Here is a 53804-nt window from a genome sequence, read left to right as displayed (position 1 = left end):
GACATTTCTGACCCTTATGGGCAACGAAAAGCGGCTCTTGATCATGAGCTATCTGGCCGACGGTGAAATGTCGGTCGGCGCCATCGCCGAAAAGGTGATGCTCAGCCAGTCCGCTTTGTCGCAACATCTGGCCAAGCTCAGGGCGCTCGATCTTGTCGAGACCCGCCGCGACCGGCAGATGATCTACTATTCCTGCAAGTCCGAAGCGGTGCGCGAACTGTTGCGCATGCTGGACGGCATTTTCGGGATAGGCGACTTGTCCCAGATGGCAACGCGTCTGCGCCGCGCCGGGACTTGACCTGCAGGGCTTGACTGGCGACTCCGATCGCTCCTTACCTCGCTGACGATTTTTCGCCGGCCGAGGTATTGATGGATCCGATCCAGATCGACGACGCGCGCGATCCGCGGGTCGCCGCCTATCTCGACATCCGCGAGCGCGATCTCACCGGCCGCCATGGCCGGTTCGTTGCCGAAGGCAAGGTGGTGCTGGACGTCCTGCTGTCAGCCGGACGCTTTGCTGCGGAGTCGGTCCTGGTCCTCGAAAACCGGCTGGCCGGGCTCGACGACATCCTGCGCAAGGCCCCTGCCGACCTGCCGGTCTACGTTGCGGCAAGCGCCGTCATGGACAGGATCGCCGGCTTCCACGTGCATCGCGGTATATTGGCGATCGGCAGCAAGGGCACGCCACAGCCCGCCGAGGCCTTGCTCGACACCTTGCCTGCCGAAGCGTTGATCGTCGTTCTCATCGGCATCGCCAACCATGACAATATCGGATCGATCTTCCGCAATGCCGCCGCCTTCGGCGCCGATGCCGTCTTCGTCGACGCCACCTGTTGCGACCCACTGTATCGCAAGGCGATCCGCGTCTCCGTCGGCGCCGCGTTGAAGGTGCCCTTTGCGTCCTTCGGCGACACTGAAGCTTTCATCGCGAAGCTCGGCGAGTTGGGCTTCGGCCAGGTCGCTTTGTCGCCGCGTGGTGAGGCTGACATTCGTGATGCCGCGCGACCGAAACGACTGGCGCTCTATCTCGGCACCGAAGGCGAGGGCCTCCCGGAGAGCCTGCTTGCCCGCCTGCGGACGGTGCGGATCGCGATGTCGGAAGGGTTCGACAGCCTGAATGTTGCTGCCGCGTCAGCCATTGCGCTGCACCATTTTTCGCCCTGATAGGCGTAGTCAGGCAATTCCAAGCCGGGGCTTGAAACTCAGCTCGGCAAATCTGCCTTCTGCAACGCCCGCACGCGATCGGCCAGGCTGGTGGTTCCTGACCGCGTTTCCTGCGGCGCCGCCAGCGCCTTGGCGATCGGTGAATCGGGTCCTTCGAGCTTGGCCGTCAAATGGACGACCTCAGCCGCCAGATTGTTCATCTGTTCGCGCAAGGCAGAACCGGCATCATTGCCATTGCCGGGGCCATTCCCGGGCTTCGCGGATCCAGAACCGCCAAGCTCCGCCTTCATCCGCTTGTTTTCGCGGGCCAGCGTCGTCAGCCTGGCTTCGAGCCGCTCTCGGTCGCCTTCGAGCTTGGCGAGCGTCTTGTCGATGTCCTCGTTCCTGGCGCGGGCACTGTCTTGCGCACCAACCAGGCCAGCAGCCACGGCGCCTCCTGTAGCCTCGCCCTTCACCCGCTCGCGAAGCCGGGCCAGTTCCTTTTCGCGGCGATCGAGCTTGTCCTCGCGATCGGCCAGCGTGGCGAGCAGGCGCTCGAGCTTTCTGTCGAGGTCGGCGGTTCTTTTCTTTTCGGCCTTCAAGGCATCGCGCGTGGCCTTGCCTTCGGCGACGACTTCCTGATGGCGCTTGTCGGCCTCCTTCCGCTGGCCGCGCAGCACTGAAATGTCGTTGGCAAGTTTTTCCAGCTCGGATTCGCGAGCCACCAGTTCGATCTGACGATTGCTGGAGGAGAAGGACGCGTCGTCGTACATATGTTCGAGCTTTTCCAGCTCGAGCGCGCGCTTTTCCATCATGCGCTCTGTTTGTGCAAGCCTGTCCGACAGCTGTTGTATCTGCTGCTCGCGATGCAGCAGCAATTCGTTTTTTCCCCGAGCTCCGAAAGCGCCTGCTTCTTGTCCTTGCGCTCGACCGCCAGGCCCTTCAGCGCCTCGCGGCCGCGATTGATTTCGACGAGTTGCTCATTCGCCTGCTCACGCAGCGTCTTGATGCTGATTTCGAGCCGGCGCGTCGTCATGGCGAACTCGGCCCGCAAGCTGTCCTTGTCGGCCTGGATCTCGGCCAGCGTTCGCGGCACCGACGCCTCGACACGCTTGCGTGTCAGCGCGACCGCCCGCCGCCAGATGGCCGGCGCGACCAGCAGCGCCAGAAAGCCTGCGCACAGAAAGCCGAGGGCGAAGAACAGGATCGACTGAACCAAGGTGACTACCCGTTACGGGCGGGCCGCTATCCGGCAACCGCCAAGTCTGGACTTTGCCATGTTCGCATGACGCAAATCCAGCGCTGCGGCAAGGGTTTGCCGCAGCTGCACCGGGTCAGAATCTGTTGATCGGGTCGAAGTGTGGTCGGAATCGCTCAGAAAGGATTCCAGGTCGGCCTCTGCGTCAGCTTCAGATAGCCGAGATTGACGCCAAGCCGCGCGCCGACGCCGGTGCGGATCGGCACCAGCAGCACCCTGTTGTTCTGCAGCACGTTGAAGCCGACGCCGGCCACGACATAGGCCGAACCGGCAACGCCGCCGAACCGATTGTAGAGATTGCTGACGTCGTCGAGGTTATAGACGAGCATCATCACCCGCGATCCCTCGCCGCCGAAATCCCAACCGAGCGAAGGCCCTTGCCAGAACACCTTATGGTCGCCGGCATTCTTGGTGTAGAGCGTACCTTCGCCATAGGTCAGGCCCCCGATCAGCGCGCCGGATCCCTCTTCGCCGAGCAGATAGCCATTGGGCAGGCCGTAGGAGGCAAAAATCTTCTCGACGACGGTTGCGAGACCGCCCGACGTCGCGCCGAAGAACTTGTGACCGGAATCGACGATCTCCTGAGCGGTGTATTCCTGTGCCCGCGACGCAGAGGTTGAGAAAGCGAGAGCGCCCATGAGGGCAATCGCCATGAAGAAGACGCGGACAAACGTCCGGTCGTAGAATCGGGAAACCATGCTTCCAATCTCCGTCAGGGAGCACTTTCGCCGACGCCTCGCACCCGTCCGGCTCTTTAGGCGGCCGTTAAGGATGACTGTTACGGGCAAACTATGCCGTAATCCTTTTTCAACCATTAACCTCCCACATGAACATGGCGGTTCGAAGGCTGTTTCTGACGGTCTGCGCGGGCTCCGATCCTGTGCAAAGATGCCGTTTTTCTCACAAGAATTGTGGATTGTTGCTGCACGCTCGGGCGCTGTGTATTCAGAATGCCTGGGGGGGAGAGAGCGTGATTCGGGTGGTGAGCGTGGCTGTCGGCCGCGCGGCCACCAGGATGTGAATTTTAGCAGGGATTTTTCGCCGATGGCTGAGCTTTTCTCTCTCTCCGCACCCGATCTCGCAGCGTTGTTGTGCAGCCGAGTCTGCCACGACATCATTTCGCCGGTCGGCGCCATCAACAACGGCCTTGAACTCCTGGACGAGGGCGGCGCCGACGAAGACGCCATGAAACTGATCCGGCAGAGCGCCAGAAACGCTTCGGCCCGCCTGCAATTCGCCCGCATCGCCTTCGGCGCCGCCGGTTCGGCGGGCATGATGATCGACACCGGCGATGCCGAGTCCGTCGCCATCGCCTTCCTGAAGAACGAGAAGCCGGAATTGATCTGGAACGGGGTTCGCGCCCTGCTGCCCAAGAACAAGGTCAAGCTGCTGCTCAATTTGCTGCTCGTCGCCAATGCTGCCATCCCGCGCGGTGGCAGATTGGTGGTCACGCTGGAAAACCTCGACACCGAGCCGCGCTTTGCGCTTGCCGCAAGCGGCCCGATGCTGCGCGTGCCGCCGAAATTCCTCGAGCTCCATTCCGGCAACAAGCCCGAGGAGCCTATCGACGCCCATACCGTCCAGCCCTACTACACGCTGCTGCTGGCGCGTGAGGCCAACATGACGATCTCGATTCACGCGACCGCCGAAGAGATCGTGCTGTCCGCGGCCTGAGCGAAGCCGCTCGGCAGGACGTCCGAGCATCAAGAACAATCAAGTATCTTTTCCCGCTGATATTTGCGGCAATTCAGAACAAGCAAGTTTCATTGCCGGCAACGCCCCTGCCGAATGGGGCTGCAAACGACATGTTTGTAAAAACTTTACCTAACGGCTTTTCTGCTTCTTTACCAGATTGGCCTAGTGTGCATCCCGATACCGGGATGCCGCCGGTTCGCACCATGGCAAAGAGGACCCGGAAATGAAGCGCTGCATGTTTGTCGACGATTCGAGCGTCATCAGAAAGGTTGCAAAACGGATTCTTGGCGGCTCCGACATGGTGGTGATCGAAGCGGCAACTGGACTTGATGCTGTCGAGATGTGCGCTGCCGAGATGCCTGATGTGATTGTCGTCGACGGCGCCCTGCCGGACATGCAAGCGGTCGACGTCATTCGCCAGGTTCGCGCCATGGAGAGCACGATCAAACCGCAGATTCTGATCTCACTGGTCGAGGTCGATGTTGCCTCGATCATGAAGGCAAAGCGCGCCGGCGCCCAGGGTTATCTGTTGAAGCCGTTCAACCGGCCGCAACTGCTCGAACGTTTTCGTACCTTGAAGGTTGCCGCCTGACTCGGCACGTCCTCGGCCAAGAAGGACAGCAAAAAACCCGGCCTGAGCCGGGTTTTCTCATTAAATTCAATCGGATGGTGTTCGCTCAGGCGCTGACGCGGATGTCTTCCGGCTCGCGCAGCACATAGCCGCGACCCCAGACCGTCTCGATGTAGTTCTGCCCACCGGATGCTGCGTCGAGCTTCTTGCGCAGCTTGCAAATGAAGACGTCGATGATCTTCAGTTCCGGTTCGTCCATGCCGCCATAAAGGTGGTTGAGGAACATTTCCTTGGTCAGCGTGGTGCCCTTGCGCAGCGAGAGCAACTCCAGCATCTGGTATTCCTTGCCGGTCAGATGCACGCGCTGGCCGCCGACTTCGACGGTCTTGGCGTCGAGATTGACCACCAGGTCGCCGGTGGTGATGACCGACTGGGCATGGCCCTTGGAACGGCGCACGATGGCATGAATGCGGGCGACCAGTTCGTCCTTGTGGAACGGCTTGGTCATATAGTCGTCGGCGCCGAAGCCCAGGCCGCGCACCTTGTCCTCTATACCGGCCATGCCGGACAGGATCAGGATCGGCGTCTTCACCTTGGACAGGCGAAGTGTCCGCAAGACTTCGTAGCCGGACATATCGGGAAGGTTGAGGTCGAGAAGAATGATATCGTAATCATAAAGTTTACCGAGATCGACACCTTCTTCGCCGAGGTCGGTCGTGTAAACATTAAAACTTTCAGATTTGAGCATCAGCTCGATGCTCTGAGCGGTTGCACTGTCGTCTTCTATCAGCAGAACGCGCATTTCATTCCCCTTTTCTGCCGCCGGACCATGTCACGACCCATCCGGGACCGGAGCAGTGATTGCCTGAACAGAGGCTGCCATCGAATGGTTAACAAAACCTAATTCCGCACCAAGGACGGTACCAGATTTTTTAACCCCTTTCTACACCCTCTTGAATCTAATGATGAATCACAGAACCAAATCGCTAATGCAACACATTAATAAGTCGGACTAAGTGACTCAAGGGACTCGCTGGCCGGCTTCCGTATCGGGAGCCGGAATTTTTACCCGGCCTTAAGTCCTCGCCCTTATGATTAACAATGCGCGTAAACGAATGGTTACTGCCGGCAAAAAACTTTAGGGATTTGTTTCCCATAGTTCGGGGAATGCCGGTGGATACGGGCGACGCCAGGCCCTGGCGGGCGGATTGGACGATATGTGCAGGTGTGCGTTTCCGGGAGTACCGAATCATGAAGTCACGTGAAAACCTCGTTCGGCTGAAGCAATTTCAGGTGAATGAGAAGCGGCGGCAGCTGCTGCAGCTCGACATGATGATCGCCGAGTTCGAGCGCATGGCCGTTGAACTGGAGCTTCAGATCACCGCCGAGGAGAAGAAGGCCGGCATCACCGACATCAATCATTTTGCCTATCCGACCTTCGCCAAGGCGGCGCGTCTGCGCCGTGATAACCTCAGAAACTCTCAAAGCGACCTCGCCCAGCAGCGAAGTGCTGCCGAATCATTACTCGGCGAAGCTGAAGCGGAGCTTTCCAAGGCCGAGATGCTGGAATCGCGCGACACCAAGATCCGCGACGCGGAACTCGGCGGTCGCAGCGCCATGATCGGCTGACGGCAGGGTTTTAACCCGACCGGCGCCGCCTGACGCCGCGCTTTGCTTTGCGTGTAGCGCGCCAAAAGGCTCCGGCGCTGCTGATCCGGCCCGTAAGGCGGCCGCAGCTTCAGGCCCGTGCCAAATCCCTTTCCAGGTTCGCCGCCGCCCTCGCCCGCGCTTGCTTGATGTCAGGCACATGCTCTTCCGACCAGGAGCGTATCTGGGTGAGCAGCCCCGCCAGGTTCTGGCCAAGTTCGGTCAATTCATATTCGACCCGCGGCGGGATCACCGGAAAGATTTCGCGCCGCACAAGCCCGTCGCGCTCGAGGACGCGCAGCGTCTGCGTCAGCATTTTAGGCGTGATGCCTTCGAGCTTACGCGCCAGTTCGCCGTTGCGCATCTGGCCACGGCGCAGCGCACAAACCGTCAGATAGACCCATTTGCTGGCCAGCATCTCGAGCACGGCGTGCGAAGGACACGTCCGCTGGAAGGCGTCATAGCCGGAGCCGCAATCATTATCACTATCCATGAGGTGCCTATATATGGAAAAGGTACATACTGGACAAGGGAATATTACTATCCAAATGATAGTGGCACAGAAACCCCAGCAGGAGCCTCCCATGCGTGCCGTTGTCCAGAATTCAGTCGGCGGACCCGACGTCCTCGTCATCGCCGATCGCCCCGCGCCCTCGCCCAAGTCCGGCGAAGTGCTCGTGCGCGTGCATGCTGCCGGCATCAATCCGGTCGATGGCTCGGTGCGCGCCGGCTACTATCCATTGCTGGGCGAACCGCCCTTCACTTTGGGCTGGGATATTTCAGGTACGGTCGAGGCGGTAGGCCCAGGCGTCGATGGCGGCCTCAGGGTCGGTGACGCCGTGTTCGGCATGCCGCGTTTTCCCAAGCAGGCCGCGGCCTATGCGGAGCTCGCTGTGGCCCCGGCCGATGAAATCGCACCGAAGCCGCAAGGCATTGACCACAATCATGCCGGCGCGCTGCCGCTGGCCGGTCTGACCGCCTGGCAAGGCCTTGTCCGCCATGGCGGCCTGAAGCGCGGCCAGCGCGTGTTGATCCATGCTGCGGCCGGCGGCGTCGGGCATCTGGCGGTGCAGATCGCCAAGGCGCACGGCGCTTATGTCATCGCCACCGCCAGCCCGAAGAAACTCGATTTCGTCCGCTCGCTCGGCGCCGATGAAGTGGTCGACTACACCAAGCGAGATTTCACCGCCGAGGTCAGCGACGTCGACTTGGTGCTGGAGCCGATGGGCGGCGACCATGCCGACCAATCGCTGACAGTCCTGAAGGACGGTGGCGCCCTGGTGTCGCTGCTCAATATCCACGACACCACCCGAGCCAAGGCTGCTGCGCGTGGGATCCGCGTCGAGCGCATGTCCGTCGTGCCCGACCGTGAAGGCCTCGTCGAACTTGGCAAACTGGTCGATGCGGGAAAGCTTGCGGTCCATGTGGCAAAGGCGTTTCCGCTCGAACAGGCGGGCGCCGCGCACGCTTTTCTCGCCACTAGGCCGATCGGCAAGGTGGTGCTGACGGTCTGAAGCAGGCATTACCGACAGGCAAAAGGGCGCGGTTACCGCGCCCTTTTCTGTTGTGGTCCTGGCTCTAGTGCCGGTATTGCTGGATGCGCGTCGTGCGCAGCCCGGCAAGGCCGTATTCGTCGATCGACGCTTGCCAGGACAGGAATTCCTCGGTGGTCAGCTTGTAGCGCTGGCATGCCTCGTCGAGGCTCAAAAGCCCGCCGCGCACCGCAGCAACCACTTCCGCCTTGCGCCGGATAACCCAGCGACGTGTATTCGTCGGCGGAAGATCGGCAATCGTAAGAGGGCTGCCGTCAGGCCCAATAACATATTTGACTCGCGGTCTAACAAGATCGGTCATCGTACTCTCTACTAAAAACTCAAAGACCCAATCCCCACCACATTACCGCCACAGCTTTAAAAATTGCCTAAGCGAACCCTAATGAGTAGGTAAGGATCATGAACGCCGCGTTAGTCTTTTCGTCGGCATTTGAGGCAACGGCGGGCAGGCGCGCAATTTTCCCGCAAAATCGGCACCGCCGCAAAGCTGGCGCCGCTGGTGTGGTTGACCTATATTCGCGCCACTGCCATTGAAGCGCCGCGCAGAACGAAAGAACCATGAACAGCCTCGACCTTCCCGCCAGCCCGCAAAACACCCGCATCGTCGTCGCCATGTCGGGCGGTGTGGATTCGTCTGTCGTTGCCGGCCTTTTGAAGCGCGAAGGCTATGATGTCGTCGGCGTCACGCTGCAGCTCTACGACCATGGCGCCGCAACGCACCGGGCCGGGTCGTGCTGCGCCGGCCAGGACATTGACGATGCCCGCCGCGTTTCCGAGACACTGGGCATTCCGCATTACGTGCTCGACTATGAGGAGCGCTTCCGTAAGGCGGTCATCGACCCGTTTGCCGAAAGCTACGTCGCCGGCGAAACGCCCATTCCGTGCGTCTCTTGCAATCAGACGGTGAAGTTCGCCGACCTTTTGGCCACCGCCAAGGACCTTGGCGCCGATGCGCTCGCCACCGGCCACTATATCCGCTCCGGGGCCAATGGCGCCCACCGCGCGCTGTTCCGGCCCGTCGATGCCGACCGCGACCAGAGCTATTTCCTGTTTGCCACCACGCAGGCGCAGATCGACTATCTGCGCTTTCCGCTGGGTGGGCTGTCCAAGCCTGCGGTGCGGGCCATCGCCGAAGAAATGGGGCTGACCGTTGCCGCCAAGCAGGACAGTCAGGACATCTGCTTCGTGCCGCAGGGCAAATATTCCGACATCATCGCCAAGCTGAAGCCAGCTGCCGCCAACCCAGGCGACATCGTCCATATCGACGGCCGCGTGCTCGGTCGCCATGACGGCATCCTGCGCTATACGATCGGCCAGCGCCGCGGCATCGGCATCGCCTCGGGCGAGCCGCTTTACGTCGTCCATCTCGACGCCGACCGGGCCCGTGTCATCGTCGGCCCGCGCGAGGCGCTGGAGACCCACAAGATCTATCTGCGCAACATGAACTGGCTGGGCGATCGCGCGCTGTCCGACATTCCGGCCGCCGGCATGGAGCTGTTCGCCAAGGTCCGCTCGACGCGGCCGCCGCGCCCGGCCGTGCTGCATCACCGCGCCGGCAGCACCTTTGTCGAACTGGTCGACGGCGAGTCCGGCATCGCGCCGGGACAGGCCTGCGTGCTCTATTCCGACGACGGCAACGAAGCCCGCGTTTTCGGCGGCGGCTTCATCGAGCGCTCCGAGCGCGGCGCCGAGGCCGAAGCCATGCTCAGCCGGCTCGCAGCCAGGCCGGCGCAGATTCCCGCTGAGTAAACACTACCCTCTCGGAGACAGTTTTAGTTTCGATCTGCCTTAAGAGCAGAGTTTCGAAACGGTCTCAGGACTTTGTGTGCGTGACCGTGCCCGCCGTCAGGATGCGCAGCACCCTGATGGCTTCCTCGCCGCTGGTGCGCGGCTCGGCCCGCGTCTCGATACACTGGATAAAGTGCTCGAGCTCGCGTGTCAGCGGCATGCCCTGGCCGACCGCGACATAGGACGGCTCGTTGGTGGTGAAGGCCCACTGGCCGCTGTCCTGCCACACCGCGTGGCGGTAGACGGCCAGCTTGCGCTCCCATGGCTCGACATCGTCGAACACCGCCATTGCCTTGGTGCCGACCACGGTCAGCCGCCGCTCGCGATAGGGATTGAGCCGCGAGGTGAAGAGATGGCTGCGCAAGCCATTGGGAAAACGCATGTGCAGATGCGCGAAATCGCTGAGATTGTCGAGGAGTGCGGCCCCCTCGCCCCTGACGTCGATCGGCTCGGTGCCGGTGATGGCCAGGATCATCGACAGATCGTGCGGCGCCAGATCCCACAGTGCGTCGTTCTCGGTGTGGAATTTGCCGAGGCCGAGCCGGTGCGAGTGGATGTAGCGAACCTCGCCGAGCTCGCCATTGTCGATCAGCGCCTTCAGCGTCTCGAAGGCGGGATGGAATCGCAAGACATGGCCGACCATGAACACGCGGCCATTGTCCCTGGCCGCCTGCACGGCGCGCTCGGCGTCGGGCACGGTCAACGCAATCGGCTTTTCCACCAGCACGTCCTTGCCGGCCTCAGCGGCGCGCACGGCAAGATCGGCATGGAATTGCGGCGGCAGCGCCATGACGATGGCGTCGATATCATCACGCACGAACAGCTGGTCGGGCTCGATCGCCAGGCAGTCCTGCTCGCTGGCAAAGCCTTCGGCCCGCGCCCGATTGGCATCGGAAACCGCATGTAGCGCGCCGAGCGCCTTGAGGGTGCGGATGTGGTTGCTGCCCCAGTATCCGCAACCGAGGACTGCAATGCGCGGCTTCATCAGCTTCAAACTCTAATTTCTTGGCCGAGACATAGCGGCGTGCCCCGTCGAACTCAACCCCGGTGGCTTACCGGAGATGCCAGCCCGGCAAAGCTTTTACCGGCGACAATATGCCGGCGCCCTCGCGCATCGATGCTTGACAGGCTCGCCCTCCCAACCTTATATCCGCGCGACCTTGGCGAACGCCTCGAAATGCCTTTCGATTTAAGGCGGATTTCGGGCCTTTCGCCGCCCTGGCGGGGTAGCTCAGTTGGTTAGAGCACGGGAATCATAATCCTGGGGTCGGGGGTTCAAGTCCCTCTCCCGCTACCACCATTCCCCCCGCTCGTTTGACGCCGTGGGGGAAGGCACCCTCGCCCAAGAGTGCCGTTAACCGCCCAGCGATTTCGACTTCGACGCCGCCGATCCTCGATGGATCTCGAAACACCGTGACGGTTTCGACCAAGTCGCGCATTGCCTCTGCACATTCGGAATCGCCAAAAGCAATGCCCTTAGCAAGCCCGGTCCGAAGTTGGTTTAGTTGTTCCTCGTAGCGAGCGAGCACCGCAGGGTGCAGCGCGATCACTCCCGTAGCGGCGGGCACCCGATCCAACTCGGCTAGAATGCCCTTACGCTCTTCATTCAGCGTTGTTGATTGCGGTCCCAGCACGGCTGGGTCGCCATAGCCCTTGGCAATGGCGTTGACCAGGCGCTCGATCTCCCGAGTTAGTTCTTCAAGCCGTCGCTCCAAACGGCTGCGCCTGGCATCGGTGTCGGCTGCCAAGCGCTTCCGTTCTTCGTGGTAGGTCTGGACGTACTGGGCAATCACTTCGGGATGGCGCAACTCGGCGGAAAGGCCGTTCAGAACTGCAGCTTCGACCGTATCCAAATAGAAGGTCTTGGGATCGGCGCATGTTCCGCTTTCAGTCGCGGCGGAACAGCGGATGCGAATGCGCTTGGACTTGTCCACGCCTTTCGACGACATTCCCGCACCACAGGCACCACACCTCAGGAGCCCCGTCAACATGTGCCGTGGTCGGCGCTGGTGGCTTGGATGAGTGGTTGCACGCGCCTTCTTGCGTGCTTGTGCTGCGTCGAACAGGTCGGACGGAACAATAGCGAGGTCGGGCACTGCGACTACTCGCCAGTCACCCTTGGGATTTGGGCGCGAGACACGTTTCCCCGTGTCAGGATCCTTGATCAATGACCCTGTTCCAGATCAGGCGGCCAGCATAAAGCTCATTGTGAAGCAGCCCCGTCCCTCTCTGCACATTTCCATTGATGGTGGAGGCATTCCAGGCACGACCGCGAGGCGGCGGTATGCGGTCTGTGTTTAGATCGTGAGCGATATCGCGCGGGGTTTGCCCTGCGACATACTCTCGAAAGACACGACGCACGATTTCCGCTTCATCCTCTGCGATCATCCGCTTCCCGGGATCGCCTAGCACGTACGAATAGCCATAGGTCAGACCGCCGGCGTGAAGCCCTTTGTTGACTCGGCCGGCTTGGCCCCTGCGGACTTTGTGAGCGATGTCCTCTCGGTATAGCTGGCCAACGAGACCGCGCAGGCCGACCAAGACCGTGTTCACCACGCCTTCGTGAACGGCACGAATTTCGATGCCGAGAAATGAAAGGCGTTTGTGAATGCCCGCAAGGTCTTCCATGTCGCGCGAGAGCCGATCAAGTGCCTCTACGACGAGCACGTCGAATTCGTGCTCACGCGCTTTGTCCATGAGCTGAAGTAATCCGTCACGGCCCAGGACGGAGCCACCGGAGCGTGCTCGGTCGTCAAACGTTGCGACAACGTTCAACCCCTCACGTTCTGCATATGCTCGGCACAAAGCGAGTTGATCGTCGATTGATCGCTCATTTTGAAGGTCGGTTGAGAAGCGTGCGTAGATCGCGGTTCGAGTCATGATAAGTTTTCTCGGCCTGTTCACGCTCGTGGTCTTCGCGAGCCGCTTGGCGCGCAAGTGCTTTTGCAAGGCGCAGAATCGCTCTATCAGGCGCTCGGAACAAGGCCCTTTTTTGGTGCCTCACAACCATTGCGAGTAGCGCTCGCTACGGATCGGCTGGGCTTCTGCTGAAAATAAGAATGCGCGGCTTGGTTCGATCCTGCCGAGATCATGATCTTGGTCCATGTCTCCCAGATGCGCGCATGCAGGAGATGAGAAAAGCCATCAAATTGATTAGTCGCAGAATTGGATAGCAAGGCGTGCTTTTCGGAAATCCGTAAGTCCCAACCTCAAGCCGCAAGCTATTCCGGGCGGCTCTGGAGAAGCTCTCAGGCATGTCTGGCGGGATCGCCTGACTACACCCACCGCCGTCTTTCCGAGGTTGTAGGCAACAAGTGGCGCGGGCCCTCACGACCTCCTCAACCTCGTTTCTAATACTCGTCTGGGCATTGCACAGGATCGATTTCCTTTCCCAATTCAAAGAGCAGAGACGACACGCGGTTGCGCACACGCGGGGGGAGTCGCATCAGCCTTTCGATCAAGCGTCTGCCTTCCGCGCTGGCGATGAATCCCAGGCGTTCGTCTACGGTCAGGAGCGGAGCGGTTGCCTCGCCATTGCCCGGCAGACCATCGAAGAAGCGGCTGACAGGAACATCCAGCGAGCGGGCGATTTCGTAGAGCGTGGAAGCGCTGACGCGGTTGCGCGCGCTTTCGTATTTCTGGAGCTGTTGAAAGCTGATGCGGATCGCACGGGCCAGTTGCGCCTGCGAGACGTCCGACTGGACTCGCAGAGTCGCGATCTGCCTGCCGACGTGACGGTCGGCCGGATGGGGACCGACCTCACCGTTAGGTGCCACACCGCTTTGAAAACGATCCAAGATTTTCATCAAGGCTTCACCTGCTCTGTGAGTTTTGCTGCTTTTCTGAGCTTGGGTTCGTCGCAACGTCTAAACGGTGAAGACGGACGAGGTCATTCAGTACCGATCGGATGTGCGGCCAGGGAAAATCGTCTGGATGTTCCCAGTGCTCACCGTCACGCAGGATGACCTTGAGCTTGGCCAAAATGCCTTCGATGGACGTGGCCGCTGTCTGCGGTAGATCATCCAGAAGTGCCCCTTCGACTGTTTCCGATTTTCGGATCAGTTCGTCTGTTCTCGAATAGCCGATCTCAGCATCAGCAGCGTCCCAGCGCGCCTGGTGTGCCACGAAATCCGCAAGCGCCCTGCCCCATTCGACTTCATTTTCAGGAGAGTGGGCATCGTTCAGGCTCTCGATGGAATGGAGCGTCACGTCCGTACCATCGGCAAGCCGCACCTTGGCGCAGGGAAAGCCAACTATCCTGGCGAGGTGTGTCTCCAACCGCTGCTGTTCGCGGCACAGCGCCAGTGTCTCATCATGGATTCTTTGCCAGCTCCCACACAGACGAAGAGCAGGATCGGCCGCGCTGCCGTCCGTCAGTTCGCCAGCCAGCGATTTTGCCTGGAAGGGCCATGCCGCCGCGCCCGTGGCCGCTCCCGTCAGCAAGCGCCGCCGGGTGATGAAAAACAAATTTATGCTATCGTCGGAATCATCCATGATCCGAGCTCCAAACAGCTTTGCATGGAGTGATACAGCCAAACGCTTTGGCGGCCTCAGTTAAATATCTGAATTTAAGATAACTGAAAATCAGATATAAAGGAAGCCCCCATCTGAGTTCAGATGAGGTGATAAGTGGTCGATACACTCGGTACGAATCGGCACAAAGCTTTGATCGCGCTGCTGATCAAAAACCGTGAAGCGGCAGGCCTTACGCAAGTTGAGTTGGCAACCAGGCTCGGCCAATACCAATCGTTCGTAGCTCGACTAGAAAGCGGACAGAGACGTGTTGATGTCGTGGAGTTTATAAACCTCGCCGAGATTCTCGGTTTTAGCGCTCCGTCAGCCATCAAGAAGCTATCGGAAGTAACAGGTTGAGCGATGGGAGCGTGTGACCGCGCTAGTGCAAATTGACAATTTGCAGAACCGGCAAGGAAGCCCCCAGGTTGTTGCACCTACCCGTTCAATCGGACCTCTTCACCTCAGCCTTCGACCCCCATCGAATGGGATCCTCAACCCAGCGGTTGATCTCGGATTCATGCCACCCGGCGCCATTGGTGCTGATCCTCAGTTGAGCCGGGAACGTGCCGTCGGCGATCTTGCGATAGATTGTCGAGCGGGACAGGCCGGTCCTGGCGAGGACTGTTTTGAGACGAACGATACGATCCGGCTCGGACATAGCTTGCGTCCACCTGAATGGTTGTAGCTGATTTCTGTTGGGACAGACAGGACGAACCCATGCCGGAGGCAATCCGATTTTTCGCTTCATCCGCCTGTAGCGTGAAAACGGTGGCAAATCGGAGGGGTGTCAGAGCCCAAGGCCCCGCCCCTTTCCGATGCCATGGCTGAATGCCAGTTCCACACCCAGACGCCGGCCGGATTCGACCTCGATGCCAAGCGCCTTCTTATGATTGGCAAGCATGGATTCAAGCTGCGGATCGCGTTCAAGGCTCTTGGCCATATCGGACATGGCCGAGCGCGTTGACTTGTAGCCGGACATGTCGCCGGCCTGATATTGCTCCCGTCCCGTCCGATCGAGCTTTTGCCAGCGTTCGACGAAACGGTCGGCGCGGCGGCCTGGATCGATGTCCATCCCGGTGCGGATTTCCGTCTCAAGCTGGAGAGCAAGCACGATGCGGCGGACACGGCCAGCCCCCGCCTCGTGGACAAGTTCGGGATTTTTCACATAAGCCGCTTCGGCATCGCGCCAGCCAAAGGGCCGCACCTTCTCGAAGGCCCTACGGGCATCCCTCAACTCGCGCATCTGCTCGGGACTGCCCAGCCCATCCGCATCTCCGTTGTGCGATATCGCGTCGATAGCGCGCGCGTGACGAATAAGCGCCTTCGTACGAGCGCTGCGCAACGCCGCTTCCGCGTCCACCGGCACATTCGCGCCGCGTGGCACTCCGGTGGCGAGATTTTCTCTGCCGGGCGTCGGGTCCGCATCTCCGATCCGTACCTCTACACTCTCCCTTCCCGGCCCAGGTCCACGTTCCTGCATGGGCACGGCGTCTGCGGGCGAGCGCAACCCGTCGAGCAGTCCGCCTATCCTGTCGCGCAGCTTCTCCGGAACGATCCGGCGCACGATCTCGACCGCGCGCTCGCGGAACGTGATACCGCGCCGTTCGGCATAGTGTTGCGCCGAGTCGACCTGCTCGTAATCCGACGCCATGTCTTTGGCGCGGTCCCGTGACAGCGTCCGGACGAGGCGTTCGCGGGTCGTGAAGTCATCGCTGCCGTAGTGCAGGTCCATTCCGTCTCGATGCCGCGACAGTGCGACGTAGCTGCCATGCGCATCCATGCCCGGTGTGGCGAGCACATGCGTCCGGTCGACGGTCATGCCCTGGGCCTTGTGAATGGTCGCGGCATAGCCGTGGTCGATGTGGGCATAGTCTTTCAGATCGAAGCGCACGGATCGGCCGTCGTCGATTTGAACCGTCATCCTCTGTATGCTGACCTCTTCGATCACGCCGAGCGTGCCGTTCTTGACGCCAAGCGCGCGCTCGTTGCGCAGGAACATGACACGGTCGCCGCCGGCGAAGGCCCTTGCACCGCGTTCCACATCCACCTGAACCTCGTCGCCGAGATCGCCGGCAGCGCGCATGCGCTCGCGCGCTGCCTGGTTGAGCGCGCTCACCTCGTTGTTTGTGTGGGTGAGGATGATCCGGCTTGCCTCTGGATGCGCCTGCCTGTCGCGATCCCAGCGCTCGACGAGTTCAGCTCGCGCCTCGTCGCGCGTTGCAGCCTGATGCACCATGCCTTGCGCATCGTAGGCGCCGATCGCGGCGCCGATCCTGCCGGTTGCCAGATCGCGCGTGGCATCGCGCTGCCAGTCCTCACGCTGCCGGCGGACCTGACCGATTTCGACGCCGCCATGACGCTCGTGGATGGAACGGAACGCGGCGCCGGCCTCGATCGCCTGCAACTGCTGCGGATCGCCGACGAGTACGACTTTTGCGCCAACGTCGGCGGCATGGGAAAGCACGCGCTCCAACTGGCGCGTGCCGACCATGCCGGCCTCATCAATCACCAGGACATCGCGAGCTGTGAGCAGATCGCGGCCCTGTCCCCAGCTATGCTCCATACTGGCGATGGTGCGTGATGAGATGCCTGATCCGCCTTCCAGATTCTCGGCGGCAATGCCGGAGAGTGCGGCGCCTCGAACCTCGTAGCCCGCCGCTGCCCATGCCTGGCGCGCAACGCCCAGCATGGCGCTCTTGCCCGTTCCGGCAAAGCCGACGACGACACCAAGACCGTTTCTATCGGTGATATGCGCCAGCGCATCGGTCTGCTCGCTCGAAAGGACAAGCCCGCGTTGCGCTGCGCGCGCCAGTGCCGCCTCGCGATGTGCCTTACTCACCGCGTGTCTCTCGTCCAAATCGATACGCTCCGCAGCGCGGTGAAGGCGCTGTTCGGTGTCGATCATCTGCCGAGTGGTGAAGCGATCTTCGCCACGTCCGTCCTTGCCGAGTTCAATCAGATCGGGTGCGTTGCTGATGGCTGCCACGACCGCGTTGAACTGCTCCACTCCGTCGCTGTGCCGATGCGAGAACTTCGCAATGTCCTTTCGGGTGAAAGTCGATTGCTGATGCGTGATGGCATCGAGCGCCACGGATGGATCGGCAATGATGCGCGCACCATTGTTGCGCGCGATGTCGCGATGCAGTTCGGCGCGATCTGCTTCAATGTCGCTAGCAGCAAGGCCACTGCCCTCAATGCGCTGTGCTGGCGCACCAATCTGGGTTTGCGGCTCCAGTGAAATGCCCTGCGCTTCCAGACTGCGATGATCGATGTGCGCGTCGATGTCGAGTTCGGCCAGGCGTTCATTGGCCAGCTCCGCCCATCGCTCGCGCCAGCGCTCAACCAGCTGGGTAGCATTCCAGTCTCGAACCTTGGCGCCAAAACCATTCTCGTCCACGGCCCGCATGGTCAGCATGACATGAGCATGCGGCTTGGGGCTTCCATCCTCTGCGCGGTCCCAGTGCACATTGAGATCGGCGACCATGCCCCGGCTTACGAACTCAGCCTGAACGAAGTCGCGCGCCAACTCGATGCCTTGCGCCTGGCTGAGTTCACGCGGGAGCGCAAACTCGACCTCGCGGGCAAGTTGCGCATCCTTCCTCACCTCGAACGCCTCGACATCGTTCCAAAGCCGTTCGCGGTCGCGCCAGGCCTCCGGTGCATCCTCCGGCAGCATCACCTCGGAATGAACGACACCGCGCTTGGCGGAGAAGTCGTGGCTGCGTTCTATCCGCTCGTCACTCAGCCGCGAGGCCGAGCGGTAGGCGGCGGACGCCACAGCGCTTGAGCCTGCCTTGCGGCCAATGACCTTGACGTGAAGATGATAGATCGCCATCGCGACCAGATCATTTGCACGTCAAAGCCCACGTCGGCACGACGTATAAGCGCGCCCTCCCTCGAAAAAATCTCGGGATGGACCAGCCCGTCCCGGGCTGTCTCGGCGACCCTGAAGCCTTCCGGCAGCCGCTCCCCTATCATCCTCCGACCGACAACCGATGGAGACAGCCATGCGCAAACCGCGGGACTTCGACGCAGAACTTCAAGCCCTGGAAGAAAAAGCGCGAGAGCTCAAAACCAGAAAGGTGCAGCAGCTTGGCGAGCTGGTGATCGCCACCGGCGCCGATCAGCTCAGCGCCGACGAACTGGCGGGCGCACTGGTCGCAATCACTGAGACGAAAGACACGGCAAAGCGTGAGGCATGGGCTAAGCGTGGGGTGATGTTTTTCGAGAGCAGGTGCCGGCGAACTGCTTCGGCATCTCAGCGCAACCCTCGCGGCGCTCCAGCGCAATCGGGCAGCGCGCAATCGCCGGCAGGCGGCACAGGCTCGCAATGACATGAGAACATGGCAGGTGGAGCGTCGCAAACGCACCCGACAGCTGATCGAGCTTGGCGGTCTCGTCCTCAAGGCAGGCATTGTCGAGCTCACCAATGACGATCGCGCAATCATCTACGGCGCGATGCTCTGGATCGCCGCGAAGCTGCAGGGCCATGACGGTAAGCATGCCCGGGAGCTTTTGGCCGCGAAGGGAAAGCAGGCATTCGATGGTGAACGGCGTGAAGAGCAGATGGACTGGCGAACATAGCCACAGTTGGCGCGAGCAGCGGCCAATCCAAAGTCGGAACAGCAAACTTCCGCCGGTGTGCCAGCGCCGCAGTCAAGCGCTTGCGCAGGAAGCTTTCGCGATCTCCTCGCGACCGCCGACAATCTTCTCTCGCGAGCCTTGATCCTGATCATATAGAGCGCAAGGCTCGCGTTGGCGACGCTCGTCAAAGCGGGCGCTGCCCTATGAGCGAACTTCAAAATCCAGATCGTGCCCTCGAAACCTCCCACGCCCTCCAGATTCGATCATGCACACTGCGCATTGATACAAACTCTATAGCCAGGGTGAGAGCCAGCGGCATTGCTCTGCACAGCTGGAACGGGCGGAAAAGTGAAGGAAGCTCCTCGCTTTAGATGAGATAGGCAAAAGCATCCCAGCCGATGGGACAACAGAAGCGAAACTTACTCTTGTCATGTTGCGCAAGAGAGGTGGATTTACGAAGAAACGTACTATTTGCGCCGTGGGCAGGCTAGAAAAATCAAACGTCGCTCAATTCATCCGATACAAAAAAGGGAAATCATATGACCACTGCTCTCGAGCAAGGCAACAAACTGGATACCGTGTCGATAACGGCTGACATTGTCGCCGCCTATGTATCGAACAATCCAGTACCGGTTGGCGAGTTGCCAAAACTCATCGGCGACATCCATGCCGCCCTGAATGGCATCGGCACGCCGGCGGTAGAACCTGTGGTAAAACAGGACCCGGCAGTTTCGATCAAGAAATCGGTGACACCTGACTTCATCATCTGTCTGGAAGACGGAAGGAAATTCAAATCGCTCAAGCGGCACCTTCAGCACTTCAACCTGACCCCCGACGAATACCGGCAGAAATGGAACCTGCCGTCCGACTATCCGATGGTGGCGCCGAACTACGCGGCTACCCGGTCGGCTCTGGCGAAATCAATAGGGCTCGGGCGCAAGGCGGCGACGCCCACGTCTGCCGCGGCGGAAAAACCAAAACGGGCTACTCGTGCGGCGGCAGCGGCGACGACTGCGGCGGCCATGAAGTCGCCGCTGAAGAAGGTCCGCAAGGCGCCGGCCAAAGCGTAACGCGCTGCACCTAGCGGACGTGCCAAGTTGTATAGGACCTGAACATGGCAAAGCCCCGCCTTGCGGCGGGGCTTTGTGTTTTGTCGGGTCACTCTGCGGCGCGGCGTGACCAGATGAGCGAGAACTCACCCTCGGTGTCGGTCTCGACCAGGCTCGCATAGATCGGAGCGGGGAAGCTGGGATCGTCGAGCTTGACCGAGTGGTAGTCGCGTCCCTCGCGCGAGGTCTTCTTCCATGCCGCCCCGAACTCGGTGGCGCCAGCGAAGATGCGGAAGTCGGGACCCTTTTCATTTTCGCCATCCGTCGGAGCGAACGTTACCGTCTTGACGTTGAGATTGAGGGTCTTGACCGAGCCGGAGAAGCCGTTCGCGGTGCGGGAGAAAGTGCCGATCGTAGCCATGGTGATGTTCCTTTGTGTTTTCTCGGGCCGCGCCCATCGCGGCCTCGATGGTGGACGTGAGACCGGAAACGATCGGTCTGCATCCCGAAGGGGCTGAAACGAAGTGGAAGACGGCGACGCGAGGCTTTCTTGGACCGTGAGGAATGGACGCGCAGCGGACAGGGGAAGAAAACGCAGCGCCGACGTTGCGAGAAGACGATCGAGACGGAGTGAAACGAAGACGGTCTTCGGTCAGACCCAATCCATTCGAGGACGCCTTGGGCGTGGCCTGGAAAGAATACCCGGAAGGAACGCCACATTGGCTAAGATCCAGTCAGGGCCATTGTAGCTTGCGCCCTGCGCTTCTGAATTTCGGTCACAGACCTTCCTCACGCGCCAGGGCGGTGTTGGTCCTACTCCTAACCGGTGAAGAAGGGACGTCCGATTTCCCTAATCTTTGGGCTGAATCGTCATCGCGTTCGGGGCGGCTCCGAAGGCGACCAATTGATTGCTGAGGGCAGCACTTCTAAGCCGACAGATGCCGACGATTTCCTATAGATGCGTCACACCTGATCCTCCACCGCATGGCCGAATGTTCCCGCTGCGGTCACGCCGACGCGCGGTGAGGCATTGCTGGAAGGTCGGATTCACGCCGGGCGTCTGACGCCGAGGTGATGCGCTGCGTGACTTTCCCGATAAGAGTGGTGGAAATTCCCGGTTCGACCATTGGTTTGGAGGTGCACCCCGAGCATCTGCCGAAGCGCTTGATGATCCACAAGCCGATGAAGATCGACGGCAAGGTCGTCTGGCACACAGAGATTTCGAGGGTAGGACATGGCCAGGTCGAAAGGTTCGCAGCAATTATCACAGGCTGAAATTGAGCGCTTTGTGACGGCAGCGGAGGCACTGCACTTAAGTATCATCAAGCCGTTTATATCGCCCGATAGCGACCACTTACCGGCAGACGCGCGTCCTGCATGAGGTGCTGTTGAAAGCCGTGCGGGAAGTCACCGGGAAGGAAGTGGCGTTCATCCAGTGGAACGGGACAGGGCCGTGCAAGCCGTAGCGTGGCTCTAGCCGTTTTCGCAGCCGATCCCATCGCCGTGGCGGTCCAGATCATAGATATCCCTGCCGACAACAGTGACCGGGCCGCGTACATAGGCGGACCATTGCCCTTTCCGGAGGAGCAATCGACGTCGCTGGCGATTGGAACGCAGGCTCCCGCGTAGTTTGGGGCGCACGCGTCTTCGGCATGAGCGCAGCCGATGAAAGATGCCACACCAAAAGCGACCGCGCCTACACGACGGGAAGCCGCCGGCTGGATCCTTATCCGAATCAGCGCTGTATCTCAGTCGTCTATCTCTTCGCCTTCATCGTCTTCGTTCGAACCGCGAGACGAGTCTTCGACGAAGGTTTGGCAGCCCTCATTAAATGGTTGGCTGTTTGAGCTGCAGTCGCTGTTGTTGGAAATCTGATTTTGCTCAGCCCAGTCGTAGCCAGCTTTATGCCCGGAACAATCTTCGGTGCAGTCATTTCCTCCGAAAGTCCCCTGCGCATGACATGGCGTGGCTGATGCCGCCGCAAGCATCAATGTGCCCAAGTGGAACAGCCTTCGAATTCTCATCTGCGCCCCCCCATGGTGAGCAACGCTGCTATCTAGGCGCCGCGAATATGCCTACTCGCACGAACCCAAATCACGCAATTTGGTCCTGATATCAGTGGCAGTGATACTCGCCAGTCTTGTGGTTGGTATGGCATCCATTGGCATCGGTGCCGCCGCCGTGTGCGAAGGTATCCATCGAAAATGCGAACATGGTCAAAGCCGCCATGGCGGCAAGGAAGCCCTCCCAAGATAATTTGGACAGAAGAGCACTATCGTGGAGTAGCACAACTGGCTGAATGCAAATTACCTACTTGTTAAGTGGCGATCTTCAATATCCAATATTGCCCCCCGCATCAAGATCGGCCGATGAAATGGCGAGCGACGGGCTTAGACGCCCAATTGCGCGGCCATCATTTGCGTGGCCGCCGTCGTCCGGTCAATGCCGCTGGTGATCGACAGCAGATGTCGTTTCGTCGAAAGAAATTCGGAGTCGCTGCAATCGGCCACAGCGCGCTTGAACAGGGCTCGCATGGCGAATCAGCGCGACCTCGCCGCTACCAGATCACAGACCAGCGAGGCATCTGTCGGCGCAAGTTGATTTGCGACGGCCTTTCGGATCGCAAAGCTTCGCGAACTCGGCTTTCTCAAAGCGGGTCAACGGCGCGGCGGCGGAAAATCAGGGGATTTCGGATTGGTCTTGGCCATGACTTCTGTACACGATTCAAAAATCATTCTTCGCCGCAAAAAATTGCCGCATGCCGCATCTGTGGTCGCTCGTCGACACGCAACCGACATGTCCCTCCGTCGCGCAGTCGCTGTGGTAATGGGGGTGCCACCGCCACGGCGCCACAACGGCCTGTGGCGAGTGTCGATCAGCCTGGCTGACTCATAGCAGCCCGAATGCCATTGCGGTGAGAAAGGCCACCACTAGCACCACCAGGACCCCAATAATCAGCCAGACGGCGCTCTTGGCGTCCATTTAGACCCTCAACTGTCGGTTCCATTGATCACATAGCGCGACGCGAAGACGCTCACCAGTCACTGTGACTCCAGCGGATACGCGTCCTGGGCGAACTGACGGGCGTTTGTGGATAGGGACTACTGTGGGAGCGTGGGTTCGAAAAGTGGGAATATTCGCGCGCAAAAGGCCGGCCGGCTTACCGGCCTGTCGCGCGGTCAGTCTCAACTGGTTGCCGGCTTGGATGTAGGCGGCTCACGGCGAGCGAGCAGCTTGTCGATCCGCCTTCCATCCATATCGAGGATCTCGAAGCGCCAGCCCTCGTGGTCAAAGTGCTCACCGGCTTCCGGCAAGTGCCCAAGGCTGGACAAGGCGAACCCAGCGATCGTGTGAAAATCCCCTTCGGCAGACCCCGATCGGAATCCTAGGCGAGCGAACGCATCGTGCGCCAGCATCATTCCGTCGATGAGCAAGGACCCGTCATCGCGCTCGATGACATCAGGGTCCTCATTGTCCAGGTCAGGAAGGTCCCCTGCGATGGCTTCGAGCAGATCGGTCTGGGTGACGATCCCCTCCAGAGCGCCATATTCGTCGATGACGATCGCCAGACGCACCGGCGTCCGCTTGAACTGATCGAGTACACGGAAAATCGGCCTTGCCTCGTGAACGATCAAAGGTTCTCGGATGACCGCCATCGGGTCAAGCGTTTTGCCGTCGAGCACCTGGTCGAGAAGGTCCTTCTTCAGAATCATGCCAAGCGGTTCGTCTATCCCCCCACGGCCGACCAGAAGCTGCTCATGGCGACATTGCCGGATGGTGCGCAGAATCTCGTCAGGGATGTCGTCGGTATCGATCCAGTCGATATCGCGTCGCGGTGTCATGATGTCGGCAATGCGCCGATCGCCGATGTTGAAGACACGCTCGACCAGTTCCTGTTGCGTCTGATGAAGGAGCCCTGCCTCCTGGCTTGCCGCCACGAGCAGCTTCAGCTCTTCGGGCGAATGCAAGGACTCCTCGCCTGTGCCCGGACGCAGACCGCACAGACGCAGCACCAGATTGCCGAGACCGTTGAGAACAAGAATCGCCGGCCTGAGCAGGAGCAGGAACAGACCGAGAGGGCGGACGACCCGAAGTGCCGTGCTCTCGCTGCGCTGGAGCGCCAGACTTTTCGGCGCTAGTTCACCCAGGACAATGTGTAGCGCGGTTATGATGATGAAGGCGATTGCGACGGCAATGGTGTGCGAAGCTGCCGTGGCCAGCGACCCCATCACTCCCAAGAGGAGTGGCTCGATCAAATGAGCGAGTGCAGGCTCGCCGACCCAACCGAGCGCCAGCGATGAGATGGTGATGCCGAGCTGAGTTGCTGCAAGGTTCGCATCGAGATTCACCAAAGCCCGTTGAAGGAGGCTGGCGTTCGAGCGTCCAGCTGTAGCCAATTCGTCGACGCGGCTTCGTCTAACCGCGACCAGCGCAAATTCGGCGGCGACAAAGAAACCGTTGGCGCCTACGAGTAGGAGAACCAACAGAATTCCAAGAATGTCGCGTAGACTACCATCGTCCGCAGGCATGATATCCTCTTTATGAAACAGCCACTCTCATCTCTCAAGCGCGTATGCCGCCGTCGTGGAACCGCCGTTGGCCATCATTGCGGAGCGATCACCGCAGCTCCGCCTCTGACAATCAGGGGCAAGATAGCCAAATCCGCGCTGAGTATCCTACCCCCGCAAAAAATCCGCCGGCGCGAACCGGCGGGCCAGAAATCGGATAGAAAAAGAACCGGTCATGCCGGCCGAACTAAATGTGGCGTCTGGGTAGTCGAAGTCAATGGACCCGCCGCGTAGAGATCGCCTTTGATCCAGTGATTTAGCAATATCACCCCGATGCCGGCGAGGATCGCCAGCGCTATCATCCAAATGATCTTCTGACGGTCGCTCAATGTTCTAAACCCAAACCCGAACCGCGCGTGCCGGCACTTAATGGCACGACGTCGTTAATTGCAATGTGATCCCTATGAGAATCGCTGTGGCCTTGGCGGTCGGTCAAACTTTCTCATTTCGACGAGATTTGCCAGACAGCCACGCCAGTAAGAATAAGGCCGGCGGTACCTTCGATAGTTCGCGATATCACATCGAACAGGCGCGGCCGACGGTCGAAGAAATGCACCAGCCGTTCCCGAAACAGGATCGACAGAACTGCCACGCAAGACAACGTCAGTGCCACGCCGGCCATCATGGTGATTGCAAAGAGTATGCCCGCGACCGGAACACCTCTTGAGATCGCGAAGGTCATCGCGAAGAGCGTCAATGGACATGGGATCAGGCCGGCCATGACGCCCACAACCTCGCCTTCATGCTGATGGTGATGACCGTGGCTGAGCGCCCGCCAAAGCATCCACAGACCAATTAACCCGAGCAGGCCACGACTGACATCCTCCAAAAGCGGCGCCCGGCCGACGCTGCCCAGCGCAATCGAGACCAATGGCAACGAGAGGGCTGCAATCACAACGGCAATCGTGACATGGGTGAAGGAGAGTGTCAGCGACACCAGTAGGCCGCGACGGATGCTGGCATCCGATCCGGCCAAATAGGTAGCCAGCACGGCTTTGCTGTGTCCGGGTGTCAAAGCATGCGCAGCTCCGAACAGGACACCCATCGGCAGGAAGGCAGTGAACGCCAGCCAGTCGCCCCCGGCTGACAGCAATTTGATCTGTTCGGCGAGCGCCAAGTATATCGTGCGTTGAAACTCGACCAGGGTTTGGAAAAACACGTTCTATCCGTTCCGCCGCTTCAACTGCACGTCAATTCAAGGCGTGTCGCGAATATCTTGCCGAGATCGGTTCCGGTCGGATCGCTGAAGAAGGCATCCGTCAATTTCGTCTGATTCTGTGCGATTGCGGTATTCGGATCGGGGCGGACGACGGCCCTCGTGCAATCTTTCGGTAGGCCAGCCACGGCGATCTTATCGTCATCGGTGAAATCGATCGCGGTGTAGAAGGTCGGATCGTAGACGCCGATGCTCACCTTGCCGGCGAGCGCCAACGTGTCTTTCGGCTGCGTCTCGAATTGGATGATGAGTTGATTGTTCTCGTAGCTAGTGACCAGCCTCGCCGGCGGCGTCATCGCCACGTCCTTGCCTTCCACAGTGACCATTTGGAAATAATTGTATTCTTCCAGTGAGGCATGGATGGTGAGGGCGGCGGCGTCGAGTTCTTCGGCGTCGAGAGTAAAGTCGGAATTCTTGTCGAACTCCATCAGCACCGTCGAGGAGAAGAGCTCGTCGAACCGCCAGAGATGCTTGAGCGACTTGACCGACTTGTCAGCGCCAACCGTTAGGTCCAAACGGGCTTCCGCGAAGACATGAGGATGAGCGCCGACCGCGACGGTGGAGGCGAGCAGGAGCGCCATGCCAAAAATCGTGCTGGTCAGTCGCATTTGCGCTCGCTTTCTCGTCATTGCGCGCCAACCGAGTGATCTGGCAGCGCAAGCAGGCTAAATTGGGACGCGGCCCGCGAAGCCTTTTCAATCATCGACTATCGAACTTGCTATGATGGCGTTCGCTGTGCCCCGAACGGCTGGCGACGTCAAATGCACGAGCTGCTTGCGATTGCCCGCGATCAGTATGAACAGCCGGGAAACCTGCCTGCCCTTCCTCTCCTCGCCGATTTTTTCGGCGTCGGTGCGGTGGAAGAACCGTTTTTCAAACTCGGCGCGGTCGACATCGAAAAGCTTGAGCGAGCAGGTCTGGACGGACCTGCCGTCCATGGTCGCCCTGGTCACCGCGACCATCGTTCCGGCCGGAAGGTCGTCGCCGGTGACCTGCCATCCGCGGAACGCCTTCATGGCATCCACAGGAGCAAGTGCCGCGCCGTCGACGAGCGGCGTCCATCCGCGCGTCTTTGCCAATGTCGCGGTTCGCTCGAAGTCGGGGCCGTGCGCCAGGCATGTCGCGTGGAAGGCATCCAGCGCCCGGTCGACGCCATCGGCATGCGCAAGCGGTGATGCCAACCATGCGGCCGCAAGCGTCAAGGACAAGTAGGTCTTGGGCATTCGGTAGACTCGCGTATCGAAGCAGGCCGGGATAGCCAATCGGCAAGATAGCGCCGCGGCGGCTACGCACGCAATGCAGCGCGGCCCGCGACTACCGGCCCGCGCGTCTTCCTGGCGGCGGCGCGCCCGGTCCGGTCGCCGCGGCATGCGGCGCTCAGGCAGGCAGGATCTTGTCCGTGGTCGCGCGCACATAATCGAGGTTCATGGTCCCGACGGCGCCGGTATCGTCGACCCTGAAGCCTGTCTCGACCAGTAGAGTTCCGACCGCATTCATGTCGATATGCCCGTGCCGATGGAGCCTCGGCAATCTGGATTCGTGCAGCGGCCTTCCGAAGTCGATCAGCAGCAGTCGGCCTCCCGGCTTCAGAACCCGCTCCGCTTCACGGAAGAAGGTCGATCGGTCGGGTTTCGGCAGGTGATGCAGCATGAGCGTACCGATCACGATGTCGAATTGGCCATCCTCGAAGGGAAGTTCCTGGGCCGTCGCCTGGACGAAGGTAAGATCAACGCCGGCTCGCGTAGCCTTGACGCGCGCCCTCTCGACCATTTCGACCGATGCGTCGACGCCCGTGACGCGTCCGACCGCTCCGACCAACCGTCTCGCGGCTATGGCAAGCGTGCCCGTACCGCAGGCGACATCGAGCATCGCCTCGCCGGGCTGGAGCCTTGCCAGACGCAGCATGAATTCACGGAACCGGTCCTCGCGGCCCCAAGTCAGGACGCGCGCAAGCAGGTCATAGCCGACCGCCCTATGCAGGACGATGCCGATGCCCCTTTCGCCGGCGCCATGCGCGCCGGCAGTCCGCATGTGATGGAAGCCGCCCCAGAGTGCGAATGCCGCGACCGCAGCGAGGATGAGGCCGTGGACTGCAGCCGTCCAAGCACCGGCATTGAGATAGCCGTCCCCGAAATGAAGCATTAGCAGAAAACCGGCGACCAGCGACAGTTTGACGAGCACAGCAAGCATAATAACACCCTTTCGCGAATGCTGTCCGTTTCCAGCCCGATGACCAAATTGGTGCATTTCCTTTTGCCTCCTCGTCCGTTTCCGGAGTGCTCAAGGCATTCTTGAGCTTCTGGACTCGGCGTATCATACTGGACAGATTGTCCATTAGCGCTGTTGCTGGACAACGGACCGCTGAACGTCCCAAACCGCACGGTGGAAAGAGCAATGACCATTAAAATCGAGCGGCCCGACGACAGGGGTACGATCGACCGTCGTGTCGCGCGCACGCGCGCCATGCTGCAGGACGCGCTGATTGCTCTGATCCCAGAGTGCGGCTATGCGGCTCTCACCGTGGAAGACATCTGCCAGAAAGCTGATGTCGGCAGGTCGACCTTCTATACGCACTATGCCGGCAAGGACGAATTGCGCAGCGCGGCCCTTGAGGCGCATCTGCTGTCGCTGAGCAGGCGCGTGTCGGCAGACGAAAAGACAGGCAATCGCCTGTTCGAATTCAGCCTGCCGATGTTCGAGCACGCGCGGGCGTTCCGGTCGCTTCACAAAGCGCTACTTGCGAGCAGCGGCGACACGATCCACGATCAATTGCGTGAACGCATACGGCGCGCAGTGCGAACCGAACTGTCTGGCAAGCGGATCGGCGACGCGGGCGTGCCGCTGGAATTCGTCGTCCAGTTCATATCGGGAGCCTTTCTCTCGGTGCTTGCCTGGTGGATCGCCGAGGACTCCAGCCTATCGCCGGCCCAGGTCGACGACCTGTTCCAGCGGATGGCGGGTTCAGCTCTTCCGGGGCGGTCACCCTAGCAAGACCTTCCAAATCCAGATCTCGCGCCGGTTGAGGCTAACGTTCCTCGGGCGGCCGAATCTTGCGAAACGTCATGAGCAAAGGATTTCGTAGATGGTGTTCAAGCCACCGGCGACGAGAATTGGTCAGCCGAAACCGGAAACGGCAAGCAGGGGTCCGGCGACCATCGGACTGACCGCCGAACCGCGTTCGGCCAGAGCCCCACTCGGACCGCCAATCTTCGTCGATTCAAAATCGCATGGCAACGAGTCGAGCTATTTCGGCCGGCGCTTGATCGGGGATGGCAAAGACCGAGCTGACGTTGATCTCACAAAGCGCATACGTGTCTTCACCTGACACAGTCCGTGGTCCGTAGAGAAAATCGGCATCCCAAATGATCGGCAGCGACCTGGCATCGACGCCTAGCACAGCCATCATTTGCGGCGTCCACCCGGTTTCCATATTGGTCCGCAGCGACTGAAACGGTTCGGCCGTGGCGGGATGCATTATCCGCGGCCCTGGTTGCGCAGCCTCGGAATCTGGCCCTTCAGGAGGTGGTGGGATTAGGGCCTTGATGAACTGGTGGCCAAAGCCGACCACCTTGTCGGCGCCCATGTAACAGCGGATCATCCCGTCGGGTAAACGCGGTTGGAATGGCTGATCCACGATGCAGCCATCGGGTGTCAAATACACCTGGCAGCGCGCCATGAAATCCGGCAGTGCGAGTTCTTCCGGCATACTGCCGCGTCGCGCGTGCAGCACCCGAACCGCCGGCTCTCCGCCAGGAAGCGAACCGATCAGCTCGACCTTCCATACTCCCTGGCCGCCATTGCCGCGGTTCTGCTTCAGCACCCGTGGACCGGCCGTCCGAAGCCGCTCCGGAAACGCCTCGCGAAAAGCCTCGGCGGAGCCGTAGAGGTAAGTATCGGTTCCCCATCCGAGATGCTTCGTACGGTGCAGAACTTCCTTCACGCCCATTTTCAGGATCACGTCTGGATGTGCACTCACCCAGGGGCCGCGTGCCGCCACGTCGCGCAGCAGCGGGTCGAGCACCGCACGGGTTTTTCCCTCGTGCAAGGGATCGACCCAGACCAGCACGCCGTCCGTCGCCAGGAGCTGGGTCCGAACCTCCTCGGCAAACTCTTCGTCATAAACGGCGGGTTCGGCGTGAACACCGATCGCAGCGAGTTCCTCGAACACGCGATGAAACCGGTTGTTCTGCGGTGTCGCCGTGCGACGCGCCTCCCGGTCACCGCGCCAGACCACAGCCACTCGCCTCGTGCCCATTATACCTCGCCTCCTACTTGCTCGCCCATCAGGCAGCCCCGATACGAAATAGACTGCGATGCTCGCATCCGAGCAGAAAGATCGCCCTAGACCGAGCCCGCCGCGACGCCGAAAAGCACGCCCAGGATCGAACATGCCGCTAGCACCGGGATCACGCCGACCTTGAAGCGGAATACCGCCAGCATCGCACCGAGGGTCAGTACGAGAGACGGAATGTTGAGGGAACCGAGGACTGGCACGTCGAGCCTCATGCCCAGCAAGCCGATCTCATGCAAATCGCGAAACAGGACATGAAGCGCGAACCACACCGCGAGGTTCAGGATCACTCCAACCACCGCTGCCGTGATGGTCGACAGTGCGGCTGACAGGGCCTTGTTGCTGCGCATCGTCTCTATGTACGGCGCGCCGAGAAATATCCACAGGAAGCACGGGACGAAGGTCACCCACGTCGTCAGAAGGCCGCCGAGCGTTCCAGCGACCAACGCGTTAAGAACCCCCGGCTCCCGGAATGCTCCCATGAAACCAACGAATTGAGTGACCATGATCAGCGGACCCGGCGTCGTTTCGGCCATGCCGAGGCCATCCAGCATTTCTCCAGGCTTCAGCCAGCCATAGTGCTCGACTCCTTGCTGGGCGACATAGGCAAGCACCGCATAGGCCCCGCCGAACGTCACCACCGCCATCTTGGAAAAGAAGATGGCGATGTCGGTGAAGACATTGCCTTGCCCAAGAAACAGCAACAAGAAAAGGACCGGAACGAACCATAGCAGCAGAAACACCGCCGCAATCTTCAGCGACCATTCGATGGATGGCCGGGCATGCGCCGGCATCCCTTCGCCAAGCGCCGAGTCGACATCATCGACCTGCTTGCCACCAAGCTTGCCATGTCCATTGCCTGGCTGGAATGCGGCCCAACCCATCTTGCCCCCGACGTAGCCGATCACGGCCGCAACCAGGATGACCAGCGGGAACGGTGCATGGAAGAAGAACAGGGCGATGAAGGCTGCCGCAGCGAGGCCGACCATCACATTGTTCCTGAGCGCCCTCCTGCCGATCCGCAGGACCGCTTCGAGCACGATGGCCAGAACCGCCGCCTTCAGGCCGAAGAAGAGCGCCTGGATAGCGCCAACGTTGCCGAAGATGGCGTAGATCCAGCTCAGGACCATGATGGCGACCGCGCCTGGCAGCACGAACAGGATTCCCGCGACGAGGCCGCCTTTGGTCTTGTGCATGAGCCAGCCAATATAGATGGCCAATTGCTGCGCCTCCGGACCTGGCAGCAGCGTGCAGTAGTTGAGCGCATGCAGGAATCTCGTCTCGCCGATCCAGCGCTTTTCCTCAACGACGATCCGATGCATCATGGCGATCTGGCCGGCCGGGCCGCCGAAGCTGAGCATTGCAACGCGGGCCCATACTCGCATGGCGTCCGCAAACGAAATGTCATGGTCGTGGGTTTCGGCCAGAGATGGCGGCGTCGTGACGGACTGCTCCAGATTGGCCATAGTTTGAGTCCCTGCGGTCATCCGCGTTTCTTGCGGAAATACTGATAGAGGTTGTCGAAGACAGGAGCGCCCTGCGCGATCCGCTGTTCGTCGCTCTCGTTCGCCATGGCGATGCCTGCAATCAGACTGGCAATCCCAGTCGCCTCCTCGCGACCGAACTTGTTGTCCTTGAGGTCGATGTCATGGACGATCTCGGCGATGGCCTGGAGTGCCGGATCATTGATGCCGGCGCGGGTAAGCAGAACTTCGAAGCTGCAGCGATCGCCCTCATGGGTGATTTCGCCTTCGAACATGTCGAAGCGCAATTCCCCCTCCTTTGGCACGTATCCCTTGCCCGCTACGAAGCGGATGATCGCGTCAGCATCGATGAACCGGCGGATCAGCCAACTGCAGGCGATGCGGTCGACATGCACGTCCCGGCGCGTGACCCAGATTCGGCCCTTGAGCTCGCTCGGCTCGGCGGCCTTCTTCGGTTCCTTGGTCATGGCCTTGTCCTCTGTAAGCTGTGTTTCAAGTTCGGCGATCAGTCCCTCGATCGTGAGGCGACCGCTGGCACCAAAAAAGTCGATCATCACCACTTCAGTGAGCCGCTTGCGCAAGCGACCAAGTTGCGGACGCGCTTCTGCGTGTTTTTCCGATGTCGCGTCGGCCCCAATCGCTGCAGCCAGCTCGCGCGCTTCCCCAGCGATCTCCGCATAGTCGGCATCACGGGCCGCGTCGAACATCGCCCGCACCTGCGCGTCCGACAGACCGTCGACAAGGCGCGCCTCGCAAATCATGGCCTCGCCGCCGCCGGCGACGATCTCCTTCAGAAGCCATTCGAAATCCTCCTGCATCTCGGCATTGGCCGGCAGGGCGTAAACGGTGCTTTTGACTGCGACCGCGCCGATGCCTTGCAACCGTCGCCAGATCTTCACCCGGAAATAGGCGGGCTTGCTTGGCAGCTGATAAATCAGGAGCAGCCAGCGCTGCTCCTGCGATTGCCCCTCACTCATAAGTGAACCGTATCATGGACTGAATTAGATGCAACACTTGTATCATGGCTCATGCGCAAACCATACTAAATGGCCAAGATCCGCAGAGACACCATACTTCAATGCGGGCGAAGCTCATCGTCGGTTGTCGAAGCGCCCCAGCGCACTTCCGGGCGAAGAAAGAAAGCTCATGTGGCGCCCCTCGAACGTCGTCCGGCAGGAATGGAGGCCCCGGAAGTAATGGCGACGGCACCTTCGTGTACACAGTCACGGACAATCGCATCACACGCCTCGCCATCAAGGCTGGTGTCACCGAGAACGGTCGCGTCGAGGTGACGGCGGGCCTTTCGGAAGCGACATCGGTGGTGGCAACCACCCAAGGCGTGCCGCCCCTGAGGACTGCGGTTCAGCCGCAGATGGTTCGCTCCTCGTCCTTGGTGGAATACCCGGCGCAGCTGGGATCGATTCCCTCTCGCCCATAAGTGACCCGTATCAAACACCTGAGCAAGATGCAACACTTGTATCATTTCTCGTTTGGGCATAACGTGCGCCTGCTCACGGATGGGCCGTGCCGCCGAGCGAGGAAATCCAATGCCGCACCAGATCATGCCGCTGCCGTTCAAGCCGCCCAGGCTCGTCGGACTGTCCGAACGCCTGCTGGCCAGCCATTATGAAAACAATTACGGCGGTGCGGTTCGCCGCCTCAACGCTATCGAACAGCGGCTCGATGAACTCGACTGGGGCGCAGCACCCGTCTTCGACATCAACGGGTTGAAGCGCGAAGAGCTGGTCGCGGCAAATTCGGCGATCCTGCACGAGATCTATTTCGATGGGCTCGGTGGTTCCGGCGATGCCGGAGGCGATCTTGCCGCAGCACTGGAGCGCGACTTCGGCAGCGTGGCGGCATGGCGCGCCAAGTTCATGGCTTGTGCTAAGGCGCAGGCCGGAGGCTCGGGATGGACGCTGCTGACCTGGTCGGAGCGCCGCGATCGGCTGACGATTCAATGGGCGGCGGATCACACCAATTGTCTCGCCGGCGGCATGCCGATCCTCGCGCTCGACATGTACGAACATGCCTACCACCTCGATTTTGGCGCCAAGGCTGGCGCCTATGTCGACGCGTTCATGAAGAACATCCATTGGGAGCGGGTTGCCGCCCGCCACCGGCGGGCTGTCGCGCAGCGCGATCCTTCAACAGGACCTGCATCGGACAATAAGGTTCCAACTGTTGCGCCAGAGGAACTGCGGGCCCGACTCGACCAGGGCGAAGATCTGGTCGTGCTCGACGTCTGCCTGGCCGACGATCTGGCAAAACGCAGCGATATGCTGCCGGGCGCCAAGCTCCGCGCTCCCGAGACCATTGCCGATTGGGCCGATGAACTGCCGAGGGACAGGCCTGTCATCGTCTATTGCGTGTACGGCTTCCAGGTCAGCGGCGACGCAGTCGCCGAACTGCGTCGCCGCGGCGTCGATGCAACGGCGCTCTCAGGCGGCATCGCCGCCTGGCACGCCATCGGCGCGCCAACCGTCCCTCTGGTGATGAGCGAAGAAAGGATTGCGTCATGAAATGGGTTACCCGTGAACGCCCGGTCATCGACCGCATCGCCTGCCCCTGGCTGATTGCACGCTTCATCGACAACGAACCTGATTTCCTGTTCGCGGCACCTGATCAGGTGATCCGTGTTGCCCAGGAAGCGGGCGCGACACCCTACGACGTGCCCGGCGTCGAATTCACCCATGTCGGCGACGGTTGCAGCTTCGACACCTTCGTCTCGAAATTCGGCCTCGATCGCGACCCGGCGATCGTGACCATTGCCGCGATCGTGCGCGGCGCCGACACGGATCGGCACGATCTCACGCCACAGTCTGCAGGACTGCTCGCGATCTCCATGGGGCTGCGGGACGTGACGCCCGACGACCACGAGATCCTGAAGCACGGCTTCGTCATTTACGATGCGCTTTATGCCTGGGCCTCACGACGCAAGGCGGAGACCCATAGCTGGCCACCCGTCACGAAGCCGGCGGCGGCCTGAAGTAGCGGGCAACGAGGGCAGATCAAGTCGGCACTCAAATCACCGGCCGCCGCTCGCCGTCGGCAAGGTGGCAGGCCGCGACCCCGCCATGCGGCACCGAGCGCAACATCGGCTCCTCGGTCCGGCAGACATCGATCGCCACAGGACAGCGGGTGTTGAAGCGGCATCCCGGTGGCGGCGCGCTGGGGCTTGGAGGGTCGCCCGCGAGGATGATTCGGCGACGGCCGGCCTCGATACGAGGATCCGGCGAAGGAACCGCCGAAAGCAGTGCCTGGCTGTAGGGATGGGCCGGCTCGCGAAACAGCGGCCGCGTCACGCCGGCTTCCGCGATGCGGCCAAGATACATCACCGTCACGTTTGAGCAGACCTCGCGCACGATCGCCAGGTCATGCGCAACGATGACGATGGTAAGGCCAAGCTGTTTCTGCAATGATGTGAACAGGTTGACGATCTGCGCCCGGATCGAAACGTCAAGCGCGCTGAGCGGTTCGTCGCAAACCAGGATCGATGGCTTCAGCGCAAGCGCGCGAGCGATCGAAACGCGCTGGCGCTGGCCGCCGGAAAGCGAACGCGGCAGGCGGTCGAGCACGGTCGCTGGCAGCGCCACCAGATCCAGCAGCTCGCCGATACGGCGCCGGCGCTCGGCCGGAGATCCGAGGCGATGGATCTGCAGCGGCTCTTCCAGCGTCTGGTAGACGGTCTGGCGACGGCTCATCGAGCCCAGCGGATCCTGGAAGACGAACTGGACCTCGCGGCTGAACGATTTGCGGTCCGACTTCAGCCACTGGGCGCGATCCCGCCCCGAGATCAGCACCGTACCCTCAGTCTCCTTCTGCAGGCCGACGACGCTGCGAGCCAGCGTGGTCTTGCCACAACCGGATTCGCCAACGATGCCATGGAAGGCACCACGCGGAATGGTCAGGTCGATGCCGTCGACCGCCCGCACGGCGCCTGTGCCGGAGCGGTTGGCGAAATGGACCTTCAGGCCCTTAACCTCAATCGCCGCAATGTCAGCCATGGATTGCTATCCCTTCCCGCCTCAGCACCACCGGGCATCCCACCTTGTGCGGCGTCCCGCCCGTCGAGATCGTCTGGAGCGGCGGCCGATGCACGCGGCATTCGGGCTCAACCAGTTCGCAGCGGGCAGCGAAACGGCAGCCCGGCTCCAGCCTGATCTGGTTCGGCGGCAAACCTGGTATTTCCTTGGTCGCGGCGCGTTCGTCGGCGCGGAAATCCGGTACAGAGGCAAGCAGCCCGCGTGTATAGGGATGCGTCGGCCGCGTCAGCACATCCATCGCGATCCCCTCCTCCGCCACCTGCCCGGCATAGAGCACCATGACCCGGTCCGCGACCGAGGCGACGACGCCGATGTCGTGCGTGATCAGCACGACCGCGATGCCTTCCTCGCGCTGGATCTGGCGGATGAGCTCCAGGATCTGCGCCTGCACCGTGGCGTCGAGCGCAGTGGTCGGCTCGTCGGCGATCAGCACGCGCGGCCGGCTTGCCAGGGCCAGTGCGATCATGGCGCGCTGCAGCATGCCGCCAGACATTTCATGCGGATAGCGATCGTAGCGGTCTTCCGGGTCAGGGATGCCGGTGCGGGCGAGCAGCGAGACCGCTTCCTTGCGGGCATCCGCATACGAGAGATTGGCAAAGCGGCGCGCCTGGCGCGCCAGTTGCGGTCCGATCTTCAGCATCGGGTTCAGCGCGCTCATCGGGTCCTGGAAAATGACGCCGAAATAGCGGCCGCGAAGGTCAGACAAGCGCCTGGACTCCATTCCGACCAGTTCGCTCGCTTCGGCTCGGGCCGATCCCTTGATGTCGACGGTGACGCCCTCGGGCAGCAGGCCGAGCGGCCCAAGCGTCATGACGGTCTTGCCCGAACCGCTCTCGCCGACGACGGCGACTGTCTCGCCGGGACGGACGTTGAACGACACCCCATCGACCGCGCGCACGGAAACGGTCGTGGCGTAGAGATCAATGACCATGTTTTCTATGGAGTAGATCGGCTCGTCGCTCATGGCGCGGCTGTTCCCGTTTCGACGGCGTTCCGCTCCGCTTCCTCAACGGCGCGCGCCTTGCGACGCTTGCGCAGCAAACCGCCGCGCACCGGCCTCGGCACCTTTTGCAACGCGAAGGTCTCGCCCAGCAGATTGAAGCTGACCACCACCAAAGTGAGCGCAAGGCCCGGAAGGACGACAAGCCTCGGGTATTCCTCAATGTAGCTCATGCCGTCGACCAGCATCTGGCCCCATTCCGGCGCCGGCGGCGCGACGCCCAGGCCGAGGAAGCTCAGCGTCGCGATGGCCAGGACAAGGGCGCCAGCATCGGCGCTGGCATAGACCACGACGAGGGCCAGGACATGCGGCAGGATATGGCGCACAAAGATCCACAGATGGCTGGCGCCCATCACCCTTGCCGCTTCGATATAGGGCTGTTGCAATTCGGCGGTGACCACGGCGCGGCTCATGCGGGCATAGTTCGCCCACCACGCCAGCGTCAGCGCCGTGATCATCGACCAGTAGCCGGTGCCGAGAACGCCGATCAGCGCCAGCGCGATCACCAGGCTTGGCAGCGCCAGCGCGATGTCGATGAGGCTGATCAACACCAGCTCGACGCGCCCGCCGACATAACCGGCGAACGAACCGATGCTGACGCCGATGGCAAGTGCGGCCACCAGCACGATCACCATCGCCACCAGCGATATGCGGGCGCCGCCGATGATGCGGCTCAGAATATCGCGGCCGAGATAGTCGGTGCCCAGCCAGTGAGCCCAGCTCGGTCCCGCAAGCGTGACGTCGTAGTCTTGCGCGCCGGGATCGTAAGGCATGATCGAGGGACCGAGCACACCGACCGCGACAAAGAAGACGACTGGCAGCAGCACCAGCCAGGGCCAGTCCTTCATGCTCCTGAACAAGGACGTGTTCATCGGATCAAGCTCCTCTCGCCCTACGCATGCGCGGGTCGACAAACATGCAGATCACGTCAACCATCAGGTTGACGACAACGAAGAACACCACGAACAGCAACAGAACCGACTGCATGCCGACGAAGTCGCGGAAGCGGATTGCATCGATAAAGAAGGCGCCGACGCCGCGCAGCGCAAACACGGTTTCAACCACGATCGAACCGATGATCATCAGCGTGAACTGGGCGCCGAAGGTGGTCAGGAACGGGATGGCGATGTTGGGCAGAGCCTCGCGCATCAGCACCTGTGTCCTCGTGTAGCCCTTCGCGAAGCCCGTCGTGGCGAAGGGTCGCGACATGGCCTCCTGGAGGTTGACGCGGACGACGCGGCTCAGCACCGATGCCGGAAACAGGGCGATTGTCACCCACGGCAAGAGCCACGAGGTGAAGCCGCTGACGCCGAAGGTGGGCAGCCAGCCCAGCATCACCGAAAAGACGATGACCAGCAGCGCCGCCACGAAGAAGTTCGGCGTCGAGGCGCCGACCAGCGAGAAGGCGTGGAGGAACCAGTCCAACGCGCCACCATTGCTGACCGCACCGGCAACGCCGAGCGCCAGCGACAGGAAAAAGGCGAGAATGCCGCCGCCCGCAAGCAGCGCCGCCGTCATCGGGATTCTGGCGGCGAATTCCTGCGCGATCGGCTTGCCGGTGCGCAGCGAGACGCCGAGATCGCCTGTGATGGCGCTGAAAAGCCATCGGCCGTAGCGGACCGGCAGCGGATCATAGAGCCCGAGGTCCTCGCCGATCTTCTTGATCATTTCGGCATCCGCGCCCGGGCCTGCCGCACGCTCGGCCATGAGCGCGGCGACGTTGCCCGGCGCCGCGGCAACCAGGGTAAAGGTCAATGCCGATGCCGCCACGACAAGCAGACAGGCAAGCAACATCCTTCGCAGAATCGTGCGTCTCATCGGAACTCCCCCAGGAGGTTCGAGGCGTTCAGGCCTTCAGCGTGATCGCCTTGAACGGCAGGTCGTAGTCCGTCGCGGGAAGCGCGAAGTTCTCGACGCGAGGATTGTGCGCCCACAGCCGCTGGCTGACAACGAGCGGGCAGATCGCCCGGTTGTCGTGCAGCCAGTCGTAGAGCGCCTGCATCTTGGCTTCGCGTTCGTCGCCGCTCGCTTCGAGCGCGGCCTTGACCACGCCATCAAGCTCCGGGGAAACATAGATCTTGCCGTCCGGCCCGCTGTCGGCGGTGGATACGAACGCGTTGCCGAGCGTGCCGTGCGGATCATAGGGCGCGCCATAGGTGGTGAAGAAGGCAAGATCATATTCGAACGCCGGGCGACGGTCGTGCATGGTGGCGTTGTCGACTGACGAGACCTGAACCTGGAAGCCGACCTCGGACAGCTGACCCTGGATCATCTCGGCGATGCGGCGCGAACCCGGCAGCGATTCCTCCGATACGAGGAAATCGATCGCCAGCGGCGCGCTCTCCTTGCTCCAGGCGCCTCCGCTTTCGCTCCAACCGCCATCGGCAAGGATTTTCCTGGCCGCGGCGACGTCGCGTACCGGCACGTCATGCCGCTTGCCCGACGAAGGCACGTTGGCCGGGAAGAGATCCGCCGCCGGATCTGCGTAGCCTTCGAACAACACCTTGGCGATCGCGGCGCGGTCGACCGAGACATAGATGGCCTCGCGCACGGCCTTGTCGGCCATCATCTTGGCCTTCGGCGAATAACCGAGCAGCATGGTTGCGGTGCCGGCCTCGGCCACCACTTTCATACCGTCCTTTTCAAGCGCGCGGGCGCGGCGTGGCGACAGCGTCGCCACCCAGTCGCCGCCGATCACGTCGAGATCGCCGGAACGCAGGGCGTTGGCGCGGGCGAGTTCGTCGGGAACCACCTTCAGCTCCATGCGAGCAAACAGTGGCTTCTCGCCCCAGTATTTGTCGTTGCGCACCAGCACGGTGCCGGAGGAATCGTAGCTTTCGACGATCCACGGTCCGGTGCCGACCGGAGCGGTCTGCTTGCCGCCGGCGTCGACAGCCTTCGGCGACAGGAAGCGCACCGGACGCACGATGGTGAGCTCCAGCAAGGCGGCGGGCACCGGACGCTTCAGCTTGATCGTCAACTTGCTGGGTCCATCGGTGACGATGCTGTCGAATCCGTCGGACACACCGATCCATGAGAAATCCGCGACGCCCAGCCAGCGTTTGAGATTCCATTCGGCGGCGGTCGAATCGAAGGGTGTGCCGTCACTGAAGGCAACACCTTCGCGCAGGTCGAAGGCGATCGAAAGCTGGTCGTCGGCGACAGCCCACTTGGTGGCGAGCCCGGGCTCGAGCGCGCCGTCCTGGCCATAGTGTATGAGGGCGTCGAACACGACCGTGTAGGAACTCAGCGTGGAGACGTTTTGCAGCAGGTCGAGATCGCCGGTTTCGGCGGCAATGGCGACCTTCAACGTTTCATGCCCCTCCGAGTACGCGGCGCGCGGAAACGCGGCAATGAAGGCCAGGCCGGCTGTGGAGGCCAGGAAATTGCGGCGGTCGAGAGTCATCATGTTAGTTCCCCTTTTTGTTTGATTGGCAACGATCATGTGCACGCTTGCTAATTTGTATAGACATAAGACATAAAGTCGGAAAACCGTTTGAGAGTTTTACCCCAGCGACCCACTTGGTCGCGGTTGCGGCCTACAGCCAGTTCAGCACCGCCGCCGAGAGCGCGAGATAGCGGCCGGCTTTCGCCATCGTGACGATCGCAACGAAGCTCCAGAGCGGCTCGCGCAGAACACCGGCCATCATCGTCAGCGGATCGCCGATGACGGGAACCCAGCTCAGCAACAGGCTCCATCGTCCGTAACGGCGGTAGCGCGCCGCGGCGCGATCGAGCGCAGTGGGCTTGACCGGAAACCATTTGCGGTCGCGAAAGCGGTCGATGCAGCGGCCGAGCAGCCAGTTGACAACCGAACCAAGCACGTTGCCGATCGTCGCGACCAGGATCAGCGCCGCCGGTGACTGGCTTCCGGTCAGCAGCAGGCCGGCCAGCACCGCCTCTGACTGCAGCGGCAGAATTGTCGCTGCGGCGAACGCGGTGAGGAACAGCGCGCCGAAGGCACCAACATCTCCCAGCATTGGGGCCGCTCAGCTCGCTTTCGGCCATTTTGGGTGCCTATCGTTAACGACATAACCATGCGCATGCTCGAAGCCTGCTTCGGTCCAGACGGCGTCCTCGAGGTGCGAATGCCCGTCAGACAGATCGTCATGGGCGTGGCTGAGAACGTCGGGATCGTGACGCGGCCACAACCACATCGCGGCAAAGAGTGCCGCGGCGCCAATGACGCCAAGCAGGATAAAGGTGAAGGGCAGGCCCATCGCCGCGCCGACGAGTCCGGCGATCGGATAGGTGATGAGCCAGCAGGCGTGCGAAAGCGCGAATTGCGCGGCAAACAATGCCGGCCGGTCGACGGGATCGGCCGAGCGCTTGATCAGCCGCCCAGACGGGGTCTGCGCCAGCGAATAGCCCAGCCCGAGCACGAACCAGAGCGGCAAGAGCAGCTGATAGCTGATGGCGAACGGCCCTGCGAACACGCCGGCAACCAGCAGGCCGGCGCCTGACAACATCGCAACCCGATCCGGGATGCTGTCCAGCAGCCGCGGCAGGACCAGCGCCGCGATCATCGAGCCGCCACCGAAGGTGGCAAGGGCAAGTGCCGTGTCGCTCTGGGAAAGGCCGAATTTTGCCTGAACCAGCACGACCGTGTTGACGATCACCATGGCACTGGCGGCGGCGACAGCGAGGTTGAGCGCCAGCAGGCCGCGCAATCTCGGCGTCGCCAGATAGATACGGATGCCGCGTGTGGTGCGCTCGTAAATGCCGCGCGGCTCAGAGGGTTTCGGGCTCGGCAGAACCACCGACACCACCAGCGCGGCCGACGCCAGGAAGCCGATGACCGTGCCTGCGAACAGGCTATGGAAGCTGATGACGGAAAGCAGTGCCGCCGCCAGTATCGGACTGACCACGCTCTCCAGATCGTAGGCAAGCCGCGACAGCGACAGCGCCCGCGTGTAGTCCTTCTCTTCGGGCAGCACGTCAGGGATCGAAGCCTGGAAGGTCGGGGTGAAGCCGGCTGACGCCGACTGCAGGATGAAGATGAGAAGATATATCTGCCAGACTTCGGTGACGAAGGGCAGGAATACGGCAACCCCTGCCCTGATGAGGTCGAGCGAAACCAGCATGGTACGGCGTGGTAGGCGCTCGGCGAACGCGGCGGAAACGGGCGCCACGCCGACATAGGCGATCATCTTGATGGCAAGCGCCGTGCCGAGCACCGCGCCGGCATCGGCGCCGGCAAGGTCATAGGCCAGCAGCCCGAGCGCCACGGTGGCAAGGCCAGTGCCAATCAGGGCGATGACCTGGGCCAGGAAAAGATGGCGATAAGTGCGATTGGCAAGGACTTGCAGCATATGTCTGTCTTCTTGGAGGAGCGATGGGTCGTTGATCCGTGGCGATTGAATGGCGGGCCTGATCTCAGTGATGGTGGCCTTCCGGCTCGACCATTTTGAACGGCAGCACCTGCTCGCGACCCTTCGCGGCCAAGACCAGCCTCGCCTGGAACTCATGCGGCTCAGCAGGAGCCACGGTGCTCTCAAGGCGATGATGGTTGTCGGCGACGGGTTCGAGGCGAAGCGTCTCCGGCCCGCCAGGCCTATCGATGATCACCGTTGCCATCAGATCGTCGGCATGCCGGTCGATGGTCAGCCGCATCCGCTCGCCAGCCGGCGTGTCGACGATTTCCAATGTCCCGGCAGCCAGATCGCAGTCGACCTTGAAGGGCTCCGGCGCATGATGACCATGTGAGTGAGAGGGTTCCGTGCCCGTCGCGGCAGACCCGGCCGAACTCTCCAGACGAACATTCGCTTCAGCCAACGCCGGCAAGTGGGCGAACAGTTCCTCCTTGAGGGCTTCGGTGACGCCCATCACGTCCTTGGCCGTCGCCGCGTCGGCGACACTGATGGCGACGTCGGCATGCAGGCGATGGCCGATCCAGCGCGCCTGCACGCTTTGGACACGTTCGATACCGGACACATGCTCGGCGGCATGATGGATTTCATCGACGATGCCGGGCTCGACACCGTCGAGCATGCGCGTGAGGACTGCCTTCGAAGACTGCCAGACGATCGCGAAGATGGCCACCGTGATCAAGAGCCCGATGATCGGATCGGCCAGCGGAAACCCCAGCCATACGCCGATAGCACCCAGCACAACCGCCAGACTGGTAAAGCCGTCGGTGCGCGCATGGTAGCCGTCGGCGATCAGCGCCGCGCTGTTGATCTCGCGGCCGACCCGGATACGGAACACTGCAACGGCCTCGTTGCCTAAGAAACCTATAATGCCGGCTATGGCGACCCAGCCAAGAAATGCGATCGGCTGCGGATTGATCAACCGGTCGATCGCCTCGTAGCCGGCAACGATGGCGCTGAACAAGATGATGAGGACAATCAGAATGCCGGCCAGATCTTCGACGCGGCCCAGCCCGTAGGTGAACGTCTTGCTCGGTTTGCGACGGGCCAGCATGAAGGCGACCCACAATGGGATGGCGGTGACCGCGTCGCCGACATTGTGGATCGTGTCGGCCAGCAGCGCCACGCTGCCGGAGAGGAACACGACCACCAACTGCAGCGCCGCCGTGATGGCCAGAACGACGAATGACCATTTGATCGCCCAGATGCCGCGCGTCGTCGTGGCGATCGTCGGGTCGATGACGCCATGCGTGTGGCCATGGCCGCCCTCGCCGTGATCATGTCCGTGGCCGCCCATGCCTTGCGTCATCGGGCCGAACCCGAACCAATCGCGAACTTTGTCCATCATGGCGCTTCTCACAGGTACTTGGTGATATCCTTGAACTCGTCGATCGAGCGGCGCTGCTCGAGCGCCAGCGGTCCGACGACGTCCTCAAGGCAGTGGTTGAGGTGGTCCTGGATCAGCGTCTTCTTGGCCTGGGCGATGGCCTTCTCCACGGCATGAAGTTGCTGGGCGATGTCGAGGCACGGTCGCCCGGCCTCGATCATCTCGACGATCCCGCGCAGATGGCCGTCGGCGCGCTTCAGCCGCTTGATGATGGCAGGATGGGTTTCGTGGACGTGGGGACGCTCATTCATGCCCTTGATGCTATCCCCCCAGAGAGGATATTCCAAGCCTCAAAGTGGCCTCGATTCTGGTGCATGCCACCATTCGTTAGGATTTTAGAGAATAATCGTTAAGCATGCCGAATTGGATCCCTAGCACAGCCTTTCGTCTCATCGTCGCGTTCGCGATGACTCTCGGCGTGCTGCTCTCCCCAGTGGGTAGTTCGGCCTCGCATAGCCCGATTGCGCTCGCTGCCGCCGAGGCAGCGCGTCACGCAGAGCTGACAGCACAGATCGAAAAACACGGCCACAGCCATGACGATGGCGAAGCCGATGAGCAGAGCTTTGGTCATACCCACGGCCACAATCCGGCCGACCACACCCATGAAACGGCGAGCACGCTTCCGGGCTTCGCGCAGCCAGCACCGCCGATAGGCCGGAGCTGGCTGGTTTACCCGCCTTCGTTTGCCGACCTCGAAATCCGTTTCCGGCTTGAGCGCCCTCCCAGGCAGATCGTCATCGCATGATCGCGGCCGCACGCGCGGCCATCCTCAACGACGACGATTGGAATTCTCATGCAAGGATCCTTCTACAAGGGTCCGCCACGCACGCCTTGCGCGCGCTGGCGGTTGGCCCTTCCTGTGCTCATTGCTCTCCTGACCCTCCCATTGCTTGGGGGGACTGCCCTCGCCCATGCCGTTGCCGAAGGCGACAAGGGCTATATCCAGGAGATCACGGGCATCAATCTGCTGCCCTTCATCTATCTCGGCGCCAAGCACATGGTGACGGGATACGACCACGTCCTGTTCCTGTTCGGCGTGATCTTCTTCCTCTACCGGATGAAGCACATTGGCATCTATGTGAGCCTGTTCGCGCTCGGCCATTCCACGACCATGCTGCTTGGCGTCTATTTCAACGTTGGCATCAACAGCTACATCATCGACGCGATCATCGGCCTGTCGGTCGTCTACAAGGCGCTCGACAATATGGGTGCCTTCCAGAGGTGGCTCGGCTTCCAGCCGAACACCAAGATCGCGACGCTGATCTTCGGCTTTTTCCACGGCTTCGGCCTGTCGACGAAGATCATCGAATACAACATCTCGCCCGACGGGCTCGTGCCCAACCTACTTGCCTTCAACGTCGGCGTTGAGGTCGGTCAGCTTCTCGCGCTCGCTGCTATCCTTATCGTCATGGGCTACTGGCGCCGGACCGACAGTTTCTGGCGCCACGCATACACCGCCAACACCATCATGATGACCGCCGGGTTTGTGCTGATCGGCTATCAGCTCACCGGCTGGGTCGTCTCCTGAACCTCCAAGTAAAGATCAAAAAAGGAATTCTCCCATGTACAACACAGACATCCCGACCCGCGCTGAACTGCCGACATCCATGCAGCTCCTCCGATCTACCCTCATCGCCATTGTCGCGGCAGCGGCCATCCTTGTGACCATCGTGCTGCCGGCCGAATACGCCATCGATCCCACCGGCGTTGGGCGAGCGCTCGAGCTCACCGAGATGGGCGAGATCAAGACACAACTCGCCGAAGAGGCCGAGCAAGACCGCCTTCGCGAATTGCAAAACGGCACGCCGACCGCAGTGCCAGGCCAAGATCAGCAGTCGAGTCTTCTGGAGCGCGTCTTCGCTGAACTGGTGATTGGTTCCGCCTCTGCCCAGGAACTGCGGACGGACGAAATGTCGGTCACCCTCAAGCCCGGCGAAGGAGCTGAGATCAAGCTCGTCATGGCCAAGGGCGCAAAGGCAAACTACTCTTGGACAGCCAATGGCGCGGCGGTGAACTTCGACACCCATGGTGACGGCGGCGGCGAAAGCATCTCATACGAGAAGGGACGCGGTGCTGCAGAGGACGAGGGCGTACTTGAGGCAGCCTTTGACGGCAATCACGGTTGGTTCTGGCGCAACCGCACCGGTGCCGACGTCACCGTGACGCTGAAGACGAATGGCGCGTACACCGACATCAAACGCATGATGTGATCGATACGGCACGTCTTATCCGGCGCCGTTTGGCGCCGGGGGAGATCAAGCAGGTGAAATAGCCAACTCGGACCAACACAGTTTGATAATATCCAACCTGTGTTGGTCCCCTTCGGATGTCGTTGGTTAGAATCAGCTCGCAATGATGTAACAGGAGCGTCGCGCTAGCTTCCCCAAAGCGTAATCACGCCGCATTGGCCGCGAGCGCGCTCAAAACCCCTTGCGGCAAAGGGCTTCAAGATCCGTCTTTGTCATTTTCTCGATGCCGAGCCCAGGAAGAATATCATTATCTCCCTTGAGATCCCGGCCATAAGCCGCCGACAATATGGAAATTCCGGATTCATGGAGAACCGCCGGATTTCCGCTGATCTTCCCCAGGACTGCGGTTGGTAACAGGCCGAACGGAACGTCCTCGAGAATATAGCGGCTCTCGATAGTCGTCGGGCCAAAGCCGCCACGACCTTGGCGATCCATCTCCAGGTTCATTTCCGAAACGGTGCTCATGGGGACGTGGAACGACAATGAAAAATGTTCCTGGACGGTACGAACCGCGATACCGAAATTGCCAGCTATGGCCAATCGTTCGGCATCCAGAGCCTCGATGAAGCGACCAACGGCAGGAGTGACATTTCCCCCTGGCTCCATCGCTCGGCCTTCTCCATTCGTGTGAGATTGAGAAGGGCAATTCCCAGATGGTTCTGCGGATTGAGGTTGCTGAGCGCAATTGCCAGCAGACCATCGCGCTTGACGAAACGATCGCCGAACAAGGCCGTGCAAAGCTTGTACCCTTGATCGAGCGCATCGAAAGGCAGCGTCGCAACATCAAGCTTCTGGCGAATGGAAGTGACCTGGACTTCTGCTGGTCCGAGCTGGCGGCCGGTCAAGAGCGTTGTGCCCCAAACGACGATCGGCAACCTGACCTTGCGCTCGGCTAACCGCTTGGAGAGATACAGCGCGCCGAACGAACTGTGCGAACTGACGATGACAGGAATACCATCTGCCAGGTGAGGGACGGCGGCATCCATCACTATCTTGTGGCCGTAAGCGGGAAGCGCGATCACCACCACATCCGCGTGATCGATGGCATCTTTACAATCATTGGCAATACGCACCGGCACCGTCGCCTCGATATCCCCCGTCGCCTTCAATAATTCGCCAGTCGCCAACGTTCTGGTGCGGTCTCCCGACGGTGACCAAAGTGTTGGCGTATGTCCCGATTGTGCCAAATAGGCCGCAAGGCCATAGGCAATTGCTCCAGCGCCCAGAATACTCACGCGCATAACATTCCTCCTGTCGCCGGCTTTATGGTTCGAGAATCCTTGCCGTCCCCGCCTACAAGTTTTTTCATCGGGAGGATCCGAATTGAAGTCACGTCGGTTGCCATCAGCCGTTTCGATCAGGACTCCGGCTCTGAGCCGGCAAACGCCGCAACGACTATTAGTTTCCGCTTGACATATATCAAAAATGAATGAGACGATGTCAATCATACGAATTACGCATGTAGGGAGAACATGGAAACCCGGGACCTTCAGACCTTCCTTGCGGTTGCTGCCAGCGGCAGCATTACCAAGGCGGCTGACATGCTCGGGCGTTCCCAACCTTCGGTGACACGCACCATTCAGGAGCTCGAGGCCGAACTTGGCTTCGAATTGCTGCATCGGATCGGTCGACGGGTGCAGCTGTCTGAAGAGGGTGTCGCATTCGAGGAGGAAGCGCGGCGATTGTTGATGTCTTTCACCGAACTTGCAGCGCGGGCCAAGATGATCGCCGCCGGCCGTGGGCGGATCCTGCAGATTGTCACAACCTCCGCGATCGGCACCGGCTTGATCCCGGCGGCCCTGGCCGAGCTCAAGGGTGTCGAGCTTCCGCACGAGACGCATCTCGGGCAGTTTCTTCCCTCGATCGTCGCCCAGGAAGTGCGCAGCGGACGTGCCGAGATCGGGTTTTCAAGCCTGCCGCTCGATACGCCCGGTCTGGATGTCCTACGGCTCTATTCGGCGCCTGATGTTGCTGCCGTGCGGGAGGACGATGCGCTGGCTGAACTTGATGTCATACCGCTTTCGGCTTTTGCGGGTCGTCGCGTGGCTACGTTGCTCAATCCGCTGCGGTTTCAGTTGCATGTCGCCAAGGCACTCGCTGCCCGGGGCATCGACACCGGCCCGGTGATCCGGACCAATACTGCCTACGGCGCGTTGCAGATCGTGCGCCATACTGGTGTCGCGGCCGTCATCGATCCCCTCACGGCCTATGGCGTCGCCCTGCCTGGGGTCGTCATTCGCCCGATCGATGTAACCGTTCTCTTTTATTGGGGCGTTGTGGCTGCCTCAAAACGTCCCCTTCGCCCAGTCGCGCAGGCGCTGATGGATGCGGTCGAAGCGGTGGCTGAACGGTCGATCGTCGGTTTCAAGAAGCTCGATCCAGCTTTGGCCAGCCAATTGGTGAACGATCCCGCGTCGGGCACAAATAACGGAACTGGAATATGAAGCATACTCCCACCCCGGCAGCATCGACGGGCCTTGCCGCGTTGGAAGCCCAGCTCGCGCAGGATCTCGACTTTGTCGAGCTGCCCGCCAAGCCCTGGGTCCCCACACGCATGCATGAGGGCGCCCCGGTCCGTGATGTCGTGGTCATTGGCGCTGGCATGTGCGGACTTGCTGCCACGGCAAAGCTGGTGCTGGCAGGGATCACCAATGTCGTCGCCTATGATGCGGCGCCGGCTGGGCTCGAAGGACCGTGGATAACGTTTGCCCGCATGCAAACACTCCGGTCGCCGAAGACCCTGCACGGTCCGTCGCTCGGCTTGCCGCAATTGACGTTCCGCGCCTGGTTCACGGCGCAATGGGGCGTCGACGCCTGGCGGTCGCTGGACAAAATCCCCAAGGGCCAGTGGATGGATTACCTGGTCTGGTACCGCAAGGTTCTTGCTCTGCCTGTGCGCAACGGCGTGCGCATGACCGGCGTCGCACCGGTTGGTGATCTGATTGCGATCGATATCGAAGGCGCGGAATCCGGCCGGGTTCTCACCCGTCATCTCGTTCTGGCCACCGGCCGCTCTGGTCTGGGCGGTTTTGCCGTGCCCGATTTCCTCAGGGGCATCGATCGCGCTTATTGGGCCCATTCTGCGGACGAGATCGATTTCGACGCGCTGCAAGGTAAGCGTGTGGCGGTCATCGGCGCCGGTGCCTCGTCCATGGACAATGCCGCAACCGCACTCGAGGCGGGCGCCGGATCTGTGGACATGTTGATCCGGCGCAAGGAAATGCCGCGCGTCAACAAGCTGACCGGAATCGGCAGTCCGGGTGTTGTACTCGGCATGCATCAATTGCCCGATGCCTGGAAGTGGAAGTTCTTCGACTACACCGCCTCAACCCAGACGCCGCCGCCGCGTTCATCGACGCTTCGCGTTTCTCGCCACCCCAATGCCCGGTTCTTTCTCGACTGCGGCATCGTCGCGGTCACGGAAGATGCGGGAGGCCTGCTTATCGAAACCACCCAGGGGCTGATGCGCTACGACTTCCTGATCGCGGCAACCGGCTTTTCAAACGACTTCAACGGCCGCCCGGAATTTGCAGCCATCGCGCCACATATCCGCACCTGGTCGGATGGCCGATATACACCGGACATGGGGCCGGCGCGTGCAGGCATGTCCGACGCACCGGACCTAGGTCCCGCCTTCGAGTTTCGTGAGCGCGTCCCCGGCTCCTGCCCGATGCTGTCGCATATCCACTGCTTCAACGACGCCGCCATGCTGACGCACGGCAAGGTCTCCGGTGATATCCCAGCCGTCAGCGCGGGTGCCGACCGTTTGGTCCGCGGCATTGCCGCATCGCTGTTTGCCGAAGATGTCGAAACCCACTTCGCCAACCTGATCGCTTACGACACGCCCGAACTTCTGGGCGACGAATGGGTCGATTCAACACCCTTGTTGGAGAAGGAGGCCGCGCTGTGATCGACGCAATGGACAAGGCCGCCGGTCTATCACCGCACGATGCGCTTTTCAGCGCGCGTCGGTTTCGGCCTGAATTCGTGCTGGGGGCCGAGGAATGTCGCCTCTCCGTCCTGCAGCCAGCAAACGACCAAGGGCTTGCGCCTAATTTGCGGGTTGCTCTGGCCCGTCGCATGGCCGCTCTGAATGCCGATCCGGTCCTGATGGCCGAATTTGATGTGCAGCTGGCTCAGCTCGATCCGACTGAGCAGCTTCTGGCCTTAGCCCAGGGGGAAACGGATTTGGAAGAGCCATTGGCGACCATCGCACGTCATGTGGACCTGATTACGCTGACACCGAAAAAGGCGGAAGCGGGCCACATCGCCCTGCTCGCCCAAGCTGGATTGAACAATCCTCAGATCGTCGCCCTTTCCGAGCTCATCGCCTTCGTCAATTTCCAGACGCGGGTGGCAACCGGCCTGCGATTGTTGAGGACGGCATGATTTCCGCGGTGCGCCTGAAGCCATTGAATTGGCATCCGTACATAGCGCCGGTCGAGCTATCCGAGGCCACGCCGGAACAGCTTGAAGCGATGAAGGTCACGCCATCAGCCAAGAAAGTTTCGGAATATGTGCGCACCCTTGCGCATGACCCTGAGAGCTACCTTGCCCGCACCATCTTGTTCAACGCCATCATGTATGTCGAAGGCGGGCTTGCCCGCCCTGACCGCGAGCTTGGTGCATTAGGTGCGTCCATCGTCAATGGCTGCAAATTCTGCGCCGTTGTTCACGCCCGCAGGCATGCAGAGCTGACCAAGAACGACGAAGTGGTCACCGCGCTCTATCTCGATAAACCTGAAGCGCTCGGCCCACGCGATGCGGCAATCTACAGTTTTGCCCGCCGCCTGTCGGCGGCCCCGTCGGAAGCAACGGCAGACGATATCGCCGCGCTTCGATCAGTCGGCATGGACGACCGCGAGATTATCGACCTGATCCACGCCATATCGATCTTCGGCTGGGCAAACCGGCTGATGCACGTTCTCGGCCATGCGGAGAGCGGGTGATGATGTCGCATGCGGTCGAAGCAGTCCGTCTCACACTTTCCGAAGGGACAACCAGCAATGCTTGAACTCAAAGATGTAAAGCTGTCTTACGGAAGCACGCAGGTTCTGAACGGCGTCAATCTCTCGGTAAAGCGGGGTGACGTGGTTTCGATCATCGGCCCCAGCGGCACCGGCAAGACCACGTTGCTGAAATGCATCAACTACCTGGCCAAGCCGTCGTCAGGAACCATCGCGTTCGATCAGATCCGGATGGATTACCAGCGTGCCGACAAGGTCGCTGTCCAGGCGATCCGGTTGCGAACGGCGATGGTCTTTCAACAATTCAACGTCTTCAAGAACATGACGGTCCTGCAGAACGTGATGGATCCACTGGTCGTCGTGCAGCGCAAGTCCGCGGACGAGGCGCGGGAGATCGCCTTGCGGGAGCTCGAGCGGGTCGGCCTCACCCCGAAGCGAGACAGCTATCCCTCCCAACTGTCGGGCGGCCAGCTCCAGCGCACCGGCATTGCGCGCGCCCTGGCGGTTCGTCCCGACGTGATACTCTTCGATGAGCCTACGTCATCGCTGGATCCAGAACTCGTCGGTGAAGTCCTGAAGGTGATCAAGGACGTCACCTCGTCAGGGATCACTTCGCTGCTTGTGACCCATGAGATGCAATTCGCAAGGAACATCTCCAACCGGATCGTCTTCATGGACCGTGGCGTGGTCGCCGCCGATGGCAGCCCGGCTGATATCTTCGACGCGCCTTCCAGCCCACGACTTGCTCAATTCCTGCAGTCAGAACTCGCTTTTCAATAATCCAACAACAAGGGAACCTAAGAAATGTCTGTAATCACATCCCGCTTTTCCCGTCGTCATGCCCTGGCTGTCGTCGGCGGCATCGCAATAGCCCTTGCAACGGCGGGGGTCAGCTATGGCCAGACCGTTCGGACAATCAAGATCGCGACGTCTGCCGAATCCAAGCCGCTGGCATGGGGCGCGATCGGCGTCGAGCCGCAAGGCTATGAGCCCGATCTCCTGAGGGCGATCAACGCAAAGCTGCCGCAATACAAGTTCGAAATGGAAGGCGTCTCCGACATTGCCCAGGAAACCGGTCTCGCTACGGGCAAGTACGACATCGCGGTGGGTGGCTACTACAAGTCGCCCGAGCGCTCCAAGCAGTTCTTCATTCCGGAAAATCCCATGGGCGCCAGCCTGATGAAGATCTACAGCAAGAAAGACAGCGGCATCAAGGAAATGAAAGACCTGGTCGGCAAGAGGATCGTTCCGACCACGGCCGGCGGTGGAACCTACAAGTTCATCATGAACTGGCAGAAAGAAAACCCGCAATACAAGCTCGATGTCACGGCATCGAGTGCAGGCATTCCCTACCCGAACCGGCTGGACGAAGTTCAGAACGGTAAGTTCGACGCTCTCGTCTTGCCGTCCAATCTCGGTGAGCAGACCGTCATCGAGCAAAAGAAACTCGATATCGTGGCGTCCGAACCAGTGTTCAGCAACAACACCTACATGCTGATCCACAGATCAGACGAGAACAAGGTTCTGGCTGACGATGTGAACAAGGTTCTCAAGGAATTGAAAGACGACGGCACGATCGAGAAGCTCTCGCAGAAGTGGTTCGGCGAGGGCATCGTCCAGTACATGAAATAGCACGGCCGTCGAGGGCCATATTCGCTAGTCAGCGGCAAGGCTGAATTGCAAAAAGGAGCGTTTCAAAGTGGATGTATCTGCTATGATTCCCGAGTTGCTCTCGGCACTGCCGCTGACGCTCGCCATCACGTTTACGGCCCTCATTTCCGGGTTCTGTCTGGCTCTCATCGCGACAACACTCCGGGTTCGCAGGGTGCCACTGATCAGTCACCTGGTGGACCTCTACGTGTCCTATGCCCGGAGCGTTCCTGTCGTCCTGCAGCTGTTCGTCGCGTTTTATGGGCTTCCGCTGTTGGTGATCCTGTTCGGCGCCAAAGATTTTATTTCGCCGACGATGGCTGCCATGGTGGGGTTGAGCCTCTACCATGGAGGATATCTGTCGGAAGTCATGCGGCCTGCATATCTTGCCGTCGATCGCGGCCAGCACGATGCGGCCGATAGCCTTGGATATACGTTCCGGCAGAAAATTACTCGCGTCGTCGGCCCGCAAGCGGTGCACTTCGCACTACCGGGCTACGGGAACTCCGTCATCTACCTGATCCATAACGTTGCGCTGGTCATGTACATCGGCGCCGCCGACGTCATGGCGACTGCGCATTTGATCATGGAGCGCGACTACAACCAGTTCCAGTTCGAAACCTACCTCGTCCTGGCGGTCATCTATTCGCTGATGTGCCTGGTCGCATGGCTCATCGTGCGCTTCTTCGAGCTTCGATCACCGATGCAAGCGCCAGAGTCAACGACAACAACTCCGATCAAGAACGAGCTCCTCGCGAGCGTCTGACGTAAGGGTATTCAACCATGTTTGATACCGATATTTTGCTCCAGGACACGCAGGAAATTCTGAGTGCCGTACCCGTGACCGTTGGAATGGCACTCTTGATTTTCGTCCTGTCGACGATAGTCGGCAGCATATTCGCGCTGATCGAATACAGACGGGTGCCGGTTCTGCGAGAGCTCATCATGACTTACAAGATCGTCTTCAAGGGCGTTCCAATGGTCATCGTTATTTTCCTCGCCTATTTCGGTCTGCCGCCCGCATTTCAGTTCCTGTTCTCGTTGCTCGGGATCAACTTCAACGCTCACGAAACCCCCAATTGGGTCATTCTTGTCGTCGCGATTACCGGCTGTGTCGCCGCGTTCCAATCCGAGATTATCAAGGGAGCCCTGAATGCATTCGACACCGGTCAGTCGGACGCGGCCCATTCGCTCGGCTATACGGGCGGCCAACTGTTTCGACGTATCCTGTTTCCCCAGGTGGCCCTCACCGCAATTCCCGACCTGACGACTTCGATGATGGTCATCATGAAGGCGCTTTCTCTCGGATTCGCCATCGAGGTCGTCGATATCTTCGCCCAGTCCCAGCTGACCGCCGCCCTGAACTACTACTACCTCGAAGCCTTCGTGATTGCCGTCGTGATCTACATGGTGATTGCCTATATCGTCACACAGATTGCCGACAGGCTGGAGCAGGCGCTGAGGGTGCGGACGTGAGGCGGATGTGGGATAGAATCGTCAAGCTTCGGATATCGAGCCGCACCTGGGAGGCAATTCTTTCGGGGATGAAAAGCTTGAGGAGAAACCCAAGTAGCCGATGTATGTACCGCTGAATGCCGACTGAAGCACCGATCGCGCCGACGCAACGTTGCGACTGTGCCGACCAGAGGAATCCGGTCTCCGGCTACTGGCATGGAGATCCCCAAGCCGTATTCGGCGCCGCGAGTACGCATCAATATTGGAGAACCTGGGCCTCTCCGTCTCCCACGCCGGTTTATCCGACTTGTCTCACGTC

The 53804-nt window shown here is 60.9% G+C and carries 60 protein-coding genes, 1 tRNA gene and 3 pseudogenes (2 of these 64 running past the window's edge); 29 read left to right on the top strand and 35 right to left on the bottom strand.

Going from position 1 to position 53804, the window contains the following annotated elements; translation table 11 throughout:
• On the top strand, window positions 1-298 hold the 3' portion of the coding sequence (locus NKL04_RS00585) for an ArsR/SmtB family transcription factor (RefSeq protein WP_023669951.1). The gene continues 41 nt to the left of window position 1, outside the view; 298 of the gene's 339 nt are visible here — the last part of the coding sequence; the start codon falls outside the window, past its left edge; its stop codon occupies window positions 296-298.
• A 71-nt stretch (window positions 299-369) separates the two neighbouring features.
• On the top strand, window positions 370-1164 hold the full coding sequence (locus tag NKL04_RS00580) for a TrmH family RNA methyltransferase (RefSeq protein WP_023669950.1): 795 nt from the start codon (window positions 370-372) through the stop codon (window positions 1162-1164).
• A gap of 38 nt (window positions 1165-1202) precedes the next feature.
• Here the strand turns inward: NKL04_RS00580 and NKL04_RS00575 are convergent.
• Window positions 1203-2362, bottom strand: a pseudogene (locus NKL04_RS00575) (coiled-coil domain-containing protein).
• Window positions 2363-2517: 155 nt separating this feature from the next.
• The gene (locus NKL04_RS00570) at window positions 2518-3054 is read right to left on the bottom strand and encodes a DUF1134 domain-containing protein (RefSeq protein WP_245259859.1); all 537 of its coding nucleotides are present in this window, start codon (window positions 3052-3054) and stop codon (window positions 2518-2520) included.
• Between the two features lie 391 nt (window positions 3055-3445).
• On the opposite strand from NKL04_RS00570, the gene chpT reads away from it, so the two are divergent.
• Together chpT and NKL04_RS00560 are read left to right on the top strand one after the other, a co-directional pair.
• On the top strand, window positions 3446-4075 hold the full coding sequence (chpT, locus tag NKL04_RS00565; RefSeq protein ID WP_023669947.1) for a histidine phosphotransferase ChpT: 630 nt from the start codon (window positions 3446-3448) through the stop codon (window positions 4073-4075).
• Window positions 4076-4319: 244 nt separating this feature from the next.
• The gene (locus NKL04_RS00560; RefSeq protein ID WP_023669946.1) at window positions 4320-4688 is read left to right on the top strand and encodes a response regulator transcription factor; all 369 of its coding nucleotides are present in this window, start codon (window positions 4320-4322) and stop codon (window positions 4686-4688) included.
• 85 nt (window positions 4689-4773) lie between these two features.
• Here NKL04_RS00560 and ctrA read toward each other — a convergent pair whose 3' ends face one another.
• A complete protein-coding gene (gene ctrA / locus NKL04_RS00555) occupies window positions 4774-5469 on the bottom strand; it encodes a response regulator transcription factor CtrA (protein WP_006203583.1) in 696 nt (231 codons plus the stop codon).
• A 449-nt stretch (window positions 5470-5918) separates the two neighbouring features.
• Between ctrA and NKL04_RS00550 the strand changes: the two genes are divergently transcribed.
• Window positions 5919-6296, top strand: a complete 378-nt coding sequence (locus NKL04_RS00550) for a flagellar export protein FliJ (RefSeq protein WP_023669945.1) — start codon at window positions 5919-5921, stop codon at window positions 6294-6296.
• A 109-nt stretch (window positions 6297-6405) separates the two neighbouring features.
• Here the strand turns inward: NKL04_RS00550 and NKL04_RS00545 are convergent, their stop codons facing one another.
• On the bottom strand, window positions 6406-6807 hold the full coding sequence (locus tag NKL04_RS00545) for a winged helix-turn-helix transcriptional regulator (protein WP_023699710.1): 402 nt from the start codon (window positions 6805-6807) through the stop codon (window positions 6406-6408).
• A gap of 91 nt (window positions 6808-6898) precedes the next feature.
• Here NKL04_RS00545 and NKL04_RS00540 point away from each other — a divergent pair, with 91 nt between their 5' ends.
• Window positions 6899-7828 (top strand): NADP-dependent oxidoreductase, encoded by a 930-nt coding sequence (locus NKL04_RS00540; RefSeq protein WP_023699711.1) that lies wholly within the window; start codon window positions 6899-6901, stop codon window positions 7826-7828.
• A 64-nt stretch (window positions 7829-7892) separates the two neighbouring features.
• Here NKL04_RS00540 and sciP read toward each other — a convergent pair whose 3' ends face one another.
• Window positions 7893-8168: a CtrA inhibitor SciP gene (sciP, locus tag NKL04_RS00535; protein WP_013529904.1), complete on the bottom strand. Its 276-nt coding sequence runs from the start codon at window positions 8166-8168 to the stop codon at window positions 7893-7895.
• A gap of 257 nt (window positions 8169-8425) precedes the next feature.
• On the opposite strand from sciP, the gene mnmA reads away from it, so the two are divergent.
• Window positions 8426-9616 carry a tRNA 2-thiouridine(34) synthase MnmA gene (gene mnmA / locus NKL04_RS00530; protein WP_023683624.1) on the top strand — a complete coding sequence of 397 codons (1191 nt, stop codon included), beginning with the start codon at window positions 8426-8428 and terminating at the stop codon, window positions 9614-9616.
• A gap of 64 nt (window positions 9617-9680) precedes the next feature.
• Here mnmA and NKL04_RS00525 read toward each other — a convergent pair whose 3' ends face one another.
• Entirely contained in the window at window positions 9681-10640 is a 960-nt protein-coding gene (locus tag NKL04_RS00525; RefSeq protein ID WP_023699712.1) for a Gfo/Idh/MocA family protein, read from the bottom strand.
• Window positions 10641-10875: 235 nt separating this feature from the next.
• Between NKL04_RS00525 and NKL04_RS00520 the strand changes: the two genes are divergently transcribed.
• Window positions 10876-10952: transfer RNA gene (locus NKL04_RS00520), tRNA-Met, on the top strand.
• On the opposite strand, the gene NKL04_RS00515 is transcribed toward NKL04_RS00520, so the two are convergent.
• From NKL04_RS00515 to NKL04_RS00500, 4 genes are all read right to left on the bottom strand, one after another.
• Complete coding sequence (locus tag NKL04_RS00515) at window positions 10909-11604, bottom strand: hypothetical protein (protein ID WP_352724002.1); 696 nt, start codon at window positions 11602-11604, stop codon at window positions 10909-10911. The two genes, NKL04_RS00520 and NKL04_RS00515, sit on opposite strands and share 44 nt — an antisense overlap.
• Window positions 11605-11806: 202 nt before the next feature.
• Window positions 11807-12535 carry a recombinase family protein gene (locus tag NKL04_RS00510; RefSeq protein ID WP_348529177.1) on the bottom strand — a complete coding sequence of 243 codons (729 nt, stop codon included), beginning with the start codon at window positions 12533-12535 and terminating at the stop codon, window positions 11807-11809.
• Window positions 12536-13005: 470 nt separating this feature from the next.
• Window positions 13006-13461 (bottom strand): helix-turn-helix domain-containing protein, encoded by a 456-nt coding sequence (locus tag NKL04_RS00505; protein ID WP_023686247.1) that lies wholly within the window; start codon window positions 13459-13461, stop codon window positions 13006-13008.
• A gap of 7 nt (window positions 13462-13468) precedes the next feature.
• Window positions 13469-14149, bottom strand: coding sequence for a hypothetical protein (locus NKL04_RS00500; RefSeq protein ID WP_023699714.1), 681 nt, complete (start codon window positions 14147-14149; stop codon window positions 13469-13471).
• A gap of 135 nt (window positions 14150-14284) precedes the next feature.
• Between NKL04_RS00500 and NKL04_RS00495 the strand changes: the two genes are divergently transcribed.
• Window positions 14285-14527: a helix-turn-helix domain-containing protein gene (locus NKL04_RS00495; protein WP_023699715.1), complete on the top strand. Its 243-nt coding sequence runs from the start codon at window positions 14285-14287 to the stop codon at window positions 14525-14527.
• An 85-nt stretch (window positions 14528-14612) separates the two neighbouring features.
• On the opposite strand, the gene NKL04_RS00490 is transcribed toward NKL04_RS00495, so the two are convergent.
• Together NKL04_RS00490 and traA are read right to left on the bottom strand one after the other, a co-directional pair.
• On the bottom strand, window positions 14613-14828 hold the full coding sequence (locus tag NKL04_RS00490) for a helix-turn-helix transcriptional regulator (protein WP_023669907.1): 216 nt from the start codon (window positions 14826-14828) through the stop codon (window positions 14613-14615).
• 129 nt (window positions 14829-14957) lie between these two features.
• Window positions 14958-18005 carry a Ti-type conjugative transfer relaxase TraA gene (gene traA / locus NKL04_RS00485; protein WP_023691675.1) on the bottom strand — a complete coding sequence of 1016 codons (3048 nt, stop codon included), beginning with the start codon at window positions 18003-18005 and terminating at the stop codon, window positions 14958-14960.
• 172 nt (window positions 18006-18177) lie between these two features.
• On the opposite strand from traA, the gene NKL04_RS00480 reads away from it, so the two are divergent.
• The 3 genes from NKL04_RS00480 to NKL04_RS00470 all read left to right on the top strand — a co-directional run bounded on the left by NKL04_RS00480 (window position 18178) and on the right by NKL04_RS00470 (window position 19824).
• Window positions 18178-18504, top strand: coding sequence for a conjugal transfer protein TraD (locus NKL04_RS00480; RefSeq protein WP_023686249.1), 327 nt, complete (start codon window positions 18178-18180; stop codon window positions 18502-18504).
• Window position 18505: 1 nt separating this feature from the next.
• Window positions 18506-18754: a conjugal transfer protein TraD gene (locus tag NKL04_RS00475; RefSeq protein ID WP_023669904.1), complete on the top strand. Its 249-nt coding sequence runs from the start codon at window positions 18506-18508 to the stop codon at window positions 18752-18754.
• 539 nt (window positions 18755-19293) lie between these two features.
• Entirely contained in the window at window positions 19294-19824 is a 531-nt protein-coding gene (locus tag NKL04_RS00470; RefSeq protein ID WP_023669903.1) for a Ros/MucR family transcriptional regulator, read from the top strand.
• Window positions 19825-19912: 88 nt separating this feature from the next.
• Here NKL04_RS00470 and NKL04_RS00465 read toward each other — a convergent pair whose 3' ends face one another.
• The gene (locus NKL04_RS00465) at window positions 19913-20224 is read right to left on the bottom strand and encodes a DUF736 domain-containing protein (protein ID WP_023669902.1); all 312 of its coding nucleotides are present in this window, start codon (window positions 20222-20224) and stop codon (window positions 19913-19915) included.
• A 662-nt stretch (window positions 20225-20886) separates the two neighbouring features.
• On the opposite strand from NKL04_RS00465, the gene NKL04_RS00460 reads away from it, so the two are divergent.
• Window positions 20887-21078, top strand: coding sequence for a hypothetical protein (locus tag NKL04_RS00460; protein ID WP_155929562.1), 192 nt, complete (start codon window positions 20887-20889; stop codon window positions 21076-21078).
• Window positions 21038-21269, top strand: a pseudogene (locus tag NKL04_RS00455) (hypothetical protein). The gene NKL04_RS00460 and the pseudogene NKL04_RS00455 overlap by 41 nt, the downstream one beginning before the upstream one ends.
• Before the next feature lie 282 nt (window positions 21270-21551).
• On the opposite strand, the gene NKL04_RS00450 reads toward NKL04_RS00455, so the two are convergent.
• The 8 genes from NKL04_RS00450 to NKL04_RS00415 form a co-directional block, all read right to left on the bottom strand.
• Window positions 21552-21803 carry a hypothetical protein gene (locus NKL04_RS00450; protein WP_245261776.1) on the bottom strand — a complete coding sequence of 84 codons (252 nt, stop codon included), beginning with the start codon at window positions 21801-21803 and terminating at the stop codon, window positions 21552-21554.
• Between the two features lie 115 nt (window positions 21804-21918).
• On the bottom strand, window positions 21919-22002 hold the full coding sequence (locus NKL04_RS00445) for a YHYH domain-containing protein (RefSeq protein ID WP_348529716.1): 84 nt from the start codon (window positions 22000-22002) through the stop codon (window positions 21919-21921).
• A 191-nt stretch (window positions 22003-22193) separates the two neighbouring features.
• Window positions 22194-22337 (bottom strand): hypothetical protein, encoded by a 144-nt coding sequence (locus NKL04_RS00440; protein ID WP_023686252.1) that lies wholly within the window; start codon window positions 22335-22337, stop codon window positions 22194-22196.
• A 651-nt stretch (window positions 22338-22988) separates the two neighbouring features.
• Entirely contained in the window at window positions 22989-24332 is a 1344-nt protein-coding gene (locus tag NKL04_RS00435) for a hemolysin family protein (RefSeq protein ID WP_023699716.1), read from the bottom strand.
• 481 nt (window positions 24333-24813) lie between these two features.
• A complete protein-coding gene (locus NKL04_RS00430; protein ID WP_023669894.1) occupies window positions 24814-25530 on the bottom strand; it encodes a HoxN/HupN/NixA family nickel/cobalt transporter in 717 nt (238 codons plus the stop codon).
• A 20-nt stretch (window positions 25531-25550) separates the two neighbouring features.
• Window positions 25551-26195 carry a DUF1007 family protein gene (locus NKL04_RS00425; RefSeq protein ID WP_155929560.1) on the bottom strand — a complete coding sequence of 215 codons (645 nt, stop codon included), beginning with the start codon at window positions 26193-26195 and terminating at the stop codon, window positions 25551-25553.
• 87 nt (window positions 26196-26282) lie between these two features.
• Entirely contained in the window at window positions 26283-26810 is a 528-nt protein-coding gene (locus NKL04_RS00420) for a hypothetical protein (RefSeq protein WP_023685957.1), read from the bottom strand.
• A 154-nt stretch (window positions 26811-26964) separates the two neighbouring features.
• Complete coding sequence (locus NKL04_RS00415; protein WP_050587014.1) at window positions 26965-27777, bottom strand: class I SAM-dependent methyltransferase; 813 nt, start codon at window positions 27775-27777, stop codon at window positions 26965-26967.
• Between the two features lie 204 nt (window positions 27778-27981).
• On the opposite strand from NKL04_RS00415, the gene NKL04_RS00410 reads away from it, so the two are divergent.
• On the top strand, window positions 27982-28575 hold the full coding sequence (locus tag NKL04_RS00410; RefSeq protein ID WP_023807249.1) for a TetR/AcrR family transcriptional regulator: 594 nt from the start codon (window positions 27982-27984) through the stop codon (window positions 28573-28575).
• Window positions 28576-28804: 229 nt separating this feature from the next.
• Here NKL04_RS00410 and NKL04_RS00405 read toward each other — a convergent pair whose 3' ends face one another.
• The 3 genes from NKL04_RS00405 to NKL04_RS00395 form a co-directional block, all read right to left on the bottom strand.
• Window positions 28805-29842 (bottom strand): Cj0069 family protein, encoded by a 1038-nt coding sequence (locus NKL04_RS00405; protein ID WP_031202368.1) that lies wholly within the window; start codon window positions 29840-29842, stop codon window positions 28805-28807.
• A gap of 86 nt (window positions 29843-29928) precedes the next feature.
• A complete protein-coding gene (gene chrA, locus NKL04_RS00400; protein WP_031192963.1) occupies window positions 29929-31344 on the bottom strand; it encodes a chromate efflux transporter in 1416 nt (471 codons plus the stop codon).
• Window positions 31345-31361: 17 nt separating this feature from the next.
• A complete protein-coding gene (locus NKL04_RS00395) occupies window positions 31362-32339 on the bottom strand; it encodes a chromate resistance protein ChrB domain-containing protein (RefSeq protein ID WP_023669887.1) in 978 nt (325 codons plus the stop codon).
• A 236-nt stretch (window positions 32340-32575) separates the two neighbouring features.
• On the opposite strand from NKL04_RS00395, the gene NKL04_RS00390 reads away from it, so the two are divergent.
• The 3 genes from NKL04_RS00390 to NKL04_RS00380 all read left to right on the top strand — a co-directional run bounded on the left by NKL04_RS00390 (window position 32576) and on the right by NKL04_RS00380 (window position 34351).
• A complete protein-coding gene (locus NKL04_RS00390) occupies window positions 32576-32800 on the top strand; it encodes a hypothetical protein (protein WP_023814962.1) in 225 nt (74 codons plus the stop codon).
• Between the two features lie 109 nt (window positions 32801-32909).
• A complete protein-coding gene (locus tag NKL04_RS00385; protein ID WP_023669886.1) occupies window positions 32910-33884 on the top strand; it encodes a Fe-Mn family superoxide dismutase in 975 nt (324 codons plus the stop codon).
• A complete protein-coding gene (locus NKL04_RS00380) occupies window positions 33881-34351 on the top strand; it encodes a chromate resistance protein ChrB domain-containing protein (protein WP_023699717.1) in 471 nt (156 codons plus the stop codon). Before NKL04_RS00385 ends, NKL04_RS00380 begins: the two co-directional genes overlap by 4 nt.
• A 34-nt stretch (window positions 34352-34385) precedes the next feature.
• On the opposite strand, the gene NKL04_RS00375 is transcribed toward NKL04_RS00380, so the two are convergent.
• The 9 genes from NKL04_RS00375 to NKL04_RS00335 form a co-directional block, all read right to left on the bottom strand.
• Window positions 34386-35369 carry an ABC transporter ATP-binding protein gene (locus NKL04_RS00375; RefSeq protein WP_023686257.1) on the bottom strand — a complete coding sequence of 328 codons (984 nt, stop codon included), beginning with the start codon at window positions 35367-35369 and terminating at the stop codon, window positions 34386-34388.
• Window positions 35362-36372, bottom strand: a complete 1011-nt coding sequence (locus NKL04_RS00370) for an ABC transporter ATP-binding protein (RefSeq protein WP_023686258.1) — start codon at window positions 36370-36372, stop codon at window positions 35362-35364. Before NKL04_RS00370 ends, NKL04_RS00375 begins: the two co-directional genes overlap by 8 nt.
• Window positions 36369-37280, bottom strand: coding sequence for an ABC transporter permease (locus tag NKL04_RS00365; protein WP_023699718.1), 912 nt, complete (start codon window positions 37278-37280; stop codon window positions 36369-36371). Before NKL04_RS00365 ends, NKL04_RS00370 begins: the two co-directional genes overlap by 4 nt.
• A gap of 4 nt (window positions 37281-37284) precedes the next feature.
• A complete protein-coding gene (locus NKL04_RS00360) occupies window positions 37285-38226 on the bottom strand; it encodes an ABC transporter permease (protein ID WP_023686259.1) in 942 nt (313 codons plus the stop codon).
• Between the two features lie 28 nt (window positions 38227-38254).
• Window positions 38255-39817, bottom strand: a complete 1563-nt coding sequence (locus tag NKL04_RS00355; protein WP_023686260.1) for an ABC transporter substrate-binding protein — start codon at window positions 39815-39817, stop codon at window positions 38255-38257.
• Between the two features lie 130 nt (window positions 39818-39947).
• Entirely contained in the window at window positions 39948-40388 is a 441-nt protein-coding gene (locus NKL04_RS00350; protein WP_023683323.1) for a YqaA family protein, read from the bottom strand.
• 9 nt (window positions 40389-40397) lie between these two features.
• Window positions 40398-41720, bottom strand: a complete 1323-nt coding sequence (locus NKL04_RS00345; protein ID WP_023691678.1) for an MFS transporter — start codon at window positions 41718-41720, stop codon at window positions 40398-40400.
• A gap of 64 nt (window positions 41721-41784) precedes the next feature.
• Window positions 41785-43125 (bottom strand): cation diffusion facilitator family transporter, encoded by a 1341-nt coding sequence (locus NKL04_RS00340; RefSeq protein WP_023686263.1) that lies wholly within the window; start codon window positions 43123-43125, stop codon window positions 41785-41787.
• An 8-nt stretch (window positions 43126-43133) separates the two neighbouring features.
• The gene (locus tag NKL04_RS00335) at window positions 43134-43415 is read right to left on the bottom strand and encodes a metal-sensing transcriptional repressor (RefSeq protein ID WP_023669876.1); all 282 of its coding nucleotides are present in this window, start codon (window positions 43413-43415) and stop codon (window positions 43134-43136) included.
• Window positions 43416-43519: 104 nt separating this feature from the next.
• Between NKL04_RS00335 and NKL04_RS00330 the strand changes: the two genes are divergently transcribed.
• Genes NKL04_RS00330 through NKL04_RS00320 form a run of 3 tightly spaced genes read left to right on the top strand, consistent with a single transcriptional unit; the run spans window position 43520 to window position 45374 of the window.
• The gene (locus tag NKL04_RS00330) at window positions 43520-43909 is read left to right on the top strand and encodes a hypothetical protein (protein WP_023683326.1); all 390 of its coding nucleotides are present in this window, start codon (window positions 43520-43522) and stop codon (window positions 43907-43909) included.
• Window positions 43910-43957: 48 nt separating this feature from the next.
• Window positions 43958-44692: a HupE/UreJ family protein gene (locus tag NKL04_RS00325; RefSeq protein WP_031202371.1), complete on the top strand. Its 735-nt coding sequence runs from the start codon at window positions 43958-43960 to the stop codon at window positions 44690-44692.
• A gap of 34 nt (window positions 44693-44726) precedes the next feature.
• A complete protein-coding gene (locus tag NKL04_RS00320) occupies window positions 44727-45374 on the top strand; it encodes a hypothetical protein (RefSeq protein ID WP_023683328.1) in 648 nt (215 codons plus the stop codon).
• Window positions 45375-45584: 210 nt separating this feature from the next.
• Here the strand turns inward: NKL04_RS00320 and NKL04_RS00315 are convergent.
• A pseudogene (locus NKL04_RS00315) lies at window positions 45585-46654 on the bottom strand (NAD/NADP octopine/nopaline dehydrogenase family protein).
• 231 nt (window positions 46655-46885) lie between these two features.
• Between NKL04_RS00315 and NKL04_RS00310 the strand changes: the two are divergent.
• From NKL04_RS00310 to NKL04_RS00275, 8 genes are all read left to right on the top strand, one after another.
• A complete protein-coding gene (locus NKL04_RS00310) occupies window positions 46886-47857 on the top strand; it encodes a LysR family transcriptional regulator (RefSeq protein ID WP_023669872.1) in 972 nt (323 codons plus the stop codon).
• Window positions 47854-49323 (top strand): NAD(P)-binding domain-containing protein, encoded by a 1470-nt coding sequence (locus tag NKL04_RS00305; RefSeq protein ID WP_023686266.1) that lies wholly within the window; start codon window positions 47854-47856, stop codon window positions 49321-49323. Before NKL04_RS00310 ends, NKL04_RS00305 begins: the two co-directional genes overlap by 4 nt.
• Complete coding sequence (locus tag NKL04_RS00300; protein ID WP_023669870.1) at window positions 49320-49802, top strand: CMD domain-containing protein; 483 nt, start codon at window positions 49320-49322, stop codon at window positions 49800-49802. Before NKL04_RS00305 ends, NKL04_RS00300 begins: the two co-directional genes overlap by 4 nt.
• Complete coding sequence (locus NKL04_RS00295; RefSeq protein WP_023669869.1) at window positions 49799-50362, top strand: peroxidase-related enzyme; 564 nt, start codon at window positions 49799-49801, stop codon at window positions 50360-50362. The genes NKL04_RS00300 and NKL04_RS00295 overlap by 4 nt, the downstream gene beginning before the upstream one ends.
• 57 nt (window positions 50363-50419) lie before the next feature.
• Window positions 50420-51160 carry an amino acid ABC transporter ATP-binding protein gene (locus tag NKL04_RS00290; RefSeq protein WP_023669868.1) on the top strand — a complete coding sequence of 247 codons (741 nt, stop codon included), beginning with the start codon at window positions 50420-50422 and terminating at the stop codon, window positions 51158-51160.
• 24 nt (window positions 51161-51184) lie between these two features.
• The gene (locus tag NKL04_RS00285; RefSeq protein ID WP_023669867.1) at window positions 51185-52012 is read left to right on the top strand and encodes a transporter substrate-binding domain-containing protein; all 828 of its coding nucleotides are present in this window, start codon (window positions 51185-51187) and stop codon (window positions 52010-52012) included.
• A gap of 67 nt (window positions 52013-52079) precedes the next feature.
• Window positions 52080-52796 (top strand): amino acid ABC transporter permease, encoded by a 717-nt coding sequence (locus NKL04_RS00280; RefSeq protein WP_023686267.1) that lies wholly within the window; start codon window positions 52080-52082, stop codon window positions 52794-52796.
• 17 nt (window positions 52797-52813) lie between these two features.
• Window positions 52814-53506, top strand: a complete 693-nt coding sequence (locus NKL04_RS00275; protein ID WP_023669865.1) for an amino acid ABC transporter permease — start codon at window positions 52814-52816, stop codon at window positions 53504-53506.
• A 277-nt stretch (window positions 53507-53783) separates the two neighbouring features.
• Here the strand turns inward: NKL04_RS00275 and NKL04_RS00270 are convergent, their stop codons facing one another.
• Window positions 53784-53804 carry the 3' end of an ABC transporter ATP-binding protein gene (locus tag NKL04_RS00270; protein ID WP_023686268.1) on the bottom strand. It continues 984 nt past the right edge of the window, so only the last 21 of its 1005 coding nucleotides appear in the window; the start codon falls outside the window, past its right edge; the stop codon is at window positions 53784-53786.

It is taken from the genome of Mesorhizobium sp. C264A, assembly GCF_040324515.1.
Lineage (GTDB): Bacteria > Pseudomonadota > Alphaproteobacteria > Rhizobiales > Rhizobiaceae > Mesorhizobium.
Note: the sequence above shows the minus strand (reverse complement) of the source record. Positions and strands in the feature narration are given on the sequence as shown.

Excerpts from the sequence above, each read along its gene's own strand:
- NKL04_RS00375 (WP_023686257.1), bottom strand. The coding sequence starts at position 35,369 with ATGGCTGACATTGCGGCGATTGAGGTTAAGGGCCTGAAGGTCCATTTC.
- NKL04_RS00330 (WP_023683326.1), top strand. The coding sequence starts at position 43,520 with ATGCCGAATTGGATCCCTAGCACAGCCTTTCGTCTCATCGTCGCGTTC.
- NKL04_RS00355 (WP_023686260.1), bottom strand. The coding sequence starts at position 39,817 with ATGATGACTCTCGACCGCCGCAATTTCCTGGCCTCCACAGCCGGCCTG.
- NKL04_RS00370 (WP_023686258.1), bottom strand. The coding sequence starts at position 36,372 with ATGAGCGACGAGCCGATCTACTCCATAGAAAACATGGTCATTGATCTC.
- NKL04_RS00275 (WP_023669865.1), top strand. The coding sequence starts at position 52,814 with ATGTTTGATACCGATATTTTGCTCCAGGACACGCAGGAAATTCTGAGT.
- NKL04_RS00415 (WP_050587014.1), bottom strand. The coding sequence starts at position 27,777 with ATGCTTGCTGTGCTCGTCAAACTGTCGCTGGTCGCCGGTTTTCTGCTA.
- NKL04_RS00435 (WP_023699716.1), bottom strand. The coding sequence starts at position 24,332 with ATGCCTGCGGACGATGGTAGTCTACGCGACATTCTTGGAATTCTGTTG.
- NKL04_RS00560 (WP_023669946.1), top strand. The coding sequence starts at position 4,320 with ATGAAGCGCTGCATGTTTGTCGACGATTCGAGCGTCATCAGAAAGGTT.
- NKL04_RS00570 (WP_245259859.1), bottom strand. The coding sequence starts at position 3,054 with ATGGCGATTGCCCTCATGGGCGCTCTCGCTTTCTCAACCTCTGCGTCG.
- NKL04_RS00550 (WP_023669945.1), top strand. The coding sequence starts at position 5,919 with ATGAAGTCACGTGAAAACCTCGTTCGGCTGAAGCAATTTCAGGTGAAT.
- NKL04_RS00410 (WP_023807249.1), top strand. The coding sequence starts at position 27,982 with ATGACCATTAAAATCGAGCGGCCCGACGACAGGGGTACGATCGACCGT.
- NKL04_RS00285 (WP_023669867.1), top strand. The coding sequence starts at position 51,185 with ATGTCTGTAATCACATCCCGCTTTTCCCGTCGTCATGCCCTGGCTGTC.
- NKL04_RS00290 (WP_023669868.1), top strand. The coding sequence starts at position 50,420 with ATGCTTGAACTCAAAGATGTAAAGCTGTCTTACGGAAGCACGCAGGTT.
- NKL04_RS00445 (WP_348529716.1), bottom strand. The coding sequence starts at position 22,002 with ATGGATACCTTCGCACACGGCGGCGGCACCGATGCCAATGGATGCCAT.
- NKL04_RS00515 (WP_352724002.1), bottom strand. The coding sequence starts at position 11,604 with ATGTCGTCGAAAGGCGTGGACAAGTCCAAGCGCATTCGCATCCGCTGT.
- NKL04_RS00545 (WP_023699710.1), bottom strand. The coding sequence starts at position 6,807 with ATGGATAGTGATAATGATTGCGGCTCCGGCTATGACGCCTTCCAGCGG.
- NKL04_RS00320 (WP_023683328.1), top strand. The coding sequence starts at position 44,727 with ATGTACAACACAGACATCCCGACCCGCGCTGAACTGCCGACATCCATG.
- NKL04_RS00580 (WP_023669950.1), top strand. The coding sequence starts at position 370 with ATGGATCCGATCCAGATCGACGACGCGCGCGATCCGCGGGTCGCCGCC.
- chrA (WP_031192963.1), bottom strand. The coding sequence starts at position 31,344 with ATGGCCAATCTGGAGCAGTCCGTCACGACGCCGCCATCTCTGGCCGAA.
- NKL04_RS00310 (WP_023669872.1), top strand. The coding sequence starts at position 46,886 with ATGGAAACCCGGGACCTTCAGACCTTCCTTGCGGTTGCTGCCAGCGGC.
- ctrA (WP_006203583.1), bottom strand. The coding sequence starts at position 5,469 with ATGCGCGTTCTGCTGATAGAAGACGACAGTGCAACCGCTCAGAGCATC.
- NKL04_RS00395 (WP_023669887.1), bottom strand. The coding sequence starts at position 32,339 with ATGAGTGAGGGGCAATCGCAGGAGCAGCGCTGGCTGCTCCTGATTTAT.
- NKL04_RS00360 (WP_023686259.1), bottom strand. The coding sequence starts at position 38,226 with ATGAGACGCACGATTCTGCGAAGGATGTTGCTTGCCTGTCTGCTTGTC.
- NKL04_RS00350 (WP_023683323.1), bottom strand. The coding sequence starts at position 40,388 with ATGCTGGGAGATGTTGGTGCCTTCGGCGCGCTGTTCCTCACCGCGTTC.
- traA (WP_023691675.1), bottom strand. The coding sequence starts at position 18,005 with ATGGCGATCTATCATCTTCACGTCAAGGTCATTGGCCGCAAGGCAGGC.
- NKL04_RS00440 (WP_023686252.1), bottom strand. The coding sequence starts at position 22,337 with ATGCGAGCCCTGTTCAAGCGCGCTGTGGCCGATTGCAGCGACTCCGAA.
- chpT (WP_023669947.1), top strand. The coding sequence starts at position 3,446 with ATGGCTGAGCTTTTCTCTCTCTCCGCACCCGATCTCGCAGCGTTGTTG.
- NKL04_RS00540 (WP_023699711.1), top strand. The coding sequence starts at position 6,899 with ATGCGTGCCGTTGTCCAGAATTCAGTCGGCGGACCCGACGTCCTCGTC.
- NKL04_RS00345 (WP_023691678.1), bottom strand. The coding sequence starts at position 41,720 with ATGCTGCAAGTCCTTGCCAATCGCACTTATCGCCATCTTTTCCTGGCC.
- NKL04_RS00510 (WP_348529177.1), bottom strand. The coding sequence starts at position 12,535 with ATGACTCGAACCGCGATCTACGCACGCTTCTCAACCGACCTTCAAAAT.
- NKL04_RS00425 (WP_155929560.1), bottom strand. The coding sequence starts at position 26,195 with ATGCGACTGACCAGCACGATTTTTGGCATGGCGCTCCTGCTCGCCTCC.
- NKL04_RS00480 (WP_023686249.1), top strand. The coding sequence starts at position 18,178 with ATGCGCAAACCGCGGGACTTCGACGCAGAACTTCAAGCCCTGGAAGAA.
- NKL04_RS00420 (WP_023685957.1), bottom strand. The coding sequence starts at position 26,810 with ATGCCCAAGACCTACTTGTCCTTGACGCTTGCGGCCGCATGGTTGGCA.
- NKL04_RS00340 (WP_023686263.1), bottom strand. The coding sequence starts at position 43,125 with ATGATGGACAAAGTTCGCGATTGGTTCGGGTTCGGCCCGATGACGCAA.
- NKL04_RS00465 (WP_023669902.1), bottom strand. The coding sequence starts at position 20,224 with ATGGCTACGATCGGCACTTTCTCCCGCACCGCGAACGGCTTCTCCGGC.
- sciP (WP_013529904.1), bottom strand. The coding sequence starts at position 8,168 with ATGACCGATCTTGTTAGACCGCGAGTCAAATATGTTATTGGGCCTGAC.
- NKL04_RS00475 (WP_023669904.1), top strand. The coding sequence starts at position 18,506 with ATGAGAACATGGCAGGTGGAGCGTCGCAAACGCACCCGACAGCTGATC.
- NKL04_RS00385 (WP_023669886.1), top strand. The coding sequence starts at position 32,910 with ATGCCGCACCAGATCATGCCGCTGCCGTTCAAGCCGCCCAGGCTCGTC.
- NKL04_RS00500 (WP_023699714.1), bottom strand. The coding sequence starts at position 14,149 with ATGGATGATTCCGACGATAGCATAAATTTGTTTTTCATCACCCGGCGG.
- mnmA (WP_023683624.1), top strand. The coding sequence starts at position 8,426 with ATGAACAGCCTCGACCTTCCCGCCAGCCCGCAAAACACCCGCATCGTC.
- NKL04_RS00335 (WP_023669876.1), bottom strand. The coding sequence starts at position 43,415 with ATGAATGAGCGTCCCCACGTCCACGAAACCCATCCTGCCATCATCAAG.
- NKL04_RS00365 (WP_023699718.1), bottom strand. The coding sequence starts at position 37,280 with ATGAACACGTCCTTGTTCAGGAGCATGAAGGACTGGCCCTGGCTGGTG.
- NKL04_RS00525 (WP_023699712.1), bottom strand. The coding sequence starts at position 10,640 with ATGAAGCCGCGCATTGCAGTCCTCGGTTGCGGATACTGGGGCAGCAAC.
- NKL04_RS00470 (WP_023669903.1), top strand. The coding sequence starts at position 19,294 with ATGACCACTGCTCTCGAGCAAGGCAACAAACTGGATACCGTGTCGATA.
- NKL04_RS00305 (WP_023686266.1), top strand. The coding sequence starts at position 47,854 with ATGAAGCATACTCCCACCCCGGCAGCATCGACGGGCCTTGCCGCGTTG.
- NKL04_RS00490 (WP_023669907.1), bottom strand. The coding sequence starts at position 14,828 with ATGTCCGAGCCGGATCGTATCGTTCGTCTCAAAACAGTCCTCGCCAGG.
- NKL04_RS00405 (WP_031202368.1), bottom strand. The coding sequence starts at position 29,842 with ATGGGCACGAGGCGAGTGGCTGTGGTCTGGCGCGGTGACCGGGAGGCG.
- NKL04_RS00505 (WP_023686247.1), bottom strand. The coding sequence starts at position 13,461 with ATGAAAATCTTGGATCGTTTTCAAAGCGGTGTGGCACCTAACGGTGAG.
- NKL04_RS00295 (WP_023669869.1), top strand. The coding sequence starts at position 49,799 with ATGATTTCCGCGGTGCGCCTGAAGCCATTGAATTGGCATCCGTACATA.
- NKL04_RS00380 (WP_023699717.1), top strand. The coding sequence starts at position 33,881 with ATGAAATGGGTTACCCGTGAACGCCCGGTCATCGACCGCATCGCCTGC.
- NKL04_RS00325 (WP_031202371.1), top strand. The coding sequence starts at position 43,958 with ATGCAAGGATCCTTCTACAAGGGTCCGCCACGCACGCCTTGCGCGCGC.